45 protein-coding genes and 4 pseudogenes are annotated in these 54703 nt (G+C 51.2%); 12 read left to right on the top strand and 37 right to left on the bottom strand.

Annotation, left to right across the window (positions count from 1 at the left end; translation table 11 throughout):
* Nucleotides 1-54: 54 nt before the first annotated feature.
* A complete protein-coding gene (locus OGV80_RS12460) occupies nucleotides 55-4134 on the bottom strand; it encodes an autotransporter outer membrane beta-barrel domain-containing protein (RefSeq protein WP_502873997.1) in 4080 nt (1359 codons plus the stop codon).
* A gap of 85 nt (nucleotides 4135-4219) precedes the next feature.
* On the opposite strand from OGV80_RS12460, the gene OGV80_RS24515 reads away from it, so the two are divergent.
* Nucleotides 4220-4774, top strand: a complete 555-nt coding sequence (locus tag OGV80_RS24515; RefSeq protein ID WP_286515040.1) for a hypothetical protein — start codon at nucleotides 4220-4222, stop codon at nucleotides 4772-4774.
* Here the strand turns inward: OGV80_RS24515 and OGV80_RS24420 are convergent.
* From OGV80_RS24420 to msrC, 7 genes and pseudogenes are all read right to left on the bottom strand, one after another.
* Nucleotides 4741-4809, bottom strand: a pseudogene (locus OGV80_RS24420) (ESPR domain-containing protein); the annotation flags it as partial. The gene OGV80_RS24515 and the pseudogene OGV80_RS24420 sit on opposite strands and share 34 nt — an antisense overlap.
* 314 nt (nucleotides 4810-5123) lie before the next feature.
* Nucleotides 5124-5654: a hypothetical protein gene (locus OGV80_RS12450; protein ID WP_087052612.1), complete on the bottom strand. Its 531-nt coding sequence runs from the start codon at nucleotides 5652-5654 to the stop codon at nucleotides 5124-5126.
* Nucleotides 5655-6248: 594 nt separating this feature from the next.
* Nucleotides 6249-6830 carry a YrbL family protein gene (locus OGV80_RS12445; protein ID WP_043016676.1) on the bottom strand — a complete coding sequence of 194 codons (582 nt, stop codon included), beginning with the start codon at nucleotides 6828-6830 and terminating at the stop codon, nucleotides 6249-6251.
* Nucleotides 6831-7162: 332 nt separating this feature from the next.
* On the bottom strand, nucleotides 7163-8044 hold the full coding sequence (gene htpX, locus OGV80_RS12440; protein ID WP_043016677.1) for a protease HtpX: 882 nt from the start codon (nucleotides 8042-8044) through the stop codon (nucleotides 7163-7165).
* Nucleotides 8045-8236: 192 nt separating this feature from the next.
* Nucleotides 8237-10285, bottom strand: a complete 2049-nt coding sequence (gene prc, locus OGV80_RS12435; protein ID WP_043016678.1) for a carboxy terminal-processing peptidase — start codon at nucleotides 10283-10285, stop codon at nucleotides 8237-8239.
* Between the two features lie 19 nt (nucleotides 10286-10304).
* Nucleotides 10305-10991: an RNA chaperone ProQ gene (gene proQ / locus OGV80_RS12430; protein WP_003833781.1), complete on the bottom strand. Its 687-nt coding sequence runs from the start codon at nucleotides 10989-10991 to the stop codon at nucleotides 10305-10307.
* 96 nt (nucleotides 10992-11087) lie between these two features.
* Nucleotides 11088-11585 carry a free L-methionine (R)-S-oxide reductase MsrC gene (gene msrC / locus OGV80_RS12425; RefSeq protein WP_043016679.1) on the bottom strand — a complete coding sequence of 166 codons (498 nt, stop codon included), beginning with the start codon at nucleotides 11583-11585 and terminating at the stop codon, nucleotides 11088-11090.
* A gap of 128 nt (nucleotides 11586-11713) precedes the next feature.
* On the opposite strand from msrC, the gene yebS reads away from it, so the two are divergent.
* The 5 genes from yebS (at nucleotide 11714) to OGV80_RS12400 (ending at nucleotide 17734) form a co-directional block, all read left to right on the top strand.
* Nucleotides 11714-12997: a membrane integrity lipid transport subunit YebS gene (gene yebS, locus OGV80_RS12420; protein WP_286515038.1), complete on the top strand. Its 1284-nt coding sequence runs from the start codon at nucleotides 11714-11716 to the stop codon at nucleotides 12995-12997.
* Nucleotides 12966-15599, top strand: coding sequence for a PqiB family protein (locus OGV80_RS12415; protein ID WP_043016681.1), 2634 nt, complete (start codon nucleotides 12966-12968; stop codon nucleotides 15597-15599). Before yebS ends, OGV80_RS12415 begins: the two co-directional genes overlap by 32 nt.
* An 82-nt stretch (nucleotides 15600-15681) precedes the next feature.
* The gene (rsmF, locus tag OGV80_RS12410) at nucleotides 15682-17103 is read left to right on the top strand and encodes a 16S rRNA (cytosine(1407)-C(5))-methyltransferase RsmF (protein WP_072033342.1); all 1422 of its coding nucleotides are present in this window, start codon (nucleotides 15682-15684) and stop codon (nucleotides 17101-17103) included.
* A 100-nt stretch (nucleotides 17104-17203) separates the two neighbouring features.
* Entirely contained in the window at nucleotides 17204-17440 is a 237-nt protein-coding gene (locus OGV80_RS12405; RefSeq protein ID WP_029139506.1) for a YebV family protein, read from the top strand.
* A gap of 102 nt (nucleotides 17441-17542) precedes the next feature.
* The gene (locus tag OGV80_RS12400) at nucleotides 17543-17734 is read left to right on the top strand and encodes a YdfD/YebW family protein (protein WP_016152779.1); all 192 of its coding nucleotides are present in this window, start codon (nucleotides 17543-17545) and stop codon (nucleotides 17732-17734) included.
* Here OGV80_RS12400 and pphA read toward each other — a convergent pair whose 3' ends face one another.
* Nucleotides 17735-18376 (bottom strand): protein-serine/threonine phosphatase, encoded by a 642-nt coding sequence (gene pphA / locus OGV80_RS12395; RefSeq protein WP_087052611.1) that lies wholly within the window; start codon nucleotides 18374-18376, stop codon nucleotides 17735-17737.
* 101 nt (nucleotides 18377-18477) lie between these two features.
* On the bottom strand, nucleotides 18478-19734 hold the full coding sequence (locus tag OGV80_RS12390; RefSeq protein WP_047410548.1) for a hypothetical protein: 1257 nt from the start codon (nucleotides 19732-19734) through the stop codon (nucleotides 18478-18480).
* A 498-nt stretch (nucleotides 19735-20232) separates the two neighbouring features.
* Here OGV80_RS12390 and OGV80_RS12385 point away from each other — a divergent pair, with 498 nt between their 5' ends.
* Complete coding sequence (locus OGV80_RS12385) at nucleotides 20233-20340, top strand: DinI-like family protein (protein WP_080626304.1); 108 nt, start codon at nucleotides 20233-20235, stop codon at nucleotides 20338-20340.
* A gap of 181 nt (nucleotides 20341-20521) precedes the next feature.
* Here OGV80_RS12385 and OGV80_RS12380 read toward each other — a convergent pair whose 3' ends face one another.
* Nucleotides 20522-20794: a hypothetical protein gene (locus OGV80_RS12380; protein ID WP_172313143.1), complete on the bottom strand. Its 273-nt coding sequence runs from the start codon at nucleotides 20792-20794 to the stop codon at nucleotides 20522-20524.
* 79 nt (nucleotides 20795-20873) lie between these two features.
* The gene (locus OGV80_RS24415) at nucleotides 20874-21050 is read right to left on the bottom strand and encodes a YnfU family zinc-binding protein (protein WP_353654549.1); all 177 of its coding nucleotides are present in this window, start codon (nucleotides 21048-21050) and stop codon (nucleotides 20874-20876) included.
* Between the two features lie 153 nt (nucleotides 21051-21203).
* On the opposite strand from OGV80_RS24415, the gene OGV80_RS12375 reads away from it, so the two are divergent.
* Complete coding sequence (locus OGV80_RS12375) at nucleotides 21204-21437, top strand: YnaE/YdfK family cold shock protein (protein WP_080625052.1); 234 nt, start codon at nucleotides 21204-21206, stop codon at nucleotides 21435-21437.
* Nucleotides 21438-21456: 19 nt separating this feature from the next.
* Here OGV80_RS12375 and OGV80_RS12370 read toward each other — a convergent pair whose 3' ends face one another.
* Together OGV80_RS12370 and OGV80_RS12365 are read right to left on the bottom strand one after the other, a co-directional pair.
* On the bottom strand, nucleotides 21457-30039 hold the full coding sequence (locus OGV80_RS12370) for a glycoside hydrolase family 94 protein (protein WP_286515034.1): 8583 nt from the start codon (nucleotides 30037-30039) through the stop codon (nucleotides 21457-21459).
* Nucleotides 30040-30194: 155 nt separating this feature from the next.
* Nucleotides 30195-30359, bottom strand: a complete 165-nt coding sequence (locus OGV80_RS12365; RefSeq protein ID WP_216350678.1) for a YnfU family zinc-binding protein — start codon at nucleotides 30357-30359, stop codon at nucleotides 30195-30197.
* A 365-nt stretch (nucleotides 30360-30724) separates the two neighbouring features.
* Here OGV80_RS12365 and OGV80_RS12360 point away from each other — a divergent pair, with 365 nt between their 5' ends.
* The 3 genes from OGV80_RS12360 (at nucleotide 30725) to OGV80_RS24410 (ending at nucleotide 32325) form a co-directional block, all read left to right on the top strand.
* The gene (locus tag OGV80_RS12360; protein ID WP_286515032.1) at nucleotides 30725-30943 is read left to right on the top strand and encodes a cold shock domain-containing protein; all 219 of its coding nucleotides are present in this window, start codon (nucleotides 30725-30727) and stop codon (nucleotides 30941-30943) included.
* 300 nt (nucleotides 30944-31243) lie between these two features.
* Nucleotides 31244-31471 carry a hypothetical protein gene (locus tag OGV80_RS12355; RefSeq protein WP_080625050.1) on the top strand — a complete coding sequence of 76 codons (228 nt, stop codon included), beginning with the start codon at nucleotides 31244-31246 and terminating at the stop codon, nucleotides 31469-31471.
* Nucleotides 31472-32208: 737 nt separating this feature from the next.
* On the top strand, nucleotides 32209-32325 hold the full coding sequence (locus OGV80_RS24410) for a YnaM/YnfT family protein (protein WP_352477250.1): 117 nt from the start codon (nucleotides 32209-32211) through the stop codon (nucleotides 32323-32325).
* Nucleotides 32326-32372: 47 nt separating this feature from the next.
* Here OGV80_RS24410 and OGV80_RS12350 read toward each other — a convergent pair.
* Together OGV80_RS12350 and OGV80_RS12345 are read right to left on the bottom strand one after the other, a co-directional pair.
* Nucleotides 32373-32746, bottom strand: a pseudogene (locus OGV80_RS12350) (HumD family translesion DNA polymerase).
* A 122-nt stretch (nucleotides 32747-32868) separates the two neighbouring features.
* A pseudogene (locus tag OGV80_RS12345) lies at nucleotides 32869-33006 on the bottom strand (helix-turn-helix domain-containing protein); the annotation flags it as partial.
* A gap of 9 nt (nucleotides 33007-33015) precedes the next feature.
* Between OGV80_RS12345 and OGV80_RS12340 the strand changes: the two are divergent.
* A pseudogene (locus OGV80_RS12340) lies at nucleotides 33016-33141 on the top strand (tail fiber assembly protein); the annotation flags it as partial.
* Here the strand turns inward: OGV80_RS12340 and OGV80_RS12335 are convergent.
* From OGV80_RS12335 to OGV80_RS12235, 21 genes are all read right to left on the bottom strand, one after another.
* Nucleotides 33113-33694 (bottom strand): tail fiber assembly protein, encoded by a 582-nt coding sequence (locus OGV80_RS12335; protein ID WP_286502753.1) that lies wholly within the window; start codon nucleotides 33692-33694, stop codon nucleotides 33113-33115. The pseudogene OGV80_RS12340 and the gene OGV80_RS12335 overlap by 29 nt on opposite strands.
* Nucleotides 33694-36441: a prophage tail fiber N-terminal domain-containing protein gene (locus OGV80_RS12330; protein ID WP_286515030.1), complete on the bottom strand. Its 2748-nt coding sequence runs from the start codon at nucleotides 36439-36441 to the stop codon at nucleotides 33694-33696. The genes OGV80_RS12335 and OGV80_RS12330 overlap by 1 nt, the downstream gene beginning before the upstream one ends.
* Before the next feature lie 68 nt (nucleotides 36442-36509).
* Nucleotides 36510-39890: a phage attachment tail tip protein J gene (gene gpJ / locus OGV80_RS12325; RefSeq protein ID WP_286515028.1), complete on the bottom strand. Its 3381-nt coding sequence runs from the start codon at nucleotides 39888-39890 to the stop codon at nucleotides 36510-36512.
* Nucleotides 39891-39961: 71 nt separating this feature from the next.
* The gene (locus tag OGV80_RS12320; RefSeq protein ID WP_286515026.1) at nucleotides 39962-40639 is read right to left on the bottom strand and encodes a tail assembly protein; all 678 of its coding nucleotides are present in this window, start codon (nucleotides 40637-40639) and stop codon (nucleotides 39962-39964) included.
* Nucleotides 40537-41271, bottom strand: coding sequence for a C40 family peptidase (locus OGV80_RS12315; protein WP_286515024.1), 735 nt, complete (start codon nucleotides 41269-41271; stop codon nucleotides 40537-40539). Before OGV80_RS12315 ends, OGV80_RS12320 begins: the two co-directional genes overlap by 103 nt.
* Before the next feature lie 11 nt (nucleotides 41272-41282).
* Nucleotides 41283-41978, bottom strand: a complete 696-nt coding sequence (locus OGV80_RS12310) for a phage minor tail protein L (RefSeq protein WP_016152743.1) — start codon at nucleotides 41976-41978, stop codon at nucleotides 41283-41285.
* Nucleotides 41979-41986: 8 nt separating this feature from the next.
* Nucleotides 41987-42319 carry a phage tail protein gene (locus OGV80_RS12305; RefSeq protein WP_053090390.1) on the bottom strand — a complete coding sequence of 111 codons (333 nt, stop codon included), beginning with the start codon at nucleotides 42317-42319 and terminating at the stop codon, nucleotides 41987-41989.
* On the bottom strand, nucleotides 42320-45622 hold the full coding sequence (locus tag OGV80_RS12300; RefSeq protein WP_286515023.1) for a phage tail tape measure protein: 3303 nt from the start codon (nucleotides 45620-45622) through the stop codon (nucleotides 42320-42322).
* Nucleotides 45623-45872: 250 nt separating this feature from the next.
* A complete protein-coding gene (locus tag OGV80_RS12295; protein WP_075847155.1) occupies nucleotides 45873-46235 on the bottom strand; it encodes a phage tail protein in 363 nt (120 codons plus the stop codon).
* A gap of 62 nt (nucleotides 46236-46297) precedes the next feature.
* Nucleotides 46298-46780, bottom strand: a complete 483-nt coding sequence (locus OGV80_RS12290) for a phage tail protein (RefSeq protein ID WP_286515022.1) — start codon at nucleotides 46778-46780, stop codon at nucleotides 46298-46300.
* 33 nt (nucleotides 46781-46813) lie between these two features.
* Nucleotides 46814-47215 carry an HK97-gp10 family putative phage morphogenesis protein gene (locus OGV80_RS12285; protein ID WP_286515021.1) on the bottom strand — a complete coding sequence of 134 codons (402 nt, stop codon included), beginning with the start codon at nucleotides 47213-47215 and terminating at the stop codon, nucleotides 46814-46816.
* Nucleotides 47212-47601 (bottom strand): hypothetical protein, encoded by a 390-nt coding sequence (locus tag OGV80_RS12280; RefSeq protein WP_100194322.1) that lies wholly within the window; start codon nucleotides 47599-47601, stop codon nucleotides 47212-47214. Before OGV80_RS12280 ends, OGV80_RS12285 begins: the two co-directional genes overlap by 4 nt.
* A complete protein-coding gene (locus OGV80_RS12275) occupies nucleotides 47570-47920 on the bottom strand; it encodes a head-tail adaptor protein (RefSeq protein WP_100194321.1) in 351 nt (116 codons plus the stop codon). Before OGV80_RS12275 ends, OGV80_RS12280 begins: the two co-directional genes overlap by 32 nt.
* Complete coding sequence (locus OGV80_RS12270) at nucleotides 47917-48234, bottom strand: head-tail connector protein (protein ID WP_032950890.1); 318 nt, start codon at nucleotides 48232-48234, stop codon at nucleotides 47917-47919. The genes OGV80_RS12275 and OGV80_RS12270 overlap by 4 nt, the downstream gene beginning before the upstream one ends.
* Complete coding sequence (locus OGV80_RS12265) at nucleotides 48215-48592, bottom strand: hypothetical protein (protein ID WP_100194320.1); 378 nt, start codon at nucleotides 48590-48592, stop codon at nucleotides 48215-48217. Before OGV80_RS12265 ends, OGV80_RS12270 begins: the two co-directional genes overlap by 20 nt.
* Before the next feature lie 96 nt (nucleotides 48593-48688).
* Nucleotides 48689-49975 (bottom strand): phage major capsid protein, encoded by a 1287-nt coding sequence (locus OGV80_RS12260; protein WP_286515018.1) that lies wholly within the window; start codon nucleotides 49973-49975, stop codon nucleotides 48689-48691.
* 72 nt (nucleotides 49976-50047) lie between these two features.
* Entirely contained in the window at nucleotides 50048-50968 is a 921-nt protein-coding gene (locus OGV80_RS12255) for a S49 family peptidase (RefSeq protein ID WP_100194318.1), read from the bottom strand.
* A 36-nt stretch (nucleotides 50969-51004) separates the two neighbouring features.
* A complete protein-coding gene (locus OGV80_RS12250) occupies nucleotides 51005-52264 on the bottom strand; it encodes a phage portal protein (protein WP_003832365.1) in 1260 nt (419 codons plus the stop codon).
* Nucleotides 52264-52443, bottom strand: a complete 180-nt coding sequence (locus tag OGV80_RS12245) for a hypothetical protein (protein WP_003832363.1) — start codon at nucleotides 52441-52443, stop codon at nucleotides 52264-52266. The genes OGV80_RS12250 and OGV80_RS12245 overlap by 1 nt, the downstream gene beginning before the upstream one ends.
* Nucleotides 52437-54164 (bottom strand): terminase large subunit, encoded by a 1728-nt coding sequence (locus OGV80_RS12240; protein ID WP_286515015.1) that lies wholly within the window; start codon nucleotides 54162-54164, stop codon nucleotides 52437-52439. The genes OGV80_RS12245 and OGV80_RS12240 overlap by 7 nt, the downstream gene beginning before the upstream one ends.
* Nucleotides 54161-54658: a phage terminase small subunit P27 family gene (locus OGV80_RS12235; RefSeq protein WP_286515013.1), complete on the bottom strand. Its 498-nt coding sequence runs from the start codon at nucleotides 54656-54658 to the stop codon at nucleotides 54161-54163. Before OGV80_RS12235 ends, OGV80_RS12240 begins: the two co-directional genes overlap by 4 nt.
* Nucleotides 54659-54703 lie beyond the last annotated feature (45 nt).

Raw genomic sequence — 54703 nt, 5'->3', positions numbered from 1 at the left:
AAATAACCAGACTGACATACGCCAGTCTGGCTGAACTTGCCCGGCAGAATCAGCTTAGAAGTTCCATTTCACACCGACCATCGCAGCGCTGTCGTTATAGCCTTTGTCGCCAGCCTGGACCCCGATGTTGCCCCACAGATTAAGACGCGGACTCACCTGTCCTTCCACACCCACTTTTACCTCGGCGATATTTTTCGCCCCATCCTGACGAACATTCACGCCGTCCATGGTCGTACTGAAATCACGTGAATTGTGCAGCCAGTTCAGTTCGGCAAACGGCTGGAATTCACGCTCTTTACCGTTATCCATCTGATGATGGCTCTTAATCCAGGTTTTCAGGCCCAGCCGGGTCTGTACATTGCCGCTACCGTTGCTGGTGATACGGGTGCCGTTGCTTTCCTGATGATCGTCCGCCTTCACGCCCATCCAGACCGCCTGCGCCTGAGGCTGGATGTACCATTCATTCAGCGTGCCCTGACTGCCGGAAAATTCGCCCATTTTCTGGGCATATCCCATTTCCAGCGAAGCGGTCACCCCTTTCGATTTATATGACTCGCCCTGCAGGTCATCGCCTTTAACATTGTTATCAAACCAGCTGTACTGAGCCCAGCTGTCCAGCCAGGCGCCGTTATGCGACGCGTCATTGGCATACCATGTGGCATACACGCCGGTGCTGTAGCCATTGACTGAACCCCGGGAACGATAACCCGTGCGTGATGACCGGGTGTTACTGTGGTCGTTCCCGTAGCCCGCCATCACGCCCAGGTGCCAGCGGTCAAGTCCGTTCTGGCTCCATTGCGCAATGTCGCCTCCCAGCTGCAATACATAACGGTTGCTCTGGGTTTTCAGCTGGCCGCTGCCGTCACGCCAGTTGTTGTGCCCGCCAACGTGGCGCATCCACATACTGGTGACTTTCTGCTCGCCGGTCAGGGCATCGGTATACTGCGTTTCGCCCAGGCGATCGTACAAACGGGTGACGAACATGTTGTTGGCTGCCGCCAGGTTAGCCGTGTAGCTGCCGCCTTCCGGGCGCAGATCTTTATCGGGATCCGGATCCGGATTTGGTTCGGGATCCGGATTGGTTTTGCCGCTGGTCAGATACCAGTTGCCGCTGTTCTCATCCTGACCGCGCCCAAGGCTGTAGTCATATGCCCCTGCCACAATACGGCCAGCCTGGGTGAACTCACCGTCCGATGCGCCATCAACATGAATAACTTCGATCCCATCAATCGTGGCGGCCCCTTTCCCACCGGCGTTGGTGACGCTGACGGAGGTGGTGCCACTGGTATCGCCTTTCACCACCAGCTTATCCGTAACGGAATTGTCATCCCCCAGCGCGGTGTTCAGGGAAAGATGCCCACCATTCCCCGTATAATTGCCATTGACCACCAGCTGGTTACCGGCCTGCTGACCATTCACACCGGTTGCGAGGGTACCGCTGTTAACCAGGTCGCCCCCCACCGTGAACAGGAGGTTGTCGCCGGTCCCGGTTCCCACCTGCAGCACACCGGCGTTATTCACATGACCTGCAACGCCCCCCGTGCCCGAGAGCATCCCCGCAGCCGCAATGTTGACTTCGCTACTGGCCAGCGTGACCGGAGATGTGCCGTCCCCCAGTACCAGGCCGCCCTGCTCAATCTCCGTTTTGCCCGTCCAGGCGGCGTTATTGCCGACGGTAATGGAGCCGGCTCCCAGCTTGGTCACATCGCCGCTACCATAAACCTCGTTATTAAGCTGCCAGTCGGTATTACTGTTCAGCACCAGTGAACCGCCGTTGCTCACCTCTGCGCTGCCCAGATTTTCTGCAGTAAACACGGTGAGCCGGGAATCCGCATCCACAGCAAATTGCCCCGTAAAGGCGCTGTTGTTGCCCACCAGCGCGACATCGCTTTCGCTGAGTTCAACCCGTCCGGCATCGCTGATGCTGTTGTAAAGCGCGCCTGCGGCCTTGCTCATCGTCAGCGTTCCCGCCGCCACAATATCGCCGGTGCCAAGGCCCAGCGTCGTGTTCATCAGCACGCGCGCGCCTTCTGCAATGGTCGTTTTTGCCGTCAGCGTGCTGTTTTCACCGGTGATGGTCAGCGTGTCGCCATTGATGTTTAACGCGCCGCTTCCGGTCAATATCCCGTCGGCTGTGCCACCCTGCTGCAGGGTCAGGCTACCGCCATTGATGTTCAGCAGTGAGTCAGCCGCCGCCGTCAGCTTACCGACAGTCTGGCTATAACCGTTCATGTCAAAACCGGTATCAGCGGCCAGACGCAGTTCGCTGGTCTGTCCCAGAACATTATCGTTTTTCATCAGCAGGTTGCCGCTGCGTACATCGGTGATACCAGTGTAATCGTTATCCATATTCGACAGCGATACCGTCTGCCCTCTGGCGCTGTCAAACGCCAGATCGCCAGTGCCGGTCACGCGGGCGCTGAGATCTGCGGCATTACCGGTATTCCCTTCGGCATTGAGGGTTAGGGCATTATTCCCTTGCGCAAGTAATTCGAGTTGGGTCAGACCATAATTGATGTAAAGTCCATCGCCATTTTCACCACTTGTCAGACGATAATCGTAAACACCATTTGCCACGGTCTCACCATTCTGAGTAATGTGAGATGTCTGGGCATTAGAAACCACATTACCATTCTGATCGACCAGGCTAAGATTCCCAGCACTACCTGTAACCGTGCCGTAGCTATCAGCCAATTTAACCAGGACGTCACCTTCATCCTGCTGGAGCAAAGGTAAAGTTGTGTCAGGATGCTGCGGCGTGTTCTCAAAATCGCCACCAGTACTAATTTGAATTTGCCCGCTACCGGTTAAATTCAGATCGTTTTCCGTCTGAATGAAACGATCGCTAAGCGTATCGCCAGGAGAAACAGCACCAAAAATTAATGTCCCGCCATTAAAGGCCAGACCACCAATGTTTTGTGTTCCAGTTCCAACCGATGTAGCGTTGCCAGTACCCACGGTAAGCGTGGCATTCGTTAACGCAGACGTATTGTCTGCCTCTAATGCGAACAGATTATTATTGAGAATCACATTCCCTGCGAATTCAGAACCCGTGGTATTGCTAAAGTTAAACGCATTACCATTATTATCAGCAACAAGATATCCGGCTCCGGTTAACTTATTATCAAAGCTGAACCCATTGTTTGTTGTCGCGAGCAAGCGTCCGCCACTGCTGATATTTACATCACCGGTACCGAAATTATTCTGCGTAGAGGACACCGCGGTATCCGTTGAAGCAGTGCCCGCTACGTTCCAGTTACCCGCATAGTTTTGGTTAGTACCGGTTATCTGGGCATTACCAGATACGGTTGAATTACCGCTACCTGATAATATGTTATTGAATGCACTGCCATCAGCATAAGCAATATCCAGTCCAGTATTAGTGTTTGGAGCCGTATTAACAGATACCACACCACTTCCCAGTGCTTTACTATCCGCAATGGAAAGTAAACCACCGCTAATTACCGTCCCACCAGTGTAATTTGACACAGCAGCCAGAGTAGTATGTCCTGATTGTTGCTCCACCGCGCCATCGCCATTAATCGCAATATTGAATAAATAGCCTTCAGTACCAGGTTGAGCCTGATTGATGTTATTGAAAATAACCGTATTCTGGCCATCGCCACTCATTGCTATGCTCTTGGCAGCAATAGAGGTAGGGGCACCATACTTAGCATCACCAATATAAAGCTGGGTAGCGCCGCCGGATACACTGTTTAATGTGATATCATTCTCAGCAGTCACTTTTGAAGCGTGCCCCAGGATCACTTTTGTCACGTTGTCAGCGACTGCTGACGATATATTGAAATCACCATTCGTCGTTATGCCCGTTCCTGTTGCATTCAATATCTGAAGACCCGTACCCCCTACGTTTTTACCAACAACATTTATATCTCCACCAACATTTACCACCGTTGAATAAATGCCTGCAGCAGTACTAACAGCATCAATGTTATTGATTTCAACGTTATTACTGAAAGTAAGATCGCCACCAACGTTGATACCATTCGAAGTTGAATTGTTAGTCGCTAAAAAACTACCGTTCGTAGTATCAAGAGACAGATCGCCGCCCACGTTAAGCTGGGAATTGCCCACCATCATGAACGTGCCGCCACTGGTGTTTTTTACGGTCATGTCACCCGTAACATTAATTTCGGCACCCTGCTCTGAAGAACTGGGATTTGCCAGCCATATGCTATTATGATCTGCAGTAAGACTAATGCTTTCTGCAGTTAACCTAGCCATTGCATTCGCTGAACCAAACATCCAGATGGTCGCATCTGTCGCGCCAGTATTCGTTTTAATATCACCAGCAGAGATAACACCGGCAGTCCCCCCGGATTGCTCCGATGTCAACCCTCCTAATTGGGAACCACCAATTTGCAGCATACTATTATTTCCCATTAATAGTGCACCGCTATTTTCCGCTGTTAAACTGCCGCCATTGATCCATATAGATGTATTTTCATTGGCAGGTGGCGCCATATTTATTGTTGGATTGCCACCTGTAATAATAACATCCGCACCGTTATTTACCTGCACAGTAGAGGTTGTGTTCCATTGCAAACCATCATTTATACTATCTGATGAATTGAATTCAGTATATCCATTGATTTCTAACGCATTAACGTTCCCTGATAGTATTAATGTAACAACCGTGCTAACAGCTTTAAGATTAAACAGCATACTGGTGGATTTCGGGGAGAACTGGGTAGTGCTTTTACTTTTCGTTTTACCTTTACCAAACTCCGAAACCACAACCCATAAATTTTGAGCCGAATTCCATATAACACGATAAATCTTGTTCATAATCACCTTCCGAATAAGACCACGAAGCCTTTATGTTTTGGCTAATTATCATGGCGGTACAGCAATGAATATAACGACACTCAACAGATAGCCTCTCTTTTCTGGTCTTTTCCGCAGAAACATTGAGCACCTGTACGGGACGGATACTATTCCCGGCTCACAAAAACATCCATTTATATCGATAGTTTGACGTATTATAGATACTTTATCTTACTTATATGACAAAAACAGTCATTAACACCAATTCAGTTTAATGCTAAGACAAGGCGGTGTTAATGATTTGTATAGATAAATTCCACATAGCTGTTACCACGCTAACTCCACAGCATAAATTTACGAACAAAAAAGTGCAGTTCGTTAGAATTACGTAAATTATATTTTCGCGCAATAGCGATTGTTATCGCCTGGAAAAACTTAACGTCAATTCTTGCTAATTTAGCAGCTTCGCTGACGCTATTTGCAGCCAGTAATAAATGAATAACATATATCTCTCGTCGGGTTAATGTCTTAAGTTGTCTGATGCTTAGTATTTTATCGATTACCTTACGGGAGTGATTTTTTTGTCCCCTGAAGATACATAAACGCCACTTGTAGAAATCATCTGTCATTTCCAAATCTACTAGTGTTCCAAGTAACCGGGAGAGCCATAATCCCCGTGAGATAGTAATTATTCTAGTATCTGTACAGACTGATTCAATTGCACGATAAAGCGCATCCAGTGTAGGAAATGAATCTACATCGCAGAAACACAATATTTTCTCTGTAAAACTCGCTTGCATCAAAGCGTCTATAGAACAACGAAGGTAAGTATCCTGAGTAAAAACAATATATTTTTGTTGCAGCAAACCAATAACTCCTGTCGTTTTCTAATTCCTGAATTTCCGTTCAGGAATCGATACTGTAGATGAGAAATCTTGTAATGTATTTACTTTTAAAATGACACCTTCATTATAATCGGCATGCACAATGTCAGTTATTTATACTAATAAAAAATTAATTTATAGATGTTTTGGCCATAAAGATATCTGGCAGCACAGTCTGTAAAATATAAAATACAAAAAATCCACCATCGTTTCAGTAGATCATACTGTGTTGTTAAGATCAGATCCTGACCGAACTATTGGGAAAATAGTAAATATTGCTTCAAAGGAAGAGATATTTGCTATATCGAAGACAGGAATGAAAAATAGATAACGGGAGGGTTGATAAGAAAGTTCACTGGGTCTACGAGGATACTGATATCGGGTTAAGCCGATAATGAAACTGCCAGCAATCTATACTTAAGCTGCAAACATGAGCACATAAGCCGGGCAATTAAGAATATGTTTCAAGAAGTTGATATACAACGAACGTCTGAGTATAAACCTCTATTAATCAGCTCGTTGTATTGGATATCCAGCAACAAACAATTATGATTAGACTATTTCTAACCAGTGTGGTTAAGCTTGTTGAAGGCCATTCAAATCGTTAAGCATCCGCTTGAGACATTTGATTTTATTCTTATCGCGAACTGACTGTGAAAGCTTACTGAGTTGAAAAAACGTTTTGTCACCAAACCCGTCAATGACTTTGAAGCGATACTCCTGACGCTCGCTGTCCCAGGCGTAAACAATGTTTTTACAATGCAGAGAGTTAATAATGACTCTGGTGCTGACAAACCATGCTAAAAAAGCATTCAGCTTCTGTAATTTACTGTCATCGAGTTCTTTTTTCACGGCGAGCTGATAAAGAGTTTGCGCAATATTGCCATGTTCATCGCACTCCTTCACAGTGATCTGCCCTACTCCTTTGTTTGTTTCAACAAGACCTTCGATCTTTTGCATATAAAGCGAGTCAGTTTGATGGTTAGGCTTGCACTCTTTGAGATCGCGGAAGACTTCACGTAATTTGCTTTTATAGTTAGCTATATCTGAAATAACGATTTTGATCAGCAGCTTGCTATCCTGAGGATGCTGAAAGACGTATCGGTCGTTACCTCTTGCCAGCAAGTCTTCATCTGTCAATACAAGCTCTTGTTTCATAATAGTTTTTGACTCTTACCCTAAGGAAAATGAATTCGCCTCAACTAACCTGCGTCAGTGAGTTCTGCCAGTTAAAACTATTATGTATCCATGTATTTCAATGGTAGTTAAACGAGATGTGTATTCACCCAGTTCATTTTTCTAATTGCCGCTATCACATCTTCATTACGCCGAATCCATTTGCTATCTGATGGTACTGCACACGAACTGAAGTAAATGAATCTTCTGGCAACCAGGGAGACGGGTAAATCTGTTTTGAACTCCCCGTCAAATAATATAGATAAAAAAAAGCGCGTCTGTCGACGCGCTCTTTACTTTTAGCTTGCTGCCAGTTATTTCAGGTATTCACCGCTGCGCAGCGCTTCAATACGTTTATCCAACGGAGGGTGAGTCATAAACAGCTCACTCAGTGATTTGGATTTACCGTTGATGCAGAACGCCATCATGCTGGTCGCTTCCTGCGGCTCATAGCTGGTTTTCAGACGCTGCAGCGCGGCGATCATTTTCTCACGCCCCACCAGTTTTGCTGAACCGGCATCCGCATGGAATTCACGGTGACGTGAGAACCACATGGTAATAATGCTCGCCAGAATACCAAATACCAGCTCCAGCACCGTCGCCACTGCAAAGTAAATCAACGGGTTGCCGTTACTGCTCTCACCTTCATCGCGGTTTCCGCCCATAAAGCCAGCGGCAATTTGCGCCAGAATACGTGAGATAAAGATAACGAAGGTGTTCACCACCCCTTGAATGAGCGTCATGGTAACCATATCGCCATTGGCAATGTGGCTGATCTCGTGCGCGATGACGGCTTCGGCTTCATCCGGGCTCATGTTTTGCAACAGGCCAGTACTCACAGCCACCAGCGAAGCATCCCGGCGCGCACCGGTAGCAAACGCGTTAATATCTGGCGCATGGTAGATTGCGACCTGTGGCATGGCGATCCCGGCCTGACGAGCCTGATTCGCTACCGTATTCATCAGCCAGCGTTCCCTTTCATTGCGGGGCTGTTCGATTACTTCCCCACCAACGGACTTTAACGCCATCCACTTGGACATCAGCAGCGAAATGAAGGAACCACCAAAACCAAACAGCAGTGCCATGATCAACAAGCCTTGAACGCTGCTTGACTGAATCCCTGTCAGGCTCAATACCAGCCCGAAAACGACCATCACAGCCAGGTTCGTCAGCAGGAAGAGCGCGATTCGCATCATAATTTTCTTTTAACCTCAATTTAACAAAACGCACTATGCGATTACCCATATCGTATGGGTCTTATGGCTATTTTCAAGCATCCATAGGTGCTAAGTCACCAGAAAGACACAACTTTACATTTTATCGTATCAGACTGACGTCTTCATGCGTTTGTTAAAAAAACAGGCACAATTTCTTGTGCCTGTTTAAGGTTATTTACCGGTTGCGGGCTGTTCCGCTGGCTTTTCTTTTTCAAGATGCGCCAGGTCGAGCGCAATTTTTACCGTTTCATCCAGGTACGGATCGGGTTCCTGGTAATCCTTCGGCAGATCGTCCAGTTTCTTCAGCAGCGGTTTGCCTTCGCGCTTAAACCGATCGTTGATACGCGCCAGACGCATTGCGTCATCTTCGTTATTCTCTTTCTCACGCTGAGCGTAATTGAGAGATGCGATGTTGCGTTTATCCTTCAGCGCATTGAAACGCGCAATGTCCTTCATGATGTACTGGAACTCAGGATCGTTGGCAATACGCGCATTGTGCTCTTTCAGCAATTCAGGCCCAAACGGCGTCAGGTTATCTGATTTGGTGTAGGTCGCAGCATCAATGCTATCCCACGGCAGCGCGTTGTCTTCAAACTTCTCACCGGTTTCAGTTTCTTCATTGCCTGTCGGCATGATGATGTCCGGCGTAACGCCTTTACGCTGCGTACTGCCACCGTTTACACGGTAGAATTTCTGGATCGTATACTGAACAGAACCGAGCGCCGGCCATTCCGGACGCAGCATCTGATCGTAAATACGGTTCAGGGAGCGATACTGCTGTACGGTGCCTTTCCCGAAGGTTGGTTCACCAACGATTAGCGCACGACCATAATCCTGCATTGCCGCGGCAAAAATCTCTGATGCCGAAGCACTGAAGCGATCGACTAACACCACCAGCGGGCCTTTGTAGTACACAACGCCGTCGGTATCGCTGTCCTCACGCACTTTACCGTTATTGTCACGAACCTGAACCACCGGGCCAGAAGGAATGAACAGACCGGAAAGTGAAACGGCTTCGGTTAGCGCGCCACCGCCGTTGGTGCGCAGATCGATAATGATGCTGCTGACGTTCTGTTTTTCCAGCTTCTGCAACTGAACTTTGACATCATCCGTCAGGCCAACATAGAAGCCAGGGATATCCAGTACGCCAACTTTTTCTTTGCCAACGGTTTTCACGGACATTTTCACGGCGCGGTCTTCGAGGCGAATACGTTCACGCGTTAACGTTACGGTGCGCGTCTTGGTACCTTTACCAGCGGGCAGGATTTCAAGGCGAACTTTGCTGCCCTTAGGTCCTTTGATCAGCGCCACGACGTCATCAAGACGCCAGCCAATCACGTCAACCATACCTTTTCCGGTCTGGCCCACGCCGACAATACGGTCGCCAACGCTTATCGCTTTGCTCTTGGCTGCCGGGCCACCCGCTACCATGGAGTTAATGACGGTATAGTCATCATCCATTTGCAAAACCGCGCCAATACCTTCCAGAGACAGGCTCATTTCAGTATTGAACTGTTCGGTATTGCGTGGAGACAGATAGTTAGTATGCGGGTCGATTTCACGGGCGAAAGCCGTCATCGCCAGAGAGAACACATCTTCGCTATTGGTCTGCGCCAGACGGCGAATCGCAAACTTGTAGCGACGCGTCAGCGTTTCACGAATTTCCGCATCGGTTTTACCGGTCAGCTTCAGGCTGAGTTCGTCAAATTTAACCTTGCCGTCCCACAGCGCGTTAAGCTCTGCTTCGCTTTTCGGCCATGGGGCTTTGCTCCGGTCGAGGTTAAAGGTGTCGGTACCGGTGAAATCCATTGGACGAGCCAGTACGCTTAATGCGTACTGATAACGCTCAAATCGACGTTTTTGCGCCAGATTATAGAGATCGTAAAAGACATCCAGTTTACCGGTACGCAGTTCATCGCCGAGGACCGTTTTCTTTTTTGCATACTGTTCGATATCGCTCGCCAGCAGCACGTTGTGGCTGTAGTCGAGCAGATTCAAATAGCGGTCAAAAATTTTTGCCGAAAACGCCTGATCCAGGTCGAACTGGCGATAGTGTGAACGCGTAAAACGCGATGTCACACGTTCGCTTACCGTCGCATGCTGGGTTTCTTCCTTTAATACGGGGATTTGATCGGCACGCGTGATATCTTCTACAGCAAGTGCCTGGCCTGCTAATGCAAGCAGACCAGCTAACGCAGTAAGCCTAAAAAAAGTGTTCATGCCAGGCCTGGCCTCCGTTTCAGAACACCAGGTGTTCTGCGCGTACAATCAAAGACATACCCGAATTCAGCTGTACACGGACGCCATCTTTGGTGATTTCTAATACGGTGGCATCCATCGCATTATTACCTGCTTTCACCTTCAGAGATTGCCCTACCGTCAGTACTGAAATATCAGATACCGGGGTATGCTGTTCTTCACGAGGAGCACGCGGTGCTTTTGCTGCTGGTTTTTCAGCGCGAGGTTTACGCTCAGCGCCTTCTTTACGACGCGGAGCAGGACGCGGCTTACGCTCACGACGCGGTGCGTCTTCTTTTTCACCGGCAGCAGCGGCCGCTTCGCGTTTTTTCGCCTGTTGCTCTGCACGTTGCGCCTGAACGCGGGCTTTAGCTTCTTCGAGCTGTTTGCGGGCATGTTCAACGTGCTGCTCATCCAGCTCACCACAAGGGTTGCCGTCAAGATCGACACGCGTTGCGCCCAATTTTACGCCATACAGATAGCGCCAGCTTGAAGTATAGAGACGTAAGGCAGAGCGGAGCTGCGTCTTGCTGAGGTTCATTTCGCCCTCAACACGCTCTACCAGATCCTGAAAAATGCCAATTTTCAGTGGGCGCGCTTCGCCTTCCGCACTAAAACACTGCGGGAAGCGTTCGGCCAGAAACGCAATGACTTCTTTACTGCTATTCAACTTAGGTTGATTTTCCATGAAATTTCCTGATTACAACGGACGTAGCCAACAAGCGCAGGCATGAACAGGCGACATTATAATGACGTCATCAGTAATTGCTACGTTATCCGTTGATTATCCTGCGACGCGCGCAAAGAATTTTTTGTAATCCGTCGTTGCAAGCACGGTTTCAAGCGCTGCCACCAGCGTTCGCAGCCCCTGTTCATCCTCTTCACTGAAGCGGCCAAACGCCGTGCTATCGATATCAAGCACGCCGATCATCTGATTTTCGACGGTGATTGGCAGAACGATTTCTGCATTGCTGGCGGCATCGCATGCGATGTGCCCGTCAAAAGCATGAACGTCCTCAATGCGCTGCACCTGGTTCTGCGCTACTGCGGTACCACACACCCCGCGCCCTACCGGGATCCGCACACAGGCGATTTTTCCCTGGAAGGGTCCAAGCACCAGCGTATCGTTTTCGAGTAGATAAAAACCGGCCCAGTTTACTTCTGCAAGACGCTCGTACAACAACGCGCTGGTATTCGCCAGCGTTGCCAGAAAACTGGTTTCACCTGCCATTAATGCCTGAAAATCACGGTTTAGATCCGTGTATAGCTCTATTTTGTTCATTATTTAATCACTTGGTTGTCTTACCTAAAACTGCAGCCTACTAAAATAAACATTAAATGCGTTAATGCTCAAGATCATTCCCGTCATGAGTTAAGATAACATTACTTCAACAATTTGATTCGCGATACATGGCCTTAACGACACCACGCATCACGCCGACTAAAAAAATAGCCATCAGGTCCATTGGTGATGCAATTCCTCGTGCGCATTACCATCGCTGCCCTGAATGTGACCTGATCTTTAGCTTGCCTAAAATGCGTTCGCACCAAAGTGCATTTTGCCCACGCTGTCAGGCAAAAATTCGTGACGGACGCGACTGGTCATTAACACGGCTGGCGGCAATGGCTTTCACCATGCTGCTGCTGATGCCCTTTGCCTGGGGAGAACCACTCCTGCACATCTATTTATTAGGTGTGCGCATTGACGCCAATGTGCTGCAAGGTATCTGGCAAATGACCCGACAAGGTGACCCACTCACCGCATCTTTCGTACTGTTTTGCGTTGCCGGGGCACCAATCATTCTGGTTACCTCAATCGCTTATCTATGGTTCGGCAATATTCTTGGCATGAACCTGCGCCCGGTGCTGCTGATGCTGGAAAGACTCAAAGAATGGGTGATGCTTGATATCTATCTGGTTGGTATTGGCGTCGCATCAATCAAAGTTCAGGACTATGCTTTTTTGCAACCTGGTGTGGGGCTGTTTGCTTTTATTGCGCTGGTGATCCTGAGCATTTTGACGCTGTCGCATCTTAACGTTGAGCAGCTTTGGGACCGTTTCTACCCGCAAAGACCGGCTCGTCGGCCCGATGAAAAGCTCCGCGTCTGCCTCGGCTGCCATTTTACAGGTTATCCGGACGCCCGCGGTCGCTGCCCTCGCTGCCATATCCCATTGCGCTGGCGCAGAAATCAAAGTATCCAAAAGTGTTGGGCTGCTCTGCTGGCCTCAGTAGTCCTGCTTTTGCCTGCTAATCTGCTGCCCATCTCGGTAATTTATGTCAACGGCGGCCGACAGGAAGATACGATCCTGTCAGGCATAATGTCACTGGCGAACAGCAACATCGCCGTGGCGGCGATCGTTTTTATCGCCAGTATTCTGGTGCCATTCACCAAAGTGATTGTGATGTTTACGTTGCTCATCAGCATCCATTTTAAATGTGAGCAAGGATTGCGTACCCGCATCAAACTGCTGCGTATAGTGACCTGGATTGGTCGCTGGTCGATGCTGGATCTGTTTGTTATCGCTTTAACCATGTCGCTGATTAATCGCGATCAGATACTTGCTTTTACTATGGGACCGGCTGCGTTTTATTTCGGCGCAGCGGTAATATTGACTATTCTTGCTGTGGAATGGCTGGACAGCCGCTTACTTTGGGATGCACATGAGTCAGGAAACGCCCGCTTCGCAGACTGAAGCGCAGATTAAAACTAAACGCCGTATTTCTCCGTTCTGGCTGCTGCCGTTCATCGCGCTGATGATTGCAGGATGGCTTATCTGGGGAAGCTATGAAGATCGCGGTAATACCGTAACCATTGACTTTATGTCTGCGGACGGCATTGTTCCGGGCCGTACTCCCGTTCGTTATCAGGGCGTTGAAGTGGGCACGGTGCAGGATATCAACCTCAGCAAAGATCTGCGCAAAATTGAAGTCCGCGTCAGCATCAAATCGACCATGAAAGATGCTCTGCGCAAAGATACCCAGTTCTGGCTGGTCACGCCAAAAGCGTCACTGGCCGGGGTTTCTGGTCTGGATGCGTTGGTTGGCGGCAACTATATCGGCATGATGCCCGGAACCGGCGAGCCGGAAGATCATTTCGTCGCCCTCGATACGCAACCTAAATATCGCCTGGATAATGGCGATTTGATGCTGCATCTGCGGGCCCCTGACCTCGGATCGCTCAATAGCGGTTCGCTGGTTTATTTCCGTAAGATTCCGGTGGGTCGGGTGTATGACTACACCATCAACCCAAATCATCAGGGCGTAACCATCGACGTGCTGATCGAACGTCGCTTTACTAATCTGGTGAAAAAAGGCAGCCGTTTCTGGAACGTGTCCGGCGTAAATGCCGATGTCAGCCTCAGCGGAGCGAAGATCAAGCTCGAGAGTCTGGCGGCGCTGGTCAATGGAGCCATTGCTTTTGATTCGCCTGAAGACTCAAAACCCGCGGTGGCCGATGACACGTTTGGTTTATATCAGGATCTCGCGCATAGCCAGCGCGGGGTGATCGTCAAACTTGATTTACCCAGCGGCGACGGACTCAAGGCTGGTTCAACGTCGCTGATGTATCAAGGATTAGAAGTCGGTCAACTGACCAAACTGGATTTAAATCCAGGCGGTAAAGTCACCGGCGAAATGACGGTTGATCCCAGTGTCGTAACGCTGCTGCGTGACAACACGCGGATTGAATTACACAGCCCTAAATTGTCGTTAAGCGATGCAAATATCAGTTCGCTACTGACGGGGAAAACTTTCGAGCTGGTACCCGGCGAGGGAGAGCCGCGTAGCCAGTTTGCCGTGATCCCCGCTGAGAAGTCTTTATTGCACGATCCGGGCGTCATGACGTTTACGCTGACCGCGCCGGAGAGTTACGGTATTGATGCTGGCCAGCCGCTGATTCTCCACGGCGTACAGGTCGGTCAGGTGATTGAGCGCACGCTTTCCAGCAAAGGCGTCTCATTTACCGTTGCCGTTGAACCACAGCATCGTGCCCTGGTGCAAGGTGACAGTAAGTTCGTGGTCAACAGCCGTGTGGATGTCAAAGTAGGGCTTGATGGCGTTGAATTCCTTGGCGCCAGCGCCAGTGAGTGGCTCAGCGGCGGCATTCGCATTTTACCCGGTACCAAAGGTGAAATGAAAAAAAGCTACCCGCTGTATGCTAACCTGGAAAAAGCGATTGAAAACAGCCTGAGCGATCTGCCGACCACCACGGTCAGCCTGAGCGCCGAAACGTTACCTGATGTGCAGGCTGGTTCGGTGGTGCTCTATCGCAAATTCGAAGTCGGTGAAGTGATCAGCGTTCGTCCACGCGCCGATGCATTTGATATCGATCTGCATATCAAACCGGAATATCGCAATCTGTTGACCAGCAACAGCGTATTCTGGGCCGAAGGCGGGGCAAAGGTTCAGCTTAACGGCAGCGGTTTGACCGTACAGGCATCTCCCCTTTCGCGGGCGCTTAAGGGCGCGATTAGCTTCGATAACCTGAGCGGCGCCAGCGCCAGCCAACGCAAAGGCGACAAGCGTATTCTGTATGCTTCCGAAACCGCCGCGCGCGCAGTGGGCGGCCAGATTACCCTGCACGCGTTCGACGCTGGTAAACTCGCTGCCGGCATGCCAATTCGCTACCTGGGAATCGATATCGGCCAGATCCAGACGCTTGAGCTGATCACCGCCCGTAACGAAGTTCAGGCAAAAGCGGTTCTGTATCCGGAATACGTGCAAAACTTTGCCCGAAGCGGTACCCGTTTCTCCGTGATCACACCGCAAATTTCGGCGGCAGGCGTAGAGCATCTGGATACGATCTTACAGCCGTATATTAACGTTGAACCAGGACGCGGTAACCCGCGCCGTGATTTTGAGCTGCAGGAAGCCACTATCACCGACTCTCGTTACCTCGATGGTTTGAGCATTGTGGTGGAAGCGCCGGAAGCAGGTTCGCTGAATATCGGTACGCCAGTCCTGTTCAGAGGCATTGAAGTGGGTACCGTCACCGGGTTGACGCTGGGCTCGCTTTCTGACCGCGTGATGGTTGCCATGCGCATTAGCCAGCGCTATCAGCATCTGGTGCGCAACAACTCCGTGTTCTGGCTGGCATCCGGATACAATCTCGACTTTGGTTTGACTGGCGGCGTTGTGAAGACCGGTACCTTCAATCAGTTCATCCGCGGTGGTATCGCCTTCGCTACGCCGCCGGGTACGCCACTGGCCCCGAAAGCGCAGGCCGGTAAACACTTCCTGCTACTCGAAAGCGAACCAAAAGAGTGGCGTGAATGGGGCACCGCCCTGCCACGTTAATGTATCCACTGCTCCGGCGCGAGTACGTACGCCGGAGCAGTTATGCTACACTGCGCACCTGTTTTTTTGCCGGTGGTACCAAGTGGCTTATTTTCCCGACGCCTTTCTGACGCAAATGCGTGAAGCAATGCCTTCCACGCTCTCATTCGATGATTTTCTCGCTGCCTGCCAGCGCCCGCTGCGCCGCAGTATCCGCGTCAATACGCTGAAAATCTCCGTTGTTGACTTCCTCACTCTGACTGCGCCTTACAACTGGTCACTCACTCCAATTCCCTGGTGTGCAGAAGGCTTCTGGATCGAACGCGATGATGAGGAGTCAGTGCCTCTTGGCAGCACCGCGGAACATTTGAGCGGTCTGTTTTATATTCAGGAAGCCAGCTCGATGCTGCCGGTCGCCGCGCTGTTTGCCGAAGGCAATACCCCGGAACGCGTAATGGATGTTGCGGCTGCCCCCGGCTCCAAAACCACACAAATTGCTGCGAAAATGAATAATCAGGGCACGATTCTGGCGAATGAGTTTTCCGCCAGTCGTGTCAAAGTCTTGCACGCCAACATCAGCCGTTGCGGGATAGCCAATGTCGCGCTCACCCATTTTGACGGACGGGTATTTGGCGCAGCATTACCAGAAGCCTTCGATGCCATTTTGCTGGACGCCCCATGTTCCGGTGAAGGCGTGGTGCGTAAAGACCCCGATGCGCTAAAAAACTGGTCGCCAGAAAGTAATCTGCAAATCGCCGAGACCCAGCGCGAACTGCTCGACAGCGCCTTTCATGCCCTGCGTCCCGGTGGCACGATGGTTTACTCGACCTGCACGCTGAATCGTGACGAAAATGAAAACATCATGCAATGGTTGATTGAGTCCTACCCGGATGCCGTCGAGTTTTTACCGTTGGGCGATTTATTCCCGGAGGCCGAACGCGCCCTGACGCCGGAAGGATTCCTGCATGTATTCCCGCAGATCTACGATTGTGAAGGTTTCTTCGTTGCGCGTTTGCGCAAAACGGCCTCCATTCCTGCGTTACCCGCGCCGAAATACAAAGTCGGTAACTTCCCGTTCACTCCGCTAAAAGGACGTGAATCTGCCCTTATCACTGAGGCTGCTAACGCCTGTGGATTGCAGTGGGAAGATAGTCTGCGCCTGTGGCAGCGTGATAAAGAAATTTGGCTGTTTCCAACCGAGATTGAACCCCTGATTGGCAAAGTTCGTTTTTCCCGACTCGGTGTCAAACTGGCTGAAACGCACAATAAAGGATACCGCTGGCAGCATGAGGCCGTAATTGCTCTTGCCAACCCAAATCACAGCCATGCGTTTGAACTGACCCTTGCCGAAGCCGAAGAGTGGTACCGTGGCCGGGATATCTACCCACAAACCGCGCCGACCACCGATGATGTACTGGTTACGTTCCAGCATCAGCCGCTCGGCCTGGCAAAGCGTATTGGTTCGCGATTAAAGAATAGCTATCCACGCGATCTTGTCCGGGATGGCAAACTCTTTACAGGATAACGCACGTTTTTACTGGCGCTTTTGCTAACGTTGGCTACGCTGAAAAATGGACGCCCTAACTGGTCGTACCACAACCAGCAAATAAACGGAGAGCACGATGATGAAAACCAGTGTGCGCATTGGCGCTTTTGAAATCGACGACGCCGAATTACATGGCGAATCGCCAGGGGATCGAACGTTAACCATTCCGTGTAAATCCGATCCGGATTTATGTATGCAACTGGACGCCTGGGATGCCGACACCAGCGTCCCGGCCCTTCTTAACGGAGAACATTCGGTTCTATTTCGCGAGCACTACGATCGTAAGTCAGATGCCTGGATCATGCGCCTTGCCTGATTCAAAAAGAACCCGTCGCCAGACGGGTTATTTCCTGGTTAATTTCCCTCATCTATCAACATCTTCTACACTACAGGTATGGCTTTACCCTTTGAGGATGGAATGTTCACGCTGGTTCTTTTTGTGTGCTACCTGGGCGGCGGTTGTGAAGATATCGTTGTTGATGTCTACAAAACCGAGCAGCAGTGCCTGATATCGATGGACGATCAGCGTATTCGTAACGGCGGATGTTTACCCGCGGATGACTATATCGACAGCTTCTGGCGTCCGGCCCAGGAGTACAGCGATTTTTGATTATTGCAGTTGCACCAGCGTTAACTCGCCTCCAAATACCGCTCCGGTATCAATATAGTGCAGATTCTCGTGATCCAACCGTTGGCGCAATGGCGTGTGACCAAACCAAAAGTGATCCGCGCCGCGAATGCCGTTGCCTTTATTCATTAGCCTTGAGCGATCCCACAGCACCCGCTGTAAATCGATATCTTTTTGCCACTGATAATCATCATCAGGGTAATCTGCGTGGGCAATGACATGAATGCCATTGCTGCAACGCAGCTCCAGAATCCAGGGTAATTGCTGACATTCTTCAAGAGCGAATTTTGCCGCTGGCTGCTCCGCCTGTGCAAACCACGAACCGCCATTCATATACCACAGCGATTGCTCCCCTGTTGCCAGCGCATCCAACCCCATTTGTTCATGATTCCCTCTGACCGCGACAATCCAGCTTTTACGCAGTAATTTCAGGCAGCGCAAACTGTCAGGCCCGCGATCGATAACATCTCCCACTGAAACCAGCAGGTCCTGCCACGGATCAAAATGACAGTGGCGCAATTTAGCCATCAATAATGAGAAGCAACCGTGGATGTCCCCGACCACCCAGACGTGACGCCAGCGCGTCGCTTCCACTCTCTGATAGGCATTGTCAGGCAGTCCCATTTGACCTCCTGTACACAAATATTGCCCTGTTCTTAATTAAACCTTAGCAGTAAAAAACAGAATGACCGAACCAGACGTCGTGGCCCTACGCTATCCGCGCGTCAACGAGGTACAATCGCAACAGCTTCCAGTTCTTCTTCCAGTTCAGCGACTAAAAATTGCAGGTCATAATCAGGTGCATTACGTGCACAGGCTCTTTCTTCTCTTTTCTGTTTACTACACAACTCCTGATAAAAATCATTAACCGCAGGGATATTCCCGGTAATTTTTATTACATCATGTTCATGATAAAATAGTAACGGTGGCCCACCTTGGGTGTTAAATGCAACAGCCTTAAGCGGCGTGAGCTCCATCGCCTCAACAAAGCCTTTGTCACAACTCAATATTCCAGGAAAAAAATACCGCTCATCCTTTCCTGTATTGAATGTGAGCGCCTGTTCTAAATACCTACAGTGAGTCAAGTCCCAGGCCATACCCCGTAATGCCGGCCACAGATTTTTCGATTTTTTATGTACTTTGTTAAAAAACCTAAAGTCAGTCCCTCGCTTAAAAAACTCACTCGCCAGGATCAATTCTCTTGTCGCCAAAAAGCAAGCTTTGGTGTGAGCAAAACTTAAGAGATCGATTAGTTTATTCTTAAGCGATCTGGCAGGCGATTTTATTTGTATGATACTCATCATAAGAACATAAGCGTATACGCTATCGTGCCTGTCTGTTAACGCACGCCTGAACTCAGAGTTTCTGTTTTTGGTGAGCATTGAGCTAAAATGTCTGTCTGTATTGAGAAAAAGCTCACCTTGAGATATCTTTGAGGTCAATATTCCACTGCTTCCAGACTTAACGAGATCAACATCTTTTATAAATTCGTATCCCATCAACTTGTCAAATATTTTATGGTGATTATCTTTTTCATCCAGATTTTTAAGATTCTCCAGTTCATATAATACTGAGTCTACTTGCGTATTCTTATGTGAAATAAATTTAAATATTTCTTCAATATCATCATCCAGACCAGAAACTTTGCCATTAATATATGGTCTGAGATAGCTTAATGCCTGACTATCAAGGGATATGGAGTAGTCTATTTTAAATGTAGAGTGCCCTTTCTCACTGAACATTTCCTCTATGGTTTGGGGATCCATCACGAAAACATTTTCATCATTGAATAAAGAGCGGATAGACGCCCCATGCTCGAATTTCTTGTTAGTTTGAAAACCCGGATATGGCCCTTTAGGCGATGAAAAGACAAATTTATACTCAGGAATTAATGGATAGAAACTGGTATATAGTTTTAATGATGCAGAGAGATCATCAGCATTACCAATCTCCATCACAAGCCTTTCTTTTAATTTTTCCATTTCTTATGTCTCTTTATCGAGAAACTAAGTCCATGTATCAGGGACCAGAACTTCATCAATTGATGGATAATCATACCGCTATTGAGAGAGGCGTGTCCAAGCCTCTGAGGAACAGGCATCAACTGAAATGCCGGCACATCAGCCGGATCTCAGGAAAAACGGGCATCACGATCTGATTTTTTTCTGTGCAAATGAAGTGTGAATGTTAAAAACAGTATGGTATAACGAAGAAATCCCGAAAAGTGATATGCGGAAAAATTTCGGAAACTTTCAGACATTATGTCCTAAGTTATTGAAATAAAAATCCACATAAAAAGAGACCGAATACGATTCCTGTTTTTTCCAAAATTATTTTTTATCCTTCATTTTCAATGCAATAACAAACCATTAGAACAAAAAATGCACAAATAAAGGTGTGTTTTCAGGCACTAAAAATCATATAGTTAGCCAACATTTCGGACATATTCGGACCGGTTTCGGACAGTTTTTCCTTCCAAAATTGAATGCGTTGACGCCAGCAAGCATAAAATAGAACAGATAAGCCGAAGTGTTCAGGAAATGTTTGAAGAGGCTGATATGTGGATGAATGATTTCTTAAATCTCTAACCAGATAGCCCAACAACAGAGGGAATAACCGGATTAATTCCATGTTTTCTATGAGTTAATATCTGTATTAATATAGCTGTGCATATTAGTTCTAAAGGCCACATTAATGTAACTCTGTAGCTCAACACATAATTCGTTTCTGCCGAAACGTGTAACGGCTGTTATTAAATTCATGGATTTATCATTGATATTCAGTAAATTGTCTCCTTGATTCATCATCCTCAAGGTACTCAAAAGAAAGAAGGCGAATCTTGGTAAGTTTATAAAACCACTCGCAATCTTTTCGTTGAATAATTTCGCCAGGTTTGAAACATATGCCGGATGTCACCCGGATAATCGCATATTTACCATTACTAAACCTGACCCGGTGAATGCAGAAAGGTTGACCGGCCTGCCCGTGACAGCTATTCGACAGAATATGTCCTTCAATAAAAACAGATTTTTTAGATTTCATTATCATACCCTCGACAACTGCAAAACAGGATAAACATTGTCATTTCCCGACATCACTTACGTTAAAAGGCAGAAGCTGATCAGCCGCCGATACACCAGCATTCTGAAGGTCTGAACAACAGTCCGCAGGCAGGGCACTCAAGAAATGCATCTTTTCTTAGTTTACCTGCTTTCTGATCAGCTTTGTGTGCGCATACCGGGCAGGCAACATGAACCGGTCTTTCTTTAAAATACCTGAGCCCTTTTGTATAAGACATAAATAATTCTCTGAGGGATACAGTAATTATTATACGCTTTAATATAAAAATAACTGGCATAAGTTATGTTAAGTTGTGTCTGAATCAGGATATCAAATATTGAAAATTGAACGTCTGATTTATGATACACTACCCTTCCGTGAGAGATTTATAATGAAATCAGAAGACACCCTTGACTGGTATCCGGCACAACTACCGCCAGTGAAAATTATTCTTGGCGAAGCCGTGCTGGCTGTGGGTAAACAGGGCCGACCGATTAATACCCGCACCTTGCTGGAATACCTTCAGTTCATGCAGGACAAACAAAAAAGGCGGGATGACAAAATCGCCATGCAAACTGCGATTGATGTTCTCAGGGATAATCAGCGCATTAACGGCAGACGTTAATGCGCCTCCGGACTCAGTGTCAGTTCTGAATGATCTCAACCATATGGTTTTGTCCATCATCCTTCAGCGGTATTCTGTCATCAGGGAGGAGAACACCATCCAGTGTCACGCGATATTCTGCATCGCCGCGTGAGACACTAATTTGATAATGGCTTTCGCCATATTGATAGCTCATAGAAAAAGATGTCCACCCATCCGGCAACCTGGCATGAACCGTAAAGTCAGCACCGGAACGTTTTATCCCCAGTAATTCCTCGGTAAGTAAACGCCAGGCCCAGCCTGCAGAACCAGTATACCAGCTCCATCCTGCACGTCCGGTATGGGGAGCGACACTGTAGACATCAGCACTCATGACATAAGGTTCAGCTTTATAAATCCCGGCCGAATCTGTATTCAGAGTATGATTTATCGGGTTGAGCATTGACCAGAGTTGCCAAGCGCGTTCGGCATTCCCCATTCGGGCAAATGCCATCACAGCCCAGATAGCGCCATGTGTATACTGCCCTCCGTTTTCCCTCACACCAGGCAGGTAACCCTGTATGTAACCAGGATTTGGACCGTGACCATCGAAAGGAGGTGTTAATAGTTTTATCAGTCCCCCCTCGTTATCCACAAGGTGCTTATCCAGCGCCTGCATGGCCATTGCGCACCGTCCCGGGCTTGCGGCCCCGGACAATACAGACCAGCTCTGCGCAATCGCATCAATCCGGCAGTCCTGTGAAGCCTTCGACCCCAGGGGAGTACCATCGTCAAAATATCCACGCCGGTACCATTCACCATCCCAGGCGTGGGCTTCGAGATTGCTTTGCAGGCGCATAGCCTGTGAACGGCACATTGAGGCGACGCTTTCATCCAACCTGCGATCAGCCAGCGCCGCAAACTGCTGCAAAATGTCGAACAGGAAGAAGCCCAGCCAGACGCTTTCACCTTTGCCTTCAATCCCCACCCGGTTCATGCCGTCATTCCAGTCACCAGCCCCCATCAGCGGCAGACCATGCTCCCCGAACTGTTGTCCATACTTAATGGCTTTGACGCAGTGTAACCAGAGTGTCTCTTCGGTACCGCTGATCACCGGCGTATCATAGGCAGACTCTTCACCAGGCTGAAGCGGACGTCCCTCCAGATAAGGAATACGTGTTTCCAGTACATCCATATCCCCCGTCGTTTCGACATAGTGGCAAACGGCAAGCGGAAGCCACAGATAATCATCGGAACAGCGAGTGCGCACTCCGTTGCCGTGTGGCGGGTGCCACCAGTGCTGTACATCACCCTCAATAAATTGCCGTGATGCACACAGGATTATCTGTTCTCGCATCCGGTTCGGATCAGCATGGCTCAGCGCCAGCGTATCCTGCAGTTGATCGCGAAAACCAAATGCGCCGCCGGACTGGTAGTAACCGCTGCGAGCCATCAGGCGACAGGCTACCGTCTGGTACAATAGCCAGCCATTCACCAGTAAATTTACCGATGTGTCGGGAGTGTTAGCCACAATTTTATCGAGCACATTGTGCCAGTGGTTGTGAACCCGGTTCAGCTCCTCGCGGACCGTCTCCTCATTCATATAACGGGCAAGCGTCTCCTGAGCTCGAATATGATTCTCCTCTGCGCCTAGGATAAAAATAAACGTCCTCTGATCCCCATCAATTAATGTTACCGCCGATTGTATTGCCCCGCAGGGATCCAGACCGGCGCCCGTTTTACCTGAAAGCCTGCGTAGCTTCATGACCGACGGAGCGTGCAGAGAACCATTACGACCGATAAACTCCCGGCGGTCCCCGGTCAACGAACAGTCAATACCGCTGACGGCAAAAAAGGCAGTACGACCGCTACCGTTATCGCCATAAAAGTTGTTCGCCAGCACTCCGCAGCCGCCAGGTGGTCTGGCCGCATGTGTCACAATGTGATGGGCTGAGCGAGTTCGTGTTCCTCCGAGCGTCCACTCCACATAGCCGGTGACGGAAAGTTTGCGTGTCCGACCCGAAGAGTTACTGAGCGTCAGGAGCGCCAGTTTAACCGGCGCCTCTTCGGCAACCAGGACCGTCAGCTCGCTGTCTATACCATTCTCTCGATGGGCAAACACGCTGTAACCAAAACCATGGCGGGTCAGGTAATCACCATGTCCGCGAACAGGTAAAGCCGTCGGTGACCAACACTCACCACTCTCTTCATCGCGCAGATAAAACGCCTCGCCGCTGCGATCGCTCACAGGATCGTTCTCCCACGGTGTCAACCGATATTCATGTGCATTCTCATACCAGGAGTAGGCCTGTCCCGCCTCTGAAATCACAGTGCCAAAACGGGCATTTGCCAGTACGTTTGACCAGGGCGCCGGTGTCTGCGCATCTTCCCGCAGAACAATCTGATATTCCCGACCATCCTGAGAAAATCCACCGTACCCATTGAAATGGCATAACTGACTGATATCGGGACTCCAGTCCGTATGTTGATTACGCTCGCGTACAGCCCGTGGAATGAGTGCTCTGGCCTGAGGTTTAAGGGTGTGAGTACGCTGATTAAGCTGCTCATTGATACTACCTGTGCGGTCATCAAGATAAAGACAGGCCACGCTCATTAAAAGCAACTTATCCTCAGCAGAGAGATGCTCGCCATTACGAACAAAAATACCGCCCGTTTTGTCCAGCAGACTGGCTTCAGACCCGGCATAAACTAAGTCCATAATCTGATTTTGTAAGCCCTGCTGGTAGCCGCCGGGACTGTTATTCAGGATAACCAAATCAACATCCAGTCCTTTCTGTCTCCAGTAACGGTGTGCCTGAATCAGTGTGGTCACTGAAGCAATACTTTCCTCGCTGGTAATACTGATCAGCACTATCGGCAAATCACCTGAAATTGCCCAGCCCCACAGACCGGACTGACCACGCCGGTTGCGGCTGATCGCCTGGCCTTCGGCGCGCAGCTCCTGGACAGGGTAAAGCACCGCGCTGGCAAGACGATTAAACAAAGTGGCATCATCTTCACTGGCGTTCATCTGGCGTAACACCACCAGACTGTGAGACCAGGCCAGTTCAAATACGCGATCAGCGATAGGGTAATCGCGGTATTTTTCCAGCAATGCCAGGCTCTGCTGGCGGGTCTCGCTGATGCCATAAATGATATCAATCGTGACCGGCTGCCCCGGCTGCAGAGTGATGGCGTGGCGTATTGCCAGGATCGGATCCAGCACTGACCCCGACGTGTTGCTGAGCGCTCCGCCTGCCTTTATTGCCTGGGCATCCGCAGGGTTTCTGCCACGACCAAGAAATTTTGCCCTGTCTGTTTCAAACGAAACGTTATGACGGTTATCGCCATGCACCACCATCATGTGAAACAGGCAGGGACTCTCTTCACCCGGAGAACGCGGGCGCCGGTGGCAAAGAATAGCGTCACGCTCAGGATCCAGTTCCGTCTGAATAAACAAATTGCTAAATGCCGGGTGTGCCAGATCGCTGGCTTCAGGCGCCAGTACCACTTCGGCATAGGTTGTCAGTTCCAGAGAGCGAGGCTGGCGACCACGATGAATCAGTGTGAGTCGTCGCAACTCAATATCATCCTCTGGGGAGATCACAACCTGAGTTTTGATGCTGAGCCCATCGAAAGAGCGTCTGAATTCAGCACTCGCATCGGTGAATATCACTTCCTCGTCATGCCCGCTGGTGTGGGCTGTCGGTTGCCAGGTATTGCTCGACACATTCCCCGTCTGTATATCGCGGATATAGCAGAATGCTCCCCAGTTATCGCGGGTGGTATCACTGCGCCAGCGCGTGAGCGCAATATTATTCCAGCGACTATAGCCGCCGCCGCCCGTGGTCAACATCAGATGATAATGGTTGTTGGACAGCAGTTGAATATCCGGGGCCGGCGTGTCCACGCCATAGAAAATACGGGGTTCATAGCGAACGGGTTTGACCCTGCCCTCATGAGATTCAAAATGACGGCGCGGACTGTACAGATCGACTGCATCCGGCACGCGTTCCTGTAACAGCAGGCTCGCTGAGCGGAAGACCGTACTGGACATGAAGCGTTCAGTCATCGGGGCGTCAAGCAGCACATGAGCCAGCGCCTGAAACGCCATCCCCTGGTGATGCGCCATCCAGGACTGAACCACCGCATAGAGCTGACCGGTTGCGAGGCGTGAGGGAGTATAGTCCAGCGCTTCATAAAAACCGTATTCACCAAGTGCGCCATTTTTTTGCAGCCTTATCAGGTTCTCACAGGCTTTCTGTGGGGAAACCATCAACGCCAGCAGTGTGGCGTAAGGGGCGACAACCATGTCATCAGCAAGCCCCCTGCGCAGGCCGAGACCCGGCACACCAAATGCCTGATATTGATAATTATGCTGAACATCAAAAGCATGATAACCAGACTCTGAAACGCCCCACGGTACTCCGCGTTCTTTCCCCCAATGAATCTGGCGCATAACCGCCGACTGACTCATTTCATCGAGCAGGCTGCCAGGCCAGGTGGGCATTACCAGATTCGGCATCAGGTATTCAAACATTGACCCGCTCCATGACATCAGGGCTGTTTCATTGTCAATGGTGGTGAACAGTCGCCCCAGCGCGTACCAGCTTTTAAGAGGTAGCTGATTAGTGGCAATGGCAAGGAAGCTGGTCAGGCGGATTTCAGACGGCAGAAGATCGTAGTGGCTCTTGTCAGACATATTCGTGTCACAGTTATAGCCAACACTGAGCAGACTGGTTGCTTCGCTGTACAGAAAGGCGAAATCCATCTGGGCATGCTCATCCAACCGTTGTTCAAGTTCAGTGATAATATTGAGTCGCATCCGGGCCTGCTCCGTCGCTGACGCCGGGGGGGTTCCTGCACCAGTAAATGTTGCGCGGGCAAGCTCGCACAAAGTCGGCAGCGTCTGTTCGTTCCAGGATGCGGGTAACCAGCCAAGCAGCAGCGACCACTCATGGCAAACCTGAACCAGTTGATGCTCCAGATGTCCTGCCCAACGCATCTGAAGAGGAGATCCCTGATGGCATAGCGTGTTCAGGTGATTGCACTGGGTGCGCATATTTTTCAGCTCGCTGAAAAATGTCTGCGGAGAGAGCGACACCGCGCTCAGGCAGTGTTTTCGCAGCAACCGCAAGCTGTCAGGCGGGTTCTGACCCCACTGTTTTTCCAGAATATCCAGCGTATCGTTCAGTCCTGCCAGTATCTGTTGGCGGTTTAAAACTGGCTGATGACGCATGGCGGACAGCCCTGCACGCAGTGTCAACAAATGCCCTGCCATGTTGCCGCTGTCGACGCTTGAGATATAGCGTGGGCTGAGGGGGGCCAGCGTACGAGTGTCATACCAGTTGTAGAGATGGCCCCGGTAGTGCTCCATTTTATCCATTGTGTCGAGCGTGAGCGACACGCGCCGTAGCACTTCCCCGCCGGGCAGGTAGCCAAAGTCCCATGCCGTCAGGTTAGCCATGAGGGAAAGGCCAATATTGGTAGGAGAGGTTCGATGGGCCACCGTCGGCTGCGGTATTTCCTGGTAGTTATCAGGCGGAAGCCAGTTCTCTTTTTCTGTTGCAAAGGTTTCAAAAAACGCCCAGATTTCACGGCTTGTCTGGCGCAACAGCTGTTTTTGTTCCGGATTGGGCGAAAACACCTTACGCGCAGGCTGGCGACTCAGCCAGCTCATCAGCAGCGGTGCCACACACCATAACAAACCGATCGGCAACGCAATCCCCAGCAGTTGTGGAGCAAATTGTCCGGTCAGTATTATCAGCATCACACCACATGCAACATTCAGCCACATCGCCTGATAAAAACGCGCGACAGTGGGTCCGGCCTGATTGCTGTCCAGGCTGTGGCTGAACCACTGGCTGAGGTGACGCCTGCTGATCCCCAATCTCCATAACGTCACGGCGATCGCTTTTAGCGAATATCCGGCTTCGTGCGGCAGTATCGCAAAATTAAGGCCGATACCTGACAAACGCTTCAGCGCGCCCGCCCCTACCAGTAACAGATGCGGCTTCAGGCGGCGACGCAGAGGTTTATGCAGCAGGTCATAGGTGATGCAGAGGATGGTTGGCAACAGCCATATCAGCGACAGTACGCCCAGCCAGTAAACCGGATTAGGTACCCCTAGCAGGGTGAAGAACAGCAATACCAGTAATGAAGGGGCGACCAGACTGCGACGCAGATTATCGAGTAATTTCCAGTAAGAAAGCGCGGTCAGCGGATTCCTGGTCCGGGTTCCATCGGCTCTTCTGACACGTGGTTTCAGCCAGTTAAGCAGTTGCCAGTCACCCCGGATCCAGCGTGAACGGCGTGCAACATCCGACAGATAATTATTCGGGTACTGTTCATAGAGTAACACCTCACTCAGCAGACCCGAACGTGCATAGCATCCTTCGAGTAGATCATGGCTGAGAACCAGGTTTTCCGGGCAGGTGTTGGCAGTGGCTTGCATAAAAATGTCGACATCGTAAATCCCTTTGCCCACGAACGATCCTTCCCCAAAAAGATCCTGATAGATATCCGAAGACATCATCGAATAGGGATTATTGCCTGGTGTGCTGCTGCGCATGGCGGCGTAACGTCCCTGACCGTTGCGTGGTATCTCCTCCGCAAGGCCGGGTTGTAAAATGCCAAATCCTTTGACAACCCTCTGGCGTACCGGATCATACTCTGGCGTATTCAGCGGATGCGCCATCGTCGCGACCAGTTTGTGCGCCGTATCGCGCGGCAGCACCGTATCACTGTCCAGGGTAATGACGTATTTAATGTGGCCCGGTAAAAGGTTAGCAGGCATGTCTGCAACGCTGACGAATTGTGTCCCCGGATGGCGCAACCAACTATTCAGTAACGCCAGTTTTCCCCGCTTGCGTTCATAGCCCATCCACGTTCCTTCCGCGGGGTTCCATTCAGGCTGGCGGTGTAGCAGATAAAAACGTGGGCGGCTGGAGGGATAGCGGCGATTCAGCGCCTGCGTATCGGCGATCGCCTGTCTGAGCAGCATCTGGCTTTCCGGCGAGGGTTCATTTGCAGAATCAGCGAAATCAGTGAGCAGCGCAAACCTGAGATTTTCGTTTTCATTCCCCAGCCAGCAGACTTCAAGACTGGTGAGGAGCTGGCTGAAACTTTCGTGGCTGGTCAGCATGCAGGGGATGACTAACAGAGTGGCGCTGTCAGGGGGAATGCCGGTTGAGAAATCCATCCGCGGCAAGGGGCGAGGAACGCGAAAACGGGTGGTTGCGTCACTGAGTAAATCGCTCATTAACTGAGTTACAGCGATAATCAGAGGGAATATCACCGCGATCAACAGCCAGTCTGCGCCCTGCATGGCTGTTTCGTGCAAAATCGTTGCGGTCGTTGCGATTGTCAACAACGCCAGGCTTCCAAGCCATGACAGCAGGGTTATTCTGTTGAAACTGTGCCGCAAGCGCATGAGCCTTGAGGTGTCTGCTAACAGATGAATTTCCAGCGCCTGCCGACCTTCGCCTGCGAGATAATAACCAACATGATGTTCCAGTGTATCGGGAGCACTGTTCCCTGAAAGCGTCAGCACCCTGTCAGCAACTTCAGGCTCGCTGAGACCACTGTCCCTGGCCAGGACCTCAACAACGTGCCGGTAATGATCCCGGGTATTGAAGTGCATCCGGGGATAGATACCGGCAGGATCATTGCGTAATGCCTGTTCGACGACACTTATCGTTTCGGCGAAATCAGCCCAATCCGTTTCACTCAGTAATCGCAGACCCGCGATGCTGTTACTGACAGATAGCTGGCTGGCGGCAAGCTGTTGATTGAAATTATGTATGAGAACGTCGGTGGTGATCCCCTGTTCCCGAAGGCACTGATCAACCCAGGTCAGAGGTAACGACAACGCATTGCCATGCCCCTGCAGGCGCCGCACCAGCTCTGCGACAAACGCACTGGTTAACGTAGGTCGGGAGCGTGCCATATCGGCAACCACCATGATTAAATCGCCAGGGGCATTCTCTGCACATTCGAAAATCCTGGTTATCCACGTATCGGCAAGGTTTCTGTCCTGCTGCGCATTTATCACTTCCATGCTGATACGACGAAGATTTTCAATCAGCGCCAGGCGCAGCATTCCCGGTAGCGCCCAGACTTCACCTAGCGTCAGCGGTGTCACCTGTTGATAGGCAGTGAGATAGCTGGTCAGGCTCGCGGCATCCCAGCGGCCATCACCGTGAGCAACTGCCTCAGATGCGATATGATAAATTCGTGGGCAATTCAGCGGCGACATCAGCGACGGAAGACCTTTACCAAAGCTTTTCGGCAAGTGCTGGCGGACCGTGCGGATTTGTTCCTCAATAAGATAATAATTGTCCAGCAACCACTCCCCGGCAGGCATGATGCTGGTCTTTTTACCCGCGTTAAACTCATAACAGCTTTGGGTGATGATGGCCTCATTCTCGCCGAGTCTTTTTAGAAGATAATAAGGATGTTTATCCGGCGATAATTTATGGGTCCGGGCGAGCTTCTGACCATAGCGTTCCATCTGGGCGGTCGAAAAGAGTTCTGACTGCAGAGTGCTTTCACCGGCAGGATCGTTCGCCGAAAACGTTACGCTTTCGGTAGCATTCATCGGAATATGGGAGCGGTTAAACCACGCCCTGGGGTTCATTTTCATAGCATTGCTCTGATGCAGAGTTAGCATGCAGGAGCAGTTGCAAAATCAGTTCAGAAACGTTCTCTGAGGATGGGCGTAAGGCATCAGGGATTTAACAGCTGCCGGGATTTGACTTAAGTATAGAATATGAGTTTTGTCTGCGTTTTTTGGCCGCGCTAGCGTCGGGAGATAAACAGAGCCTTACATCCAGGGCAAAGCATGGCCTGATTGCGCCGGATTTTTGACAGAAGTTGAGCCGATTTTAAGCCACAAACAGGGCAGACGGCAGTGGCGGTAGACGCACTGGTGAAGAGTTTCATTGCGTAATTGATAATAGACATAACCATTAACCTTTCAATGAACGAGCTTCACCGTATCACATGTGGTTAAGTTTTAATCTATTTATTTTGAGGCACTGAAATTCAGGAGAGGTAGATATTCGCAACCACAGGCACCCTGAAGGGAGGTTGAGGCCTTTGCCAGTTTAATTTCTCTTGCAGATTCTCTGGATGGCTAAAATATAATTTGCTTATTATTAATTACCGTGCCTTAATGAATCCCATCAGTTCAATGTACAGACGAACGTTAAACATTTTCCGTGTAGTCCTCATTACCAGGTGTTATCGCTGATATCCCCCCCTTTTGAGTCCATACGTTTAATACTATACGTTTACTATCAATACAATCATGTGTAGCAGGAGTTGGTATGACCATAAGAATTAAAGGTTTGGTAAAATGGTTTAACGAAGACAAAGGGTTTGGCTTCATCTCTCCTCTTGATGGTAGTAAAGACATCTCTGTTCATTTTTCTGCGCTTAACGGCGAAAACTTTAAGACCTTATTTGAAGGACAGAAAGTTGAATTCGCCATTCACAGTGGTGACAAAGGCCCTGCTGCTGCAAACGTAATACTTTGCGATAAATAAATCTTTGTGGATCTGCGATAACGATGAATAATTATTCCTGAGTAGACAGTTCCATAACTTAAATCAGATAAAAGTCGTTTATTCTTAATATCAGGTCAGCATATTTTTTCGCAATTATGAGTGTGCTGACCGATGTGATGAAGTGCAGGACTGCTGCATAAAAGTCTGAAAGCAGAAGCTAACTGCTTGTTAAATAATAAAGTGCGTAAGAGGCGAGGCTGCCTCCGAAAGCATCACGTCTTTGCTTTTACCTTATGGCATCTGACTGTTTACATCCACGAGAGAACAGGGTAGTGGAATATGATAAAAGTCCTTGTTTTCTTTAATGCTGAATCCTGTAAAGTCATGACTGTTCTGGAAGGTATATCCTCTATCAGGCAGGAATATCCGAACGGTGAAGAAACGCATCTTCGGATTATGTCTGCAGGCTTTCCTTCCTTAACTGGCGTTCATGGTATTGTTTACGTAGCTTCTGACAGGGAGTTAACGTCACAGGAGATACTTGATGCTGCAAGGAAATATTTATAGCTTTTTTTTATGCTCTCTGCTTCACGTTTGATTGCATTCTTACCATATTTATCAGAAGCGAACAAAAAATGAGTTAAAAATATTTACGGCCTGCTAACAGCAGGCTTTTTTTCATATTCAACATTTTAATACCTACACTGACATGAGAGAAATATTCTTTGTTATCTGATTAAATGCCGATATCTCTCCCACCCTCTTCATGCTATCTTGCCTTTTATGATGAATCCTTCTGAGCGGCAGGGCTAATTAACCTGATGACTTCTATGCTGGAATGTTCATCATGCACGACTGAAGCAGCGAGTCATGGGAGGTTACCCAAAGACTTACCGGGAGGCACCCGGCATCATATATAAGCCCCTGCATATTGCTGCAGGGGATTTCATGCTTCTGATCACTAAAAGTGATTATCGAACAATTGTTATTTATTTCCGCTTTTAGCACATAGCAATCCTAAAAACAGTAGCCACCGTCATGGGGTCTCGGGGGGCGGAGGTTCAAACCCTCTCGTGCCGACCAAAACTCCTTTAAGAACCAGACTTTACGGCTGGTTTTTTTATGCCTGTTTTCTGTACGGGGAAACTCAGGGGATTATTGGGGTGAAACTATCGACAGATTACCAGCCAACTACGTTCTATCGGGTTGTAATATCCTCTTGAATAGCAAGCACGATAATTGCCAGGAACCTTTTCCCTATACAGTTGTCTGACAATTGAATTCATCTGACATTAAGAAGCTCTATGATTACTAGTCTCTTATTGGTATTTGCCGCGATTACCACTCTGTGCATCATGTTGTTCGCTGCGGTAAAAGTAGGGATTGGTTTGTCTAACAATCCAGACAGAAATGATAATTAGCCTCAACCACGTAACCCCACTTCATACTTCACTTAGCAATAATGTGCTCACATGGCCGGGCAATCATCAAACTCTGCATTCCTAGCATCATTGATGATGTAAGTAATCACCCAGAATATAGCGGGTGCAGAACCGTATCCGTCATCATCTACTGGCAGCGCCTCCTTTCGCCCGCTCTCCAGATTAATCAGGTTGGGTTGAGGGTGAGTCCGATATCGCTTCCCCGTCGATTGCACATATCAGCAGTGAGTCATCGCAGGCAGTAAGTGATGCCTCTACCACAAGCAGCGCCCCTGGAGTATCCCTTCCCTGAAATGTGAACGTGATACCCGCATGAAGTAAGTCGTTGCTGGTTGATAAGCTGCTGATCGAGTGAGATCCTCGTTTCAACGTAATCACTGGCAGTTGAAGGGAACCCCATAGCTAAAATCCTCCGTTTGGGGTGAACAGTAGTAATCTGGTAATCATTCAATACCCGCACTATCGAACGTTCGCCAGTTCGCCGTCGCCCGTTCTTGCATACGACGAGGCGGTGGTGTCTTCTCAACACCGCGCAGGAAATTTTTTGTATAGCGTCGCCCTCCCTACATCGTAAATTATAGCCACACGTTTTCTTGACTCACCTGCAGCTATCAACCTTCCAGCCTGAGCCCACTCTTCTGCGGTTAACTTTAGTCGTCTTGCACAAAAGACGGCGATATATCAGCCAGCGAGGAAACAGAACTGGCAGCGTTGCGAAGCTATCGTACTGAGTTACGCCGCCTCGATTTGTCTTCCGCCCCTGATATTAACTGGCCTGAATATTCGGGGAAGTAGGCCATTCAGGATTTGAGGTATCTACCCGGTTAAGCAAGACACGGTATTTCTTCCACTCCAGTAAAAGTGCGGTTTCAACCTTCGTTGCCATGTCGAGATCAACAGCATCCTGTAAGGGAGCTATAGCGGATGTTGCAACCGCCAGAAGATTTATTTTTTCCTGTTCCGCCAACATCAGAAGATGTTCATTTTCCGCATCGGTATCGTGGACCCACTGTGCTCCGTTCCACTTAACAAAATGGCCTTCCGGCGCAACGGAAACAACATCGTCAGGTAACTTACCTAACTGGTCAATTGTGGTAGCTTTCCCGGTTTGAATGTCGTAGACAATTTTCCCTCGATGGTCCTCAACCAGTGACCATTTTTCTGACTTAAGATTAAATACAGCGACAAAACCGGCCTTCGCTGGCGGCGGAGAAATATTGGTACTGTAAGCAGGTAATCCGGTATTAGCAGGGATAAACCCTTCACATTTCCCAATATATTCATTTGTATCTGCACGAAGGTTGTAGAGAGTAATAGTTCGGTTTTCTCCTGTCATTTCAAAAGTCATCAGGCAAGCCTCACAATATAATTAAACGCAATATTTTTGACAGTGTTTTCCGCGTTACCAGTAGCGTTAACAGTGACGGAGTGTCCGTGTGAACCAATAGCAATGGAGTGTGCATGAGCGCCAATTGCAACAGAGTGCGCATGGTTACCCGTAGTGTTTGTGACGCCAGACCAGGTTCTGGAAGCGTTAAAGTTTACAGGAACACCATAAGTAAAATTAGAACCTGTAAAACTTTTAGCCGCTGCAGAGCCACCAAGTGTAAATGCTCCACTTGCTGTATAGAAGCTACTATTATCACTTCTGAAGTAACCGAGAGTACCAGTAATTTCCATAGTACCTCTGTTGTGGTTATGGTCACCGGTAGTGTTTGAAGTCTTAGTGCCGTAATCAAACGATGATGTGGTTTTAGTTCCCAAATCCGTACTGGATGCGCTGGCTCCGTGGGTATGCGATATAACACCATCCTGTTCATACGAAAGTGCCGCACGACCGTTCGGTTTACCCTTAATCGTCTGGCCTCGCATATCCGGGATAACACCCGATGGATACGCAATCGCAAGCAATGGATAGGCTGCTTTATCGAAAGGTTGCCCCTGCATTAAAGCATACCCTTGAGGAGTTGTATCAGACGGCCAGGGAATAGGTGCTCCGACCGGAAAAGAATCATCAGGCATCCAGGGAGTCCATGCCTGCGTTGAATGCTTGCTACGTGTATAACTGCGGGATGAATTGTACACGCGGTAAATCTGTGTCACTCCGGCGCTTCTCAGTACCATCAGAGAACCTGCATTATTCTCCGGGTAATTTAGTGCCGTACTGGTATTAACATTCATATCCTGAGCATACAGCCCCGGCGTCTGGAAATTGTCCAGATTTTGGTCTGCACCAATCATCAAGACTTGCCCGTTAAAAATATCCTGTGAGGTGATGTAAATATCATCTGTAAGCGCTTTTTCGTTTACTCTGCGCGTTGAAGGCACCGCGCCAGCTGCTAAATTTATCGTTTCTACCAAACCAAGGTATGTGAGAATTTCATTTATTGAGTTTTTAGCAATCAACCCACGCCCGGTCGTCGTCAGATCCGTCAACATCAACGTATTTTTACTGCTAAAAAATGGCAATTTACTTCCGGAGGTAGACAGCCCGGACAGCGACGTCAGTATTTCATTTAGCGGCTGTTTATCCGCTAACGCATTGAGCATCGTGGTTGCAAAGTTAGGATCATTTCCTAATGCCTGCGCTAACTCAGCCAGCGTATCCAGAGCTTCAGGGGATGAGCCAACTAATGCAGCAACCGCAGCCTGAACGTACTCGGTATTCGCAATCTGTTTATTACTGACACTTAATGGCGGCGTGGGGGCAGTTGGAGTCCCTGTCAGATCCGGACTGTCCAGTGGGGCCTTCTGGTTTGCCAGGTCTTTGACTTTTTTAACGGCTTTCGGTGTCGCTGCATAGGCTTCACTGTCGCTGTCGTCATCGCTGCTTAACTGCACAAGCCCTTTCTGCGTGGTGCTGGCGTCTCCTGGCTTCAGACTTTCAGCAATATCCCTCGCTTCATCACGGTATCCCTGTGAGGCTACTGCCGCGCTTTCAGCGCCAGCCATTGCGGCTTCGGCGCGCTGAGTATCATCAGCTACAGCGGCTTTCAGTTGCTCCGAAACCTTGCCTGCGGCTTTCTCCGCAGCGTCTGTCGCCGCTGTTTCAGCGGCCTCCACTGCCTCGTTCCGGGAAGTCAGCGCCTCATCTCTGGCCTGTTCTGCACGGGTGACACTCTCAGCGGCTGCATTTTTCTGTTTCTCAGCCTTTTCGGCTGACTGCAGGGCTGATGCATTACTGGAAGATGCCGATTCTGCACTGGCTGATGCCGCAGCCTCTGATTTAGCAGCCTTTTCGCTGTACTCCCTGGCATGCTGTTCACTTAGCACTGCAGCTGCCGCGCTGTTATCACCCTGTTCTGCCGCCTGCGTGGCCGTGAGGGCGCTTTCACGCGCAGAGGTTTCCGATGCGGCTGCATTACCGGCATGTTCACCCGCTGTTTGTGCTGCTGCAGCAGCACTTCCGGCACTTCCTGCGGCTGACTGTGCCGAAACTCCCGCTTCCTCCTGCGCTTTCTGTGCCGTATCAGCGGCTGTTTCTGCCTGTCCGGCCTGCTCCGTCGCTGTCTGTGCTGACTTTGCCGCACTGTCAGCATCCGCAGCACTGGCCAGAACATCCTGCGCTGTCTGTCGGGCATTATCGGCAGCAGACCTGGCTGACGCATCAGCAGCATCTGCAGAGAGTGCCGCCTGGCGCTGTGACTTTACCGCGGCCGTTGCAGACAATGCCGCTGAACCCTTACTTTGTTTCGCTGACTGTGCTGCGTTTTCCGCACGCTCCCGATCCTTTTCTGCCTCCTGGCACAGCGCTGCAGTGCGGTTGACCATTTCCTCAAAACGTTTCATCACCTCCGGACGAAGGTCCGCGTCCTTTGGCGCATCGAGAAACGCATTCAGGGTATCCGGCGCATCGGTCGGGGCCACGTAAATGTCGCCAGCCACAGAGGGCGGAAACCCTTCCCGCATCAGTGACACACTGTAATAACCCGGTTCAGCCTCAATGCTGTAGTGGCCGTTCGCGTCCGTAACAGTGGATGAAATCACCTCCACAACAACGGTCGGGCTGGTTTTCTTCGCATTCAGCTGAATAGTGCAACCCTGTACCGGCTTCCCCGCCCCGTCTTTTAATACGCCAGAAATTTGTACTGACATATGTCATTACCTCTTGTTTTCAGCAATAAAAAAGCGTCCATTCAGGCGCTCGTTTCTGGATTCAGGTATCAGTAAATGCTGATCCCCGTGCTGTTCTTCTTCACCACCATGACCAGCAGGTTGCTGATATCAGCCCAGGCCCCGCCGCCATACCCCCTGGATGAAACCGTGAAGCTCAGCGTCACATTTCCACCTCCGGCTGGCATATCAAGAACCCTGCTGAATGATCTCGCTGTAATCGCGGGTTCTGCGTTGTATATCTCTCTGCCGTTGTGCTTCACCAAAAGCCCACAGTCTGTCCATATCTCGTTGCTTGTCTCTGATTTTGCCTTTCCTCCTGCAAAGGTGATGGGGGGAATGATTATCTGCCTGTCAAAATGGTGGTCATCCTGTATCTGAACCGTGAGGGTCCCATTCGGGTAATTAGCGCTTCCGGGGAAAGCCCGCCCCACGGCTTTAACGATATCGCCGACAATATTCTCTGCCCGCATTGTCCCGTTAATGGTGCAGTTTTCCGCTATCGTCACATTATTGAGTGTGCCGGAATTCGCGCTGATATTACCGCTGATATCCGCATTACGGGCAGTCAGCCTGCCGTCAGGCGTCAGCATAAAGGTCGGCGGGTTCCCGCCACTGGTGATGCTCGGGGCCGTCAGATATTTGAGGAACACCTCGTTCATAAATATCTGGTTGCCCTGCGCCACAAACATCGGAGTTTCATTGCCGTTCGCCGGGTTGATAAACGCGATACGGTCAGCCGCCACCAGGAACTGGCTCAGTTTACCTTCTTCCGTATCCTCCATGCTCAGGCCCAGACCAGCCACATAGTGCTTCCCGTCTTCGGTCTGTTCTATCTTCACGCCCCACATGGCATTCCACTTGCCGTTCGCGTCCTGCCACTCTTCCGAAAACTGATCCAGCCGGCTGGCGTTGTCTTCTGTCAGTTCCACCTTCTCCAGCAGTTCTTTGCCGAGGTGGCTTTCGGTGATTTCCCCTTTGAAGAAGTCCAGATAGCCCGCCGCATCGTTGCTGGCCTGGCCTTTAGCCTCCACGAACACCGATTTCCCGACTTGGTTCACGGCACGGATATAGAAGTAATAGTCTTTACCTGGTTTGATACTCGCGTTTGCCGCAATCCAGTACAGCGCCGTGCCAAGATAACGCGCATCGCTTTCCACCTGGCGGATATCGGGTATCTGCGTATCCGTAAACCAGAATTCATACTGCACCGTGGGGTCATATACCGCCTGACGCGGAGTGGCGGTTATCTGGAAATAGCCGGGAGTCAGCTCAACATAAGACGGTACAGCCGGCGCGGCGATACTGAAATCTGTGCTGGCAGGCTCACCCTGCTGGCCCTGGCTGTTCACCGCCCGCACCGTCAGGGTGTAGCGCCCCGGCGTCAGGTTGCGGAAGGAGTGCTCCGTTTCGGTCAGGGTCAGGCTGCTGGCCAGGCGGTCGCTGTTATCTTCCGCTTTCACCGTCAGGCGCAGGAAGAAGTTAACGCCTTTCACCACGCGCGGCGTGTCCCAGCGCGCCCGCGCCTGATACTGCCCGTCCTCTGCCAGAATCTCCGTGGTGAGATGCTGCACAGCGGGTGGTGTGTTCGTGATACCTGTGCCGGGCAACGGGTCAAACTTCGCACCGTTGTCCACGATGCTCTCTTTCTCCGGAACATGCTGCACGGCGGTGATGGCATACGTCCCGTCATCATTCTCCCGTATGGCCACGCAGCGAAACAGGCGCTGGCGCAGGTCCGGCAGTTTCAGCCCCCACACGCTGTACGCCGCCACGCCATCGGATAACTGGCTGACGGTCACGCGGTCCGGGGCCGGATGTGCAGTGACCGCGACGGTAACAGGCTGGCCATCGCTGCCCACCAGGTTCAGCACCACATTGCCGCCTGGCGGTATTTCCACCTCGCGGTCCAGGGTGAGCGTACGGGACAGGCTGTCGACCGACAGAACGCGTCCGCCCACGGTCACGCCGGCATAATCACTGTCGCAGACCTCAATGATATCGCCGGGAACATGTCGCAGTCCTTCGGCCCCCACGGAAAAATCCACCGTCTGCGTTTCCAGCAATTCGGTGGTGATGGCCCACAGTCCGGCGCGGTGCGCCTGCCCCCGGCTGGTACAGGCGAACGCGTCCATCTTCAGGACGTTGCGACCGTAGCGCCGGATGGCAGCGTCGTTTTCCACCAGTTCGGTGGACGTTTCCCAGCCGTTGTTCGGGTCGGTGTAACGGACCTCGGCGGCATTATGGCGCTCTTTCAGGGCGCTGAAGCTGTAGATGAACGGCGCACCGTCAGCGGGCATCACCACATTACTCTGCGTATAGGTCCAGACTTTATCGGCGGGCCGGTCCTGTACAAAGGTCAGGGTATTGCCGTTCCAGACCGGCATGCAGCGCATCAGGGAACAGAAGTCCCCCAGCACGTCCCACGCTTTACGCTGGTCCGTCAGATACGCATTGCAGGTGATACGCGGCTCTGTCCCGCCAAAACCGTCTGGAACAAGCCGATCGCAGTACTGTGCAATGGCATACAGCGCCCACTTGTCCACATCGGCAACACCGATGCGGCTTCCCATGCCATAGCGCGGGTGGGTCAGCATATCCAGCACACACCAGGCCGGATTATCTGTCCAGGCGGGTTTAAACGTCCCGTCCCACAGCCCGGAATACGTCCGTTTTACCGGATCATAATTCGACGGCACCTGTACGATACGCCCGCGCAGGAGATAGTTTCGCGTGACCTGTTGGCTGCCAAACTGCTCCGCGTCCACTTTTACCCCGATAACGGCGGTATTCGGATAGAGTTGTTTTACATCAATGATTTCGGTATAGCCCGACCACACCGTTTTGTTCTGCAGCAGGTCTGTCGTACTGTCATCAGTGATACGTTGCATGCGGACTTCAAACGGCCGGGGCGGCAAATCATCGATCACCACAGATGCCAGAAACTGCGTGGTTGTTTTACCTGTAATGGTGATATCCCGTTCCGTTCGCCACAGCCCGTCCCGGCGAAACTGGATCAGCATCTGTACGCTGGTCGGGTTGCGGTCGCCTTTGGTACTGGTACTGACCAGAGACTGCACACCAAAGGTAAAACGCAGACGGTCCACCGTTTTAGCGGTAATGGTGCGGGTCACCGGCTCTGACTTCTTCACCTCCACACCCAGCAGGGTTTCAGCACCGGAGTCTTCGAACCCCTCCATCGCGGTCTGCTCATCCTCCCCCACGCGGTAAACCACGGTGACACCGTGAACCATCGCATTACCGTCGCTGTCGAGGACCGGCGTTTTGTTAATTCTGACACTTTTCAGCCCGTCCACCGGACCTTCAATCGGCCCCTCGCAGATGGCATCAACAACGGTCAGCATCTGGCTGGATTTCAGGTCGTCAGGAGCCTCATGCGGCGTTTTACTGCTGCCACCACCCTTACCCATAATCTGTTCCCTCTGAAACGACAAAACCGCCCGAAGGCGGTTCTGTTTTAATATAAATATGCTGCAGTAAATCAGCGACCGATGATCACCACCTGCCCGCCGCCGCCCTCATCCCGTGTGCTTATTTCCTGGGAGATCGTGCGGGAGCCGACCAGCATTTCACCGTACAACACCGGCAGGGCATTCCCCTGCGCCACCATGTTGTCCAGTGACGAAAAATAAGTGTTCTGTTTGCCGTTATCGGTCTGCCGGGACGAGGGGATTTTTGCCTGCGGCGTCAGCATCTGCGCCACACCACCCAGCATCATGGCCGCCCCCATAGAAAACAGAACCGAGGATGCCGAAATAGCACCGGCAGATAACGCTGCTCCCCAGGCGGCCAGTGAAGCCCCTGCTGTAAAAAAGGACGCGGCTATTGCTACTGCTCCCAGCACCACCTGGAACAGACCACCGGATTTAGCCCCAGCCATGCGTGGGACAATATGAATAATGGCACCGTCCGGCAGCGGCTCGTGCAGACGGGCTGACAGGCTGGTTTCATTCACATCCAGGCCCGCAATGCGTATCTGATACCAGCCATCATTCATTTTCTGCCGGAAGCCCGGAACCTGCATGGCCAGCGCGTAAATGGCCTCGGCCCCCGTTTTTATACTGAGGCTGAAGCGGCGGCCAAATCGTTGTAAATCCCCGTGAAGGCAGACTCGTGCCATGCCCGGTGTCGCCATATCGAGTGTGTGCGGCGTTGCCATTTGTCGGTATACCTCTCGCGTTTACTGAGCTGGTCAGGAATATGGTGCAACAGTTCGCCGTCGCCGCAGTAAATCGCAGCATGGTTGGCAACCGATGAACCAAAACAACAAATCAGAATGTCTCCGGGCTGGGCCTCTGTGGCATTCACCCGGTAAAAACCGGTCGCCTCCAGATTATCCAGATACAGATTATCCCCCTGCTTCCACCAGTCCTCCTTCCGCGCAAAATCCGGCATCTCAATACCGGCCAGATGGTACGCATCGCGGAACAGGGTGTAACAGTCCGTCACGCCATGCTCAAATGCCCGCCCGGTGAGGAACGGCATGCAACGAAATTTGTATATCCGGTCATCGCAGACCAGCCACCACGGCAGGTCACTCTGAACCTGCAGGCGGCGATCAACATCGCTGAGAAACGGCAGTCCATCGGGATGGCTGTGGACCAGGGCCACCACATCGCCTGCCGCCTGCACCTGAAGGTAATCTGCCGGATCCATGCGGAAATACATTGTCGGTTCAGCGGAAAGATTCTGGCAGGGAAAATACCGCTCCCCGGCAGACGTGTTCACCACATAGCCGCACGATTCAGCCGGCGCGCATGCTGCAGCATGCGCCAGGAGTGTTTTTTTCATGGGTGTATCCATCAGGAAAGACGGTTAATGGAGAGGAAACAGCCGATGCGCGGCAGGTTATTACGCAGCTCGCAGCCGGTACGGCATTTGCTGCAGGCATCTTTTGCAGGGTCTGTCGTGGGTTTATCAAACTCGTCCGCCACAGGTGGCCCGACATAGCCACACTCCTGCGAACGGTAGGTCCAGTTGCAGACATCAGCCAGCATGATCCGCGACGGATACACGCTACCGTCCGTTTCGGTCGGTGTGGCCAGCACGAAGGTCGCCGTGGTGGCTTTCAGCTCCGACAGTTGTTCAATCACCCAGCGGCTGACCACTTCCTGTTCCGGATCAGCCTCCGGATTGCCGCCTGTAAAGTTCACCGCATCGAGAAAACGGGCGTATACCACGCGCCTTACCACCGTGGCCCCGACGAGGCTCTGCACATCCTCCGCGAGTCCCGTGACCATGCCAAACAGGTTCGACACCGCCAGCGTCGGTCGGGAAGACGTCCCTTTCCCTACCAGATCAAATCCGGTTCCCTGTATCGGGTAAACGTCATACTTCCTGCCCTGCCAGGTGACCGGCTCTCCCTTCTCGTTTAGTTCATTTGAAAAGTAGTAACGCTGGCCACCAAAGGCCGTCAGGTCGATTACCCACAAGTCAATGCGGGCAGACTGCTCGGTTTTCGTGGTTTCGTTGAGGGTGTTCTGAGGAATATCCTGCATAAGGATCCTTAAGCAATAACCTGCTCAAATTTACAGCTGAAATCAGAATACGTGACGTTGTCCGTAACAGACCATTCCCGGCAGACAACTTTAATCGTGCGGTTGTATTTTGGCGGTCGCCACAGAAAGGCTTTATATCCCCCGTGCTCGACCAGAAACGCTTCAAGTGCGGTGCGGGAATTGTCCGACGTTGTCCGGAAAACAGGCTGGAAGTTAATTAACTGATGGTTGAGTCCGGTCGGGCGACGTTGCTCATAGCCATCCCCAAATTTTATGGTTGTCACTGAAGGGGAAACAGAAGACGGCATCCCCTCCCTGGGTGCCCAATGAAAGGTTTTCACTTATCCTCCCGCCAGCATGCCGCCATCGCGGCCCTGAGTTCTCAGGATGCTCATGACGCGCGTATCGATCATTCTGACCAGCATCTGCGATGCCTGCGGCCCTATCTCCCCGTTTTGTCCGTCATTCTGGATGGCAATGTGATACACAGGTGAATAAGTAATCCACCCATTCATACCACCACCAGAGGAACCCGGGTCACCCAGCGCCCTGACGCCCAGCGTACCGTCAGGCGTTTTAGCAAGGGGCATAATGGCTTCCGGACCAGCTTCACCAAACACACCTGCCCCCTTTGCAAAAGCAAACAGGGTCGGGCTGTCATAGATGCCGTTACTGTAGGCACTTAATGAAGGTGAGTCATAAACACCGCCCTTCGCATTAAAACTAAAACTGCTGCCAAAACTGCTGATGGCCGTGCCGGTGCTCGCGGTGGCTGCACCGCCAAAAAGACTGCCGCCGATACCCATGATGGATTTCAGGATGGTGTTGGTGATCAGCGCCTGCGCTGCCATATCGACAAGGTTTTTAATCACCGACTGTGTCAGGGAGGAAAATAACCCAATCATCCCGTCCCGGAGTGTCTGTGTACCGTTCAGCATCCCGGTCAGCATGTTGGAGGTTCGCTCCTGGGTGGTTTCCATCAGGCCAATGGCGAGGCTGTTCAGGTTTCCCTGCGACTTATAAAGCTCCACCGCCGTCTGGTACTGCGCATCAGCGGAATCCTTGTCAGCCTTTTGCTTCAGCAGTTCGTACTGTTCTTTATTGATAACATCGTTCTGATAAAAAGCCTGCAGCAAAGACTGACGCTCGGCCAGTTGATTGCGCAGTTCTGCCAGCGGATCAACCGTGCCGGCGATATCAATCAGAGGGGCAGACATTGCCGCTGCCTGTGCCTGTAACAGTTCGCGGGCCGTACTTTGTGCCAGCGTGATTCTGGCCGTCTGGTATTCCTTTTCATCCAGAAGACGGGCATTCAGGAGCGACTTCAGCTCCTGGCTCGCTTCACGCTCTTTCGTAAGAGTTGCTCTGGCTGGCGCATACTGTTCTGCCAGTTCGAGGCGCTGTTTCTGATAGTTTTCAGCATTCAGCAGCAAAGTCTTCTGAATATCGGCCTCGCTGGCCCCGTCTGCACGGGCGGCTTTAAGGAGTTTTCTGGCGCTTTCCTGCTCCTGCAGGTTGATACGTCCGAGACTCGAGGCATGTGCTGCTTCGATTTCACGCCGCAGTTGCTCATACTGGTTAACCTTCGCCTTTTTCCCCTTACCAGTATCACCGCCTTCCCCGGTCCAGGGGGTATCAGGTTTATCGCTCCCTGTTTCATTCCCTGGTTTATCCGGCTTCGGCGTGGGATCGGTTTTCCCTGATTTAGCCTGTTCTATGGCCTCTTTGACTATTTTTTGCCGTTCTTTGAGGAGTTTTAACCCCTGCTCAACGGCATCCAGATCCCCTTTGTAGCGGGTTTTATCGTTCTGTACGCCTTTAAGTTGACCAAAAATGTCAACGCCACTAAGAACATCGATACGGCTGTCTGCATCCTGAATTTGCTTAATCAGTTTATTTCGCTGAATAACCTGATTCTCAAACTGTTCATCAATGTCCAGCTGCTTCACGTTGAGCTGGTTAAGCGACAGTTTTTTGAGTTCTTCATTCGTTTCAACAACAGCATTTTTCAGGTCAATCGCCGACTGGCGGGCGTTCTTCGCCTGATTATGGAAATAGAGCAGCGCCGAACCGGCCAGCATCGCTGCGCCCACAGGACCGCCCACCAGTGCCAGCGCCCCTCTGGCCATACCTACCGCTGCAGAGGCTGCGCGGGCTGAAACGGAAAGCTGTTTATTGGCTGCATTCAGCTGGCTCTTTGCCTGGGTGGAGAGCAGTGTCTGCTCGGTTTCCTGGCGAATTAAGCGGTTAAACTCGCTCTGGTAACTCACGTTAAGGCCAAATTGCCTGGCGCTTTTCTCCATTTCCCGATAACGCCCGAATTCTGCATTATTCTGCGTCAGCGTGGCAGCGGTACTTTCCAGCGTTTTTCGCGCCATATCGGCCTGCGCCATCGCGCTGGCCCTGACTGCCTGCTGCTGCTCAACCCAGGCACCGATGTTCCCCCTGATACCTGCCGTCAGTTTTGTCGCCAGAACAGGAATCAGCGTATACAGCGCAACGTTGGCGACCGTATTAAAATTATCCGTCAGGCCATTAATGGCATCGGTAACGGTCTGAACACCACTGCGCAGCGGGCCGTTTCCGCTCTGTCCTACCTTAATAATCAGACCTTCAAAAGCCGAAGTCAGGCTGAGAAGATCGCCGTTCAGGTTATTTACCCTGATTTCGGCCTGCTCATGCGCGGTCTGCGTACCGGTCAGGGCGGCGGTCAGCGACTCCACCTTCTCGCGGTTCTGCACCAGGATGGATGCTGCGCTGAGGTTTTCCACCCCGAACAGCTTTACGGCCTGTTTTGTTGACAGGTTTTTCCCGGCCAGATTCTCCAGCGCCTGGCTCAGCCCGGCAACAGAAGGCTTCAGGGTCTTGTCCGTTCCTTTCTCCAGATTCAGGATCACGTTGCGCAGTGCGGTCCCGGCTTCGCCGCCTTTCACTTCGCGCTCTGCCAGTACCTGTATGGCGGCATTGAGGGTTTCAAAACCCACGCCAGCCTGTGCCGCTGCCACCCCGCCATTTTTAATCGCGGCAGCAGTATCGGCTATCTCCGACGAGCCAAATTTCGCGCCAGCAGCCAGCACGTTGATATACCGGTCGGCTTCACTGGCTCCCGCCCCAAACTGGTTTAATGACAGGGCCAGCGTTCGGGTGGCATCCGGAAGCGTCGTCCCTGCCGCCTGGGCCAGCGTTAACGCGCTTTTGGTCGCCGCAGTCAGCCCCGCAGAGGTACTCAGCAGTTCAGGCTTTGCCGAAGCCATCAGTTTAATGGCCTCTGCGGCCTGTGATGCGCTGTATTCCGTTGTGCGGCCCATTTCCTGCGCCGCCTGATCGTACAGTTTCATCTGCGCACTGGTGGCACCGGTGATGGCCTGCAAATCCGACAACGACTGGCTGTACTGCCGCGTGGTGCTGATAATGGTGCCCAGCGATAACCCTGCCCCGGCAAAACCTGCCAGCCTGCCAGCCAGCCCTGATACCGAAGCAGAAACACGCTTATAGGCATCCTCCGTCTTTTTCGCATCAGCCCGGGCATTGCGGTTAAACTGGCGTGACTGACTCTCAGCGCTGCCGTAGGCGCTCATCAGCTGCGATTTAAAGTTCGCTGCATTCAGATGCAGCCCAACGGCAAGAGAGGCAACGTCACCCATTACATTAATACCTTCATGACTGCCGCACACTGCGCATCCAGACTCGGATTCACGGCGGCGGTGGTGGATTTAACAGGGTGCGGGTTATTGTCAGAACCTTCTGGCGAAGGCTTTTTGAAAATGCCCTGTTTGAGGAAGAAAGCACGCCAGTGGAAAAGCGTGTCAGCCGGAAGCGCCGCAATTTTTGACGGGTCAGGCTCGCCCCAGCGGTCGGCCAGCCAGAAAATCAGCTCCAGCCAGGGCGAGTCACTCAGTTTTTTTCGGCGGTTTCCAGCTTACCGATGGCGTGCTTTTTCACTTTGTCGATGGCATCCAGAAGCACAACGTTATCGTGTGCCGCCAGCAGCTCCTTCGCCGTGGGTTTGTCTTTGGCTTTAATCGGCGAGCCGTCAGGCTGAACCAGGCTGTCGATAACAATCTGTACGCTCAGCTCAGACGCCAGGCGGGCATTGCCAGAGGTCTGCGCCTCGATGAGTGCATCTTCATGATCAATAAGCTCAGCCGCCGTCAGCCGACGCAGGTAAACCTTTGTGCCTAAAATTTCAGTTTCAGTAGGCGTGGATTTCGTTTTGAGCAGTGCATTTTTCAGTGCGGAGAGGCTAAATTCAGACATGGTGTATCCTGTTTTTCAGACGAAAAAAAACCGCCCGGAGGCGGCGTGTAACGGGAAACGGATTACGCTCCGGCATCTGGCGCCGGGGCGGCGATCCCCCATTTAATGTTGTTTTGCTTACCCTGCACCGTAATCTGGATAACTTCACTGGCAGGGGCGGTGATTTCGTTCATCTGCCAGCCTGAAAGCGCAAGGATCATTGAGGCCGTTCGTTTGTTCGGCAGCTCAATATAAAACTGAACGGTCTTACGCTGTTCCGCTGCATTGAGGAATGCGGTGAAATCTTCGTTTTCCGGGTCGTCAATGAAGCCCAGCGATTTCTCCGGCCCTTCCGGCAGGTCTGACACCGACTGCTTACTCTTGTCCAGCAGGGTGGTACAGTCGACAAATCCTCCCGTCTGACCTGTCGCGCCCAGCGCCTTGCAGTTAATCAGCGGTTTCAACGCCGCTACAGCGGCTCCTACCTCCCCAAACTTCACCACCGTCCCGGCAGGAAGCATTGCGTACTCAGGGGATGATTTTGGCGTTTTATTTTCATCAGCCATAATGATTCTCTCTTAAATAGTGGGCAGCGGTTGCTACCTGTTCTGAATGCCATTGCGGATTTCTACGGTCAGAATGCGCAGAACCTTCTGGACGTTGTAATCCAGTGCCGGACGGATGAACGGATCGGCAACTTGTTTAACCGTCCCGAACTCCTGGGCCAGCGCTTTCATGTAATGCTTTTTGCTGGGGCCAACCCGAAGGGTGACCACCGTATTTCCGCGACCTTTCCGGATGGAAGAGCGAATTTTGATGGAATCACGCATATGCTCTGCAGAGGACGCATCGTCGAAACCGGCATGTTGTTTCATGTCTTCTTCCACCACTTTCAGCGCCTCACGCCCTGCATCACGTAACACCTTCGTGCCGACCTTTTCACCGAGCGCAGTAAGCTGCCGCTCCAGCTCGTCCAGCCCTTTTACGTCCATAGTGATCATGGTGAGACGTCCCGGTAGTGAAAGGTAAAATCCCGCACGAGCCGGTACTGAATATTGCCGCTGGTCAGTACCGTTTTACTCTGCTGTATTCCCCCCCGGACCACATTCTGCACGGGAAAACCCTCCAGCTGGCCATGCACGATAGCGGTCCATTCCGCGCTGATTTTTTTATCCAGTTGTAACAGACGGGTGTAGTCATTAAGCAGATGAATCGCTATCTGGAAGCGCCCCGCAATCAGGCCTGTGCGCAGCAGTCCGGCGTACAGCTCCGGATCGGAAATACACTGGTAAGTAATCCCCTCCTGCAGTTCATCAGGCAGGAGCAAAGGGTAAACATCCAGCCCGGTCAGGCGTTCAAGTGCTGTCTTTAATGCCAGCTCGATCATGACGTGCGTCTGCCTCCCCTGTGATGATGATGCGGTCCGCAAGACGTTCGACGTTACGAACGGTATAAACCCGGTCAGACGTTGTTATTTTCCAGTCGATATCAATATTCAGGTTCGGATGAGTGGTAAAAAGACACGTTTCAACAACCTGCTGTTGATCCAGTGTGCGGACCTTTCTGCCCGACACCAGTTCGCGCTTCGCCCAGGCTTTCCCGGTCGCGACCAGTTGTTCCGGCAGATGTTCACCCAGCGGCCCCCGGCCGGATTGCATATACCCAATCGAAAGACGGCAGCTCATCTCTTCCGGCTTCAGGCTCATACGGTGTTCTCCTGCAACGGGAAAAGAAGATGCCGGACCGCAGCCGTCTCCAGCCACTGACCAGTGAAACCATTCAGATACGCATCCCCGACCAGGTACTGCATGGCCAGTTGGATATCTTCATCCGCCACAAAACCGCGTACACCTTCCGGCAGCGCCTGCAGTTCGTCATCGCTTCCCACCAGTTTGCAGTAGTAGTCACGTTCAATACTCTTTTGCGCCGCCGCCACCATTTTAGTGAGCATGCCGTCATGCTCTGTGAAATCCGGCTCCAGACGGAGCTGGGTTTTCACATCATCCAATGTCAGTATCATGGTCATCGGCTCCCTTGCGGGGACTCAGCGCCTTTTCCGCATCTTCTGGCCATACCGCAATATGGCGTTCAACCAGTTTTTCTGCGTACTCAGCATCAAAACAGGCCGTATCACCGCGTGAATAACGATGATAGGGTCCCAGGAAAAAAACCGCTTTCCGCGCCACTTCAACTCCCGTCAGGCCCGTGGCCCCGTTTGTTTCACTTCCGGTCAGATCAACTCCGGCATCACCTGAACCCGCTGCAGTATTCTGACCGTCATCCCCGTCCACTGTATTTTCCGGCGTCAGTTCATCCGGCTTTTTCACATCCCCGGCTGCAGCCGCCGCTGCCGCTGCTTTTGCTGCTTTCGTTGTCATCTTTTTGCTCCTGAAAAGAAAAAACCCGCTGCTGCGGGCCTGGCAATTACGTGCTTTTACTCTGTGCGACCGTGGTCGCACAGAGTGCAGGACCGGTTAAAACAGCACTTTTGTCCCGAGTACAAGACCTTCCGGATGACGGAAGCCGATATCGTGCTCCGTCACCACGCGGATCAACGACTGGTTACGGGAGAACGCGGAAACCAGATTGCCGTCCCCGTCCTGGTAGGAGGCTTCCTGTGAGAACGACACCTTCATGTTGCCGTCTTCACCGATAACCACATCATTAAAGTCAGCGAAGTAAATTTCCGACTCTTTGCCAGCGTCACCGAGGTTTGCCGGGATAGCGCTGGTACGCTGAATCTGAAATCCCTTCAACATCCCCTGGGCCATTTCCGGGTAGACCTTGTTACCGTTACCGTCGCGCAGACCGAACAGTTTCATGTAGGTACGGTTCGACATGCCCCAGCCGCAGCTGATCATGTTGCTGTTCCCGTCCATAGCCATCAGGATAATGTTGTCGAGATAGGTATCAATCGTCTGCAGATTAACCTCTGCAGCAGCTTCCCACGGCAGCAGGCGGTTCCACTCAGTTGCCCGCGCTTTCATACCGACAGGCGTATCACCGGTACCGTCATCGCGCATAAAGGCTTTATCTTCACGAACAGAAATCGCGGTCAGAATATCCTGCAGGACCAGCTGCTCCACGTTGTAGCCAGCACGACCAATCAGTTGGTTGGAGATAGGCACCATTGCAATCATGGTTTTCGCAGTGAGTTTCACATCATCGAAGCGCGCTTCTGATGTTTTCGCATCCTTGCCTTCCCCGGTGTAGCTCGCCGTCGCACCACCGGCCAGACGCGGCAGCGCCATATTGCCGTTCGGCAGCGGAATGGAGCGCGCGCCCAGCTTACGGACGATGGTGCGATCGCGCAGCAGTTCGATCACCTCGCTGTGCAGGTTTTGCGGAATAAGAACGCCACCTGACGCGGCGGCAGTGTTGATGGCCATCGAGACAGACTGGTCATTCAGTTCTTCAGTTGCAAATTTAGCAGCATCCTGGACGTTACCCTGTGCTGCCGCAATCGACATCACCAGACGGGTCATGCCTGCGCCGGTATATTGCTTTGGCTCAGCCTTAATGCTGATACCCGGAGCCTGTTGTGTACCTTTAACCGGTTTGGCAACAAGCGCTGCAGCACGTTCAGCTGCTTCCAGACGCTCCATTTTGGCACTGATATCTGTAAACTGCTGCTGCAGGCTGGCAAATTCGGTTAACTGCTCCGCTGTCAGCGTTCCACCGGTAGTTTCAATCGTGGCCAGGGCCTGTACCTGTTCATTAATACCCGCACGCTGACGACGTAATTCTTCAATCTGTGGCATAGTTTTCTCTCTTTTTGGCATAAAAAAAGCAGCCAACAGGCTGCTTTCTGGTAATGACGCATTAGCGCCGGGTCACATTCTGGTTTGCAGGTCCATCGCGGCGGCCTGCAACTTTATGGAAGTGGTTTCTTGAGGTTGTTTGTACTTTGCTGCAATGGCATTAATCGCAGACTGAGGATCCGAAACTTCATCGGCAAGACCAGCAGAAATGGAATCAGCGCCGAAATAGATTCCGGCCTGCGTGTTAATCACCGTCTGAGGGGCAAGATTCCGGTATTCCGCTACAGAGGTGATAAACGTCTCGTACATATCGTCAATCATCCTCTGGAACATTCCCCGAGCGTCTTCACTCAGTGGCTCATGTTGTGTACCGTTATTTTTGTTATCTCCCCGAAAAATCGTGGTGAATGTTAGCCCCATTTGCTCTTCCATCCTGGAAGTATCCAGGTGTTCCATAATCACTCCAATCGAGCCGACTCCACTGGTCTGGCTGACTACAATTTTGCTGCAGGCCGAAGCGATAAAGTAAGCCGCAGAATAGGCGCTATAGTTCACAATTGCAGTAATAGGCTTAGTTTGACGTGACTGGAAAATATAATCGGCCAGTTCCTTGCATCCAACCGCCGCACCACCACCAGAATTTATATCCAGCACAATTTCACTGATGGAAGGGTCATTTAATGCAGCATGCACCTGGCTACGTATGCGCTCATAGCTGGTAAGTTCAGAACACATTGCAGTAATTTGCCCACGACGCGGAACCAGAATGCCGTGAACAGGAATAACAGCCATTCCACCAGCTGGTTGAACCAAATCTGGCGCCTGATTGTTATCAGGCTCCTGCGTCATGTGAATTCCAGCCTCTTCTGATAATCCCTGAATACGGGGAACCAGCACAGCTTTTACAGAATCCATTGTCTGTCGTGTCACGTAATGTGGAACACCAAAGACCATAGCCGCCAGGTGCGGCAGATTAATTAAATTTTTTGTCATGATGTTTACCAGGTCAGCCCGCGCTGCGGGTGATATTCAGTTTCTGGACAGAATAGAGTTGATTTCTGCCAGTTGTTTTGCTGTTGGCGTGTTATCGCCAGGTAAGATTTGTTTACTGTCGACCATATTGAGAGGCGTCAGGTATTTGTCCCCTCCGGCGATGGGTGGAAGGTTCTCCATGCGGCGAATGTCGTTAACCGATAACCAGCCCCACTGGCGGCCTAGTGCATAAGATTCATAGCGTGACTTCTGATCCCCGCGCAGCAGGCCAGAAACATTGAATTCAATGTACAGATCACCGCGCTCGCTGGGTAAAAGCAGATCGCGCATTAATGCGCCTTCATGACGCTTCAGCCAGGCCAACAGCGTGTACATCACAAACTGCAGCCCCTGGTGCTCAATGTTGTTATTCGTGGCTTTCGCCAGCATCTGCACCATATGAGGCGGGATTTTATAGAGCCGGCACACTTCTTCCACGCCCCATTGTCGGGACTGCAACAGCTGCGCTTTCTCATTGTCCTGAGATAACTGCTTGTAGCTCATCCCTTCCTGAAGCAATGCAACAGAGAAGGCGTTTCTAACGCCGGAATATCTGTCCGTCCACTTTGCCAGCAGGCGGTCGATAGCATCCTGGCTTTTGATCGTCGGAGCGTCTTTTGGACGCTCAATAACGCCGCTCATCGTTGTACCACGGCGAAAGACCTGAGAAGCATGCTCTTCCACGGCGAGGTTTAGCCCAAGAACATCCGCGTTCGTCTGGATTGGGGAACTGCCGATATAGCCATCCAGTGAGAAGACCTTCACATGATGCATCATGCGCATTGGCAACGTTTCGCCAATTTCGGGTAGTTCATAATATGGCATCCCATCCGGGCCTTTCAGGACAATGACCTTTTGGGGATTAACCGGGATTAATTCGCGGGGATAACCTTTCCCGTCCCTGTCGATGATCGAGTAGCAATTCCCCTCCAGACCAAGCAGGCCCTGCTGCTGTTCAAAGTACTCAAATGAAGTGTCTTTTTTGTTGGGCTGGGAATGAATCAGATCATAAACAGGGTGGTCAGTCGCCCGTTCACGGCCTCCGTTAGCGCCTCGCCTGTAAAGTTCACACGGCAGCTGCGCAACCGATTCCGCCAGAAGCGTTACACATGCCCGGACCGCCGATAACGCCATTGCGGTTTCAGAAGTGATAATGATCCCCGCCTTGCTCTGGCTGGAACTCACACCACCCAGCATCGCCTGCCAGAAACTACCACCAGACTGAGATTTACCCCGAAACATCTGGGGAATGAACATTATTCACCCCCTGATTTAATTACGCTGGCAGACATTGATTTCGCGATTAAAAATGACCACAGCAGGCAGATTGAACCGCCAGTAATAAGCCCGGCTGCAGGTGAAATAAGCCAGGCACCGGCAGACAGTAATGCAGCTCCGGCGAGGCCGATAAAAAAACTTAAAAACGTCATTAGCATGCTACATCTTCCTCGTCGTAAACGGATGAATTACTTGCCCGGCTATTCAACATTGCCCGTCCGATTGCCATAATCAGCGAAACCGCGCCATCGATTTTGTTTTCGTTCTGCTCTTTGATGGGTTTAACCACATCGTCATTACCGGGCAAATACTTCCCGACGACGTTGCTGATACACCAGCTCATAATCGGGTTCCCGTCGTGATGAAAGCGGCCTGACTCAATGGCGGCTTCCAGCTCCTTCGTCGGATCAGACATATTGGTGTAGTTCTGTACGATAGTGATCGGGTTAAGGCTTTCATCAGCCAGATCATGTGAAAGCCCCGTCGCGCCGAACGGGTCAATCGGTGACTCACTGACTGGGTTGAGCTTGTTTGCCGCCTTGGCCTCTTCAAGGATGTAGCGGTAATCAACTTCAGCGCCATCAGTAACTGTAAGCAGTCCCATTTCAACCCATTTCTGAAATCGCTCCGCAGTACGACGATCTTCGTTCTTTTCAACGCTGAATACTGCGTCGTAGGGAACCCAGAAGCGGGGAGCAACGCTGTAGTAATGTGTCTTGCCGTCAATTTCCCTGGTGAACAACCGCGCCATACTGTTCATATCCAGCTTGCGCGCCAGGTCGAAAGACAGAACACATGGCTGTCCTTCGAATTGCTCCAGCGTAAGTGTCTTATCCTCACAGTTCTGCCAGGAAACCAGGTTGTAGAAAGCAGCACGGGCTGCAACCCAGATGTTGAGGTGTTTAGTTTTAAATACACCAGCCTGACGGGCGTTATTAATAGCTCTCTGTTGCTGGCTGAGGAGAAAGTCACGATAGACCGACACGCCCATATTCGGGTTAGCTTTTTCCAGCACTTTAGGATCGGTCCAGTCATCCCCCTCGTCGACGGTGTATATCACGCCGAACAATTCCTCATTCGGTACTGTGCCATTCAGCATCTCAATCACTTCACGCCGTTTGTCGTAGCATGGCCCCTCAATGTTGTAACCCGCCGTCGTGATCGCCCACATTAGTGGTTGTCGCCGCGCCCCCATACCCGTCAGCATAGTGGTGTAGAGCGAATCTGTGGGATGTTCGTGATACTCGTCAACAATCGCACAGTGCGGTGAAGCGCCGTCCCCAGGGTTACCAATCAGCGGCTCAAAACGCGCGCCATCTTCTGGCCGGCTCAGGTTGGACGCATTAACTTCAATCCCGAACGCTTCCACCAGCAGCGGGGTGCGCTTACACATCAGACGAGCTGGTCTGAATACTTCCCACGCCTGTTTTTCAGTTGTGGCCCCGGAATATACTTCAGCGCCAAACTCGTTATCACAGGTAAAACAGTACAGCGCCACACCTGCCGAAATAGCTGATTTCCCATTTTTACGCGGTATCTCCGTGTAAACCTCGCGAAATCGTCGAAGCTTCGACCCTTTCTGGACCCAGCCAAAGGCGCAGCACACAATAAACAGTTGCCATGCCTCCAGAGTGATCGGCATCCGCTTGAATGCCCACTCTCCTTTTGTATGTGGCAACAACTGGATAAATTTCGCGGCCTTTTCTGCCATGTCTTTATCGAAGCGATAACGAAATTTCTTACTCTTTTCAGCCGCCATGTCATCGATATGACGCTGGCAGGCCTGAATGACAAACTGGCACGCCGGAATTTTCCCCCGCACAACGTTGCGGGCGTATTGATTCGCGGCGTTTACGTTGGGGTACGATTTCCGGCTCATGAGTTGATCATCTTCAGGAATGGGTTAGAGGCTTTCTTCTGTCCGGCAAGGCCGATCAGTCGTTGACGACTGCTGGGGTCAAGTCCAAGCATGGAGCCGGTAGAACTCATCTCCGATTCCTGCTCTTTCTTTGCTGTTAGGTCAGGGTTTTTTATCTTTCCCCCCATAGCACCAGTGATAGACAACCCATCTCTGGCGATATTTTTAACCGCCCTGCGCCAGAACTCGTAGGCAACACACCAGCGCTCGAGTACGGCAAGATCGGTAACACACAGTAATCCCTGCCCACATAATTCTTTCGTGGTCAGTTCCCACATGACGGACGCCATTGGCAGACCTTCATCCTCAGAAAACCAGTCAGGTGGTGCCACGCCTTTAATCGGTGTGAATACAGGTTCCTCTTTATTCAGGGCTCGTTTGCCGGGGTTCCCTGCCAGCTCCTTGCGCGCCGTTGGCTTGGGGCGACGCCCGGAACGCCCCGCCGTTCCAGCCATAAGCGACACTCCTGGTTAAATTTCATTTTTCGCGGGTATAAAAAT

This window comes from Citrobacter sp. Ce119, from assembly GCF_030334525.1.
Lineage (GTDB): Bacteria > Pseudomonadota > Gammaproteobacteria > Enterobacterales > Enterobacteriaceae > Citrobacter > Citrobacter europaeus.
This window is presented reverse-complemented; position numbering and strand designations above follow the sequence as displayed.

Excerpts from the sequence above, each read along its gene's own strand:
- OGV80_RS24515 (WP_286515040.1), top strand. The coding sequence starts at position 4,220 with ATGCTTTCTGCAGTTAACCTAGCCATTGCATTCGCTGAACCAAACATC.
- OGV80_RS12300 (WP_286515023.1), bottom strand. The coding sequence starts at position 45,622 with ATGGGTGACGTTGCCTCTCTTGCCGTTGGGCTGCATCTGAATGCAGCG.
- OGV80_RS12260 (WP_286515018.1), bottom strand. The coding sequence starts at position 49,975 with ATGCCACAGATTGAAGAATTACGTCGTCAGCGTGCGGGTATTAATGAA.
- OGV80_RS12315 (WP_286515024.1), bottom strand. The coding sequence starts at position 41,271 with ATGAAAAAAACACTCCTGGCGCATGCTGCAGCATGCGCGCCGGCTGAA.
- OGV80_RS12400 (WP_016152779.1), top strand. The coding sequence starts at position 17,543 with ATGTTCACGCTGGTTCTTTTTGTGTGCTACCTGGGCGGCGGTTGTGAA.
- msrC (WP_043016679.1), bottom strand. The coding sequence starts at position 11,585 with ATGAACAAAATAGAGCTATACACGGATCTAAACCGTGATTTTCAGGCA.
- pphA (WP_087052611.1), bottom strand. The coding sequence starts at position 18,376 with ATGGGACTGCCTGACAATGCCTATCAGAGAGTGGAAGCGACGCGCTGG.
- OGV80_RS12240 (WP_286515015.1), bottom strand. The coding sequence starts at position 54,164 with ATGAGCCGGAAATCGTACCCCAACGTAAACGCCGCGAATCAATACGCC.
- proQ (WP_003833781.1), bottom strand. The coding sequence starts at position 10,991 with ATGGAAAATCAACCTAAGTTGAATAGCAGTAAAGAAGTCATTGCGTTT.
- OGV80_RS12310 (WP_016152743.1), bottom strand. The coding sequence starts at position 41,978 with ATGCAGGATATTCCTCAGAACACCCTCAACGAAACCACGAAAACCGAG.
- yebS (WP_286515038.1), top strand. The coding sequence starts at position 11,714 with ATGGCCTTAACGACACCACGCATCACGCCGACTAAAAAAATAGCCATC.
- gpJ (WP_286515028.1), bottom strand. The coding sequence starts at position 39,890 with ATGGGTAAGGGTGGTGGCAGCAGTAAAACGCCGCATGAGGCTCCTGAC.
- OGV80_RS12235 (WP_286515013.1), bottom strand. The coding sequence starts at position 54,658 with ATGGCTGGAACGGCGGGGCGTTCCGGGCGTCGCCCCAAGCCAACGGCG.
- OGV80_RS12250 (WP_003832365.1), bottom strand. The coding sequence starts at position 52,264 with ATGTTCATTCCCCAGATGTTTCGGGGTAAATCTCAGTCTGGTGGTAGT.
- OGV80_RS12245 (WP_003832363.1), bottom strand. The coding sequence starts at position 52,443 with ATGCTAATGACGTTTTTAAGTTTTTTTATCGGCCTCGCCGGAGCTGCA.
- OGV80_RS12330 (WP_286515030.1), bottom strand. The coding sequence starts at position 36,441 with ATGTCAGTACAAATTTCTGGCGTATTAAAAGACGGGGCGGGGAAGCCG.
- OGV80_RS12320 (WP_286515026.1), bottom strand. The coding sequence starts at position 40,639 with ATGGCAACGCCGCACACACTCGATATGGCGACACCGGGCATGGCACGA.
- OGV80_RS12445 (WP_043016676.1), bottom strand. The coding sequence starts at position 6,830 with ATGAAACAAGAGCTTGTATTGACAGATGAAGACTTGCTGGCAAGAGGT.
- OGV80_RS12355 (WP_080625050.1), top strand. The coding sequence starts at position 31,244 with ATGATAAAAGTCCTTGTTTTCTTTAATGCTGAATCCTGTAAAGTCATG.
- OGV80_RS12460 (WP_502873997.1), bottom strand. The coding sequence starts at position 4,134 with ATGACCGTAAAAAACACCAGTGGCGGCACGTTCATGATGGTGGGCAAT.
- OGV80_RS12270 (WP_032950890.1), bottom strand. The coding sequence starts at position 48,234 with ATGATACTGACATTGGATGATGTGAAAACCCAGCTCCGTCTGGAGCCG.
- OGV80_RS12280 (WP_100194322.1), bottom strand. The coding sequence starts at position 47,601 with ATGATCGAGCTGGCATTAAAGACAGCACTTGAACGCCTGACCGGGCTG.
- OGV80_RS12370 (WP_286515034.1), bottom strand. The coding sequence starts at position 30,039 with ATGAAAATGAACCCCAGGGCGTGGTTTAACCGCTCCCATATTCCGATG.
- htpX (WP_043016677.1), bottom strand. The coding sequence starts at position 8,044 with ATGATGCGAATCGCGCTCTTCCTGCTGACGAACCTGGCTGTGATGGTC.
- OGV80_RS12390 (WP_047410548.1), bottom strand. The coding sequence starts at position 19,734 with ATGGAAAAATTAAAAGAAAGGCTTGTGATGGAGATTGGTAATGCTGAT.
- OGV80_RS24410 (WP_352477250.1), top strand. The coding sequence starts at position 32,209 with ATGATTACTAGTCTCTTATTGGTATTTGCCGCGATTACCACTCTGTGC.
- OGV80_RS12360 (WP_286515032.1), top strand. The coding sequence starts at position 30,725 with ATGACCATAAGAATTAAAGGTTTGGTAAAATGGTTTAACGAAGACAAA.
- OGV80_RS12255 (WP_100194318.1), bottom strand. The coding sequence starts at position 50,968 with ATGACAAAAAATTTAATTAATCTGCCGCACCTGGCGGCTATGGTCTTT.
- OGV80_RS12265 (WP_100194320.1), bottom strand. The coding sequence starts at position 48,592 with ATGACAACGAAAGCAGCAAAAGCAGCGGCAGCGGCGGCTGCAGCCGGG.
- OGV80_RS12375 (WP_080625052.1), top strand. The coding sequence starts at position 21,204 with ATGAAATCAGAAGACACCCTTGACTGGTATCCGGCACAACTACCGCCA.
- OGV80_RS12290 (WP_286515022.1), bottom strand. The coding sequence starts at position 46,780 with ATGGCTGATGAAAATAAAACGCCAAAATCATCCCCTGAGTACGCAATG.
- OGV80_RS12275 (WP_100194321.1), bottom strand. The coding sequence starts at position 47,920 with ATGAGCCTGAAGCCGGAAGAGATGAGCTGCCGTCTTTCGATTGGGTAT.
- OGV80_RS12335 (WP_286502753.1), bottom strand. The coding sequence starts at position 33,694 with ATGACTTTTGAAATGACAGGAGAAAACCGAACTATTACTCTCTACAAC.
- prc (WP_043016678.1), bottom strand. The coding sequence starts at position 10,285 with ATGAACACTTTTTTTAGGCTTACTGCGTTAGCTGGTCTGCTTGCATTA.
- OGV80_RS12415 (WP_043016681.1), top strand. The coding sequence starts at position 12,966 with ATGAGTCAGGAAACGCCCGCTTCGCAGACTGAAGCGCAGATTAAAACT.
- OGV80_RS24415 (WP_353654549.1), bottom strand. The coding sequence starts at position 21,050 with ATGTCTTATACAAAAGGGCTCAGGTATTTTAAAGAAAGACCGGTTCAT.
- OGV80_RS12295 (WP_075847155.1), bottom strand. The coding sequence starts at position 46,235 with ATGTCTGAATTTAGCCTCTCCGCACTGAAAAATGCACTGCTCAAAACG.
- OGV80_RS12285 (WP_286515021.1), bottom strand. The coding sequence starts at position 47,215 with ATGATCACTATGGACGTAAAAGGGCTGGACGAGCTGGAGCGGCAGCTT.
- OGV80_RS12405 (WP_029139506.1), top strand. The coding sequence starts at position 17,204 with ATGAAAACCAGTGTGCGCATTGGCGCTTTTGAAATCGACGACGCCGAA.
- OGV80_RS12365 (WP_216350678.1), bottom strand. The coding sequence starts at position 30,359 with ATGTCTATTATCAATTACGCAATGAAACTCTTCACCAGTGCGTCTACC.
- OGV80_RS12380 (WP_172313143.1), bottom strand. The coding sequence starts at position 20,794 with ATGAAATCTAAAAAATCTGTTTTTATTGAAGGACATATTCTGTCGAAT.